This window comes from Roseovarius sp. THAF9 (assembly GCF_009363715.1).
Lineage (GTDB): Bacteria > Pseudomonadota > Alphaproteobacteria > Rhodobacterales > Rhodobacteraceae > Roseovarius.
Map to the genome: position 1 here is coordinate 952,464 of NZ_CP045404.1, position 57,323 is coordinate 1,009,786.

The 57,323-nt window shown below is 62.1% G+C and carries 51 protein-coding genes, 1 tRNA gene and 1 pseudogene (2 of these 53 cut by a window edge); 30 read left to right on the forward strand and 23 right to left on the reverse strand.

The genetic code is table 11. The features are described 5' to 3' along the window. Together FIU86_RS22780 and FIU86_RS04715 are read right to left on the reverse strand one after the other, a co-directional pair. Positions 1-815: the 5' portion of an FHA domain-containing protein gene (locus FIU86_RS22780; protein ID WP_254703943.1), read on the reverse strand. Its footprint begins 460 nt before the window's first position; the window shows 815 of its 1,275 coding nt (coding positions 1-815); the start codon lies at positions 813-815; its stop codon lies off the left edge, out of view. A 23-nt stretch (positions 816-838) separates the two neighbouring features. Continuing rightward, positions 839-2,191, reverse strand: a complete 1,353-nt coding sequence (locus FIU86_RS04715; protein WP_172977433.1) for a serine/threonine-protein kinase — start codon at positions 2,189-2,191, stop codon at positions 839-841. 568 nt (positions 2,192-2,759) lie between these two features. Between FIU86_RS04715 and FIU86_RS23090 the strand changes: the two are divergent. Then, positions 2,760-3,101 (forward strand): annotated as a pseudogene (locus FIU86_RS23090) (response regulator); the annotation flags it as partial. Between the two features lie 452 nt (positions 3,102-3,553). On the opposite strand, the gene FIU86_RS23095 reads toward FIU86_RS23090, so the two are convergent. Further along, entirely contained in the window at positions 3,554-4,102 is a 549-nt protein-coding gene (locus FIU86_RS23095) for a transposase (RefSeq protein WP_368373153.1), read from the reverse strand. A gap of 379 nt (positions 4,103-4,481) precedes the next feature. Here FIU86_RS23095 and FIU86_RS04730 point away from each other — a divergent pair, with 379 nt between their 5' ends. Continuing rightward, positions 4,482-5,771, forward strand: coding sequence for an integrase arm-type DNA-binding domain-containing protein (locus tag FIU86_RS04730; protein WP_152474013.1), 1,290 nt, complete (start codon positions 4,482-4,484; stop codon positions 5,769-5,771). A gap of 13 nt (positions 5,772-5,784) precedes the next feature. On the opposite strand, the gene FIU86_RS04735 is transcribed toward FIU86_RS04730, so the two are convergent. Further along, the gene (locus FIU86_RS04735) at positions 5,785-6,273 is read right to left on the reverse strand and encodes a hypothetical protein (RefSeq protein WP_152474014.1); all 489 of its coding nucleotides are present in this window, start codon (positions 6,271-6,273) and stop codon (positions 5,785-5,787) included. Between the two features lie 322 nt (positions 6,274-6,595). Here FIU86_RS04735 and FIU86_RS04740 point away from each other — a divergent pair, with 322 nt between their 5' ends. From FIU86_RS04740 to FIU86_RS04785, 10 genes are all read left to right on the forward strand, one after another. Further along, entirely contained in the window at positions 6,596-7,066 is a 471-nt protein-coding gene (locus FIU86_RS04740; RefSeq protein ID WP_152474015.1) for a hypothetical protein, read from the forward strand. Continuing rightward, positions 7,063-7,566: a hypothetical protein gene (locus FIU86_RS04745; protein ID WP_152474016.1), complete on the forward strand. Its 504-nt coding sequence runs from the start codon at positions 7,063-7,065 to the stop codon at positions 7,564-7,566. The genes FIU86_RS04740 and FIU86_RS04745 overlap by 4 nt, the downstream gene beginning before the upstream one ends. After that, positions 7,563-7,892, forward strand: a complete 330-nt coding sequence (locus FIU86_RS04750) for a hypothetical protein (protein ID WP_152474017.1) — start codon at positions 7,563-7,565, stop codon at positions 7,890-7,892. The genes FIU86_RS04745 and FIU86_RS04750 overlap by 4 nt, the downstream gene beginning before the upstream one ends. Continuing rightward, a complete protein-coding gene (locus FIU86_RS04755) occupies positions 7,893-8,153 on the forward strand; it encodes a hypothetical protein (RefSeq protein WP_152474018.1) in 261 nt (86 codons plus the stop codon). A gap of 96 nt (positions 8,154-8,249) precedes the next feature. Then, complete coding sequence (locus FIU86_RS04760; protein WP_152474019.1) at positions 8,250-8,534, forward strand: hypothetical protein; 285 nt, start codon at positions 8,250-8,252, stop codon at positions 8,532-8,534. A gap of 480 nt (positions 8,535-9,014) precedes the next feature. Further along, a complete protein-coding gene (locus FIU86_RS04765) occupies positions 9,015-12,557 on the forward strand; it encodes a hypothetical protein (protein ID WP_152474020.1) in 3,543 nt (1,180 codons plus the stop codon). 468 nt (positions 12,558-13,025) lie between these two features. Then, positions 13,026-14,426 (forward strand): hypothetical protein, encoded by a 1,401-nt coding sequence (locus FIU86_RS04770; RefSeq protein ID WP_152474021.1) that lies wholly within the window; start codon positions 13,026-13,028, stop codon positions 14,424-14,426. A gap of 229 nt (positions 14,427-14,655) precedes the next feature. Then, on the forward strand, positions 14,656-15,351 hold the full coding sequence (locus FIU86_RS04775) for a recombinase family protein (protein WP_152474022.1): 696 nt from the start codon (positions 14,656-14,658) through the stop codon (positions 15,349-15,351). Between the two features lie 565 nt (positions 15,352-15,916). Further along, the gene (locus tag FIU86_RS04780; protein WP_152474023.1) at positions 15,917-19,090 is read left to right on the forward strand and encodes a phage tail tape measure C-terminal domain-containing protein; all 3,174 of its coding nucleotides are present in this window, start codon (positions 15,917-15,919) and stop codon (positions 19,088-19,090) included. An 11-nt stretch (positions 19,091-19,101) separates the two neighbouring features. Beyond that, positions 19,102-19,350: a hypothetical protein gene (locus FIU86_RS04785; RefSeq protein WP_152474024.1), complete on the forward strand. Its 249-nt coding sequence runs from the start codon at positions 19,102-19,104 to the stop codon at positions 19,348-19,350. 34 nt (positions 19,351-19,384) lie between these two features. Here the strand turns inward: FIU86_RS04785 and FIU86_RS04790 are convergent, their stop codons facing one another. From FIU86_RS04790 to FIU86_RS04820, 7 genes are all read right to left on the reverse strand, one after another. Next, entirely contained in the window at positions 19,385-20,173 is a 789-nt protein-coding gene (locus FIU86_RS04790; protein WP_152474025.1) for a hypothetical protein, read from the reverse strand. Between the two features lie 236 nt (positions 20,174-20,409). Then, positions 20,410-20,484: transfer RNA gene (locus FIU86_RS04795), tRNA-Glu, on the reverse strand. Positions 20,485-20,586: 102 nt separating this feature from the next. Continuing rightward, complete coding sequence (gene recJ / locus FIU86_RS04800; protein ID WP_152474026.1) at positions 20,587-22,329, reverse strand: single-stranded-DNA-specific exonuclease RecJ; 1,743 nt, start codon at positions 22,327-22,329, stop codon at positions 20,587-20,589. Next, the gene (locus FIU86_RS04805) at positions 22,326-22,889 is read right to left on the reverse strand and encodes an isochorismatase family protein (RefSeq protein ID WP_152474027.1); all 564 of its coding nucleotides are present in this window, start codon (positions 22,887-22,889) and stop codon (positions 22,326-22,328) included. The genes recJ and FIU86_RS04805 overlap by 4 nt, the downstream gene beginning before the upstream one ends. Positions 22,890-22,894: 5 nt before the next feature. Continuing rightward, positions 22,895-23,851: a class II fructose-bisphosphatase gene (gene glpX / locus FIU86_RS04810; protein WP_152474028.1), complete on the reverse strand. Its 957-nt coding sequence runs from the start codon at positions 23,849-23,851 to the stop codon at positions 22,895-22,897. A gap of 76 nt (positions 23,852-23,927) precedes the next feature. Next, positions 23,928-25,214, reverse strand: a complete 1,287-nt coding sequence (locus FIU86_RS04815) for a homoserine dehydrogenase (protein WP_152474029.1) — start codon at positions 25,212-25,214, stop codon at positions 23,928-23,930. Positions 25,215-25,371: 157 nt separating this feature from the next. Beyond that, complete coding sequence (locus tag FIU86_RS04820; protein WP_152474030.1) at positions 25,372-25,686, reverse strand: hypothetical protein; 315 nt, start codon at positions 25,684-25,686, stop codon at positions 25,372-25,374. A gap of 81 nt (positions 25,687-25,767) precedes the next feature. Between FIU86_RS04820 and FIU86_RS04825 the strand changes: the two genes are divergently transcribed. Beyond that, positions 25,768-26,358 (forward strand): TetR/AcrR family transcriptional regulator, encoded by a 591-nt coding sequence (locus FIU86_RS04825; RefSeq protein WP_152474031.1) that lies wholly within the window; start codon positions 25,768-25,770, stop codon positions 26,356-26,358. Positions 26,359-26,443: 85 nt separating this feature from the next. Beyond that, the gene (locus FIU86_RS04830) at positions 26,444-26,920 is read left to right on the forward strand and encodes a hypothetical protein (RefSeq protein WP_254703944.1); all 477 of its coding nucleotides are present in this window, start codon (positions 26,444-26,446) and stop codon (positions 26,918-26,920) included. 8 nt (positions 26,921-26,928) lie between these two features. Here FIU86_RS04830 and FIU86_RS04835 read toward each other — a convergent pair whose 3' ends face one another. The 3 genes from FIU86_RS04835 to FIU86_RS04845 are packed head-to-tail and all read right to left on the reverse strand — an operon-like array spanning position 26,929 to position 29,944. Continuing rightward, on the reverse strand, positions 26,929-27,510 hold the full coding sequence (locus FIU86_RS04835; protein ID WP_152474033.1) for a TadE/TadG family type IV pilus assembly protein: 582 nt from the start codon (positions 27,508-27,510) through the stop codon (positions 26,929-26,931). Continuing rightward, positions 27,510-28,046, reverse strand: a complete 537-nt coding sequence (locus tag FIU86_RS04840) for a TadE/TadG family type IV pilus assembly protein (RefSeq protein ID WP_152474034.1) — start codon at positions 28,044-28,046, stop codon at positions 27,510-27,512. The genes FIU86_RS04835 and FIU86_RS04840 overlap by 1 nt, the downstream gene beginning before the upstream one ends. Continuing rightward, the gene (locus FIU86_RS04845) at positions 28,043-29,944 is read right to left on the reverse strand and encodes a Tad domain-containing protein (protein ID WP_172977434.1); all 1,902 of its coding nucleotides are present in this window, start codon (positions 29,942-29,944) and stop codon (positions 28,043-28,045) included. The genes FIU86_RS04840 and FIU86_RS04845 overlap by 4 nt, the downstream gene beginning before the upstream one ends. 386 nt (positions 29,945-30,330) lie before the next feature. Between FIU86_RS04845 and FIU86_RS04850 the strand changes: the two genes are divergently transcribed. The 10 genes from FIU86_RS04850 to FIU86_RS04895 all read left to right on the forward strand — a co-directional run bounded on the left by FIU86_RS04850 (position 30,331) and on the right by FIU86_RS04895 (position 42,359). Beyond that, positions 30,331-31,764 carry a Glu/Leu/Phe/Val dehydrogenase gene (locus tag FIU86_RS04850; protein ID WP_152474036.1) on the forward strand — a complete coding sequence of 478 codons (1,434 nt, stop codon included), beginning with the start codon at positions 30,331-30,333 and terminating at the stop codon, positions 31,762-31,764. Between the two features lie 10 nt (positions 31,765-31,774). Next, entirely contained in the window at positions 31,775-32,386 is a 612-nt protein-coding gene (locus tag FIU86_RS04855) for a DUF6151 family protein (protein WP_152474037.1), read from the forward strand. Positions 32,387-32,479: 93 nt separating this feature from the next. Beyond that, a complete protein-coding gene (locus tag FIU86_RS04860; RefSeq protein WP_152474038.1) occupies positions 32,480-33,733 on the forward strand; it encodes a sarcosine oxidase subunit beta family protein in 1,254 nt (417 codons plus the stop codon). Between the two features lie 62 nt (positions 33,734-33,795). Further along, positions 33,796-34,059, forward strand: coding sequence for a sarcosine oxidase subunit delta (locus FIU86_RS04865; RefSeq protein WP_152474039.1), 264 nt, complete (start codon positions 33,796-33,798; stop codon positions 34,057-34,059). Further along, positions 34,056-36,977, forward strand: coding sequence for a sarcosine oxidase subunit alpha family protein (locus FIU86_RS04870; protein WP_152474040.1), 2,922 nt, complete (start codon positions 34,056-34,058; stop codon positions 36,975-36,977). Before FIU86_RS04865 ends, FIU86_RS04870 begins: the two co-directional genes overlap by 4 nt. Beyond that, a complete protein-coding gene (locus FIU86_RS04875) occupies positions 36,970-37,521 on the forward strand; it encodes a sarcosine oxidase subunit gamma (RefSeq protein ID WP_152474041.1) in 552 nt (183 codons plus the stop codon). Before FIU86_RS04870 ends, FIU86_RS04875 begins: the two co-directional genes overlap by 8 nt. 41 nt (positions 37,522-37,562) lie before the next feature. After that, a complete protein-coding gene (locus FIU86_RS04880; protein WP_152474042.1) occupies positions 37,563-37,892 on the forward strand; it encodes a hypothetical protein in 330 nt (109 codons plus the stop codon). Between the two features lie 50 nt (positions 37,893-37,942). Continuing rightward, positions 37,943-39,895 carry a DNA primase gene (dnaG, locus tag FIU86_RS04885; RefSeq protein WP_152474043.1) on the forward strand — a complete coding sequence of 651 codons (1,953 nt, stop codon included), beginning with the start codon at positions 37,943-37,945 and terminating at the stop codon, positions 39,893-39,895. Positions 39,896-40,008: 113 nt separating this feature from the next. After that, positions 40,009-42,000 (forward strand): RNA polymerase sigma factor RpoD, encoded by a 1,992-nt coding sequence (rpoD, locus tag FIU86_RS04890; RefSeq protein ID WP_152474044.1) that lies wholly within the window; start codon positions 40,009-40,011, stop codon positions 41,998-42,000. Positions 42,001-42,122: 122 nt separating this feature from the next. Beyond that, entirely contained in the window at positions 42,123-42,359 is a 237-nt protein-coding gene (locus FIU86_RS04895) for a hypothetical protein (RefSeq protein ID WP_152474045.1), read from the forward strand. 145 nt (positions 42,360-42,504) lie between these two features. On the opposite strand, the gene FIU86_RS04900 is transcribed toward FIU86_RS04895, so the two are convergent. Continuing rightward, positions 42,505-42,708 carry a dodecin family protein gene (locus FIU86_RS04900; protein ID WP_152474046.1) on the reverse strand — a complete coding sequence of 68 codons (204 nt, stop codon included), beginning with the start codon at positions 42,706-42,708 and terminating at the stop codon, positions 42,505-42,507. A 105-nt stretch (positions 42,709-42,813) separates the two neighbouring features. On the opposite strand from FIU86_RS04900, the gene FIU86_RS04905 reads away from it, so the two are divergent. Further along, positions 42,814-43,230, forward strand: coding sequence for a secondary thiamine-phosphate synthase enzyme YjbQ (locus FIU86_RS04905; RefSeq protein WP_152474047.1), 417 nt, complete (start codon positions 42,814-42,816; stop codon positions 43,228-43,230). A gap of 14 nt (positions 43,231-43,244) precedes the next feature. Here FIU86_RS04905 and FIU86_RS04910 read toward each other — a convergent pair whose 3' ends face one another. Further along, on the reverse strand, positions 43,245-43,922 hold the full coding sequence (locus FIU86_RS04910; protein WP_152474048.1) for an SDR family oxidoreductase: 678 nt from the start codon (positions 43,920-43,922) through the stop codon (positions 43,245-43,247). A 228-nt stretch (positions 43,923-44,150) separates the two neighbouring features. Between FIU86_RS04910 and nrdR the strand changes: the two genes are divergently transcribed. The 3 genes from nrdR to FIU86_RS04925 are packed head-to-tail and all read left to right on the forward strand — an operon-like array spanning position 44,151 to position 46,804. Further along, entirely contained in the window at positions 44,151-44,627 is a 477-nt protein-coding gene (gene nrdR / locus FIU86_RS04915) for a transcriptional regulator NrdR (RefSeq protein ID WP_103764377.1), read from the forward strand. Continuing rightward, positions 44,624-45,736 carry a bifunctional diaminohydroxyphosphoribosylaminopyrimidine deaminase/5-amino-6-(5-phosphoribosylamino)uracil reductase RibD gene (gene ribD / locus FIU86_RS04920; RefSeq protein ID WP_152474049.1) on the forward strand — a complete coding sequence of 371 codons (1,113 nt, stop codon included), beginning with the start codon at positions 44,624-44,626 and terminating at the stop codon, positions 45,734-45,736. The genes nrdR and ribD overlap by 4 nt, the downstream gene beginning before the upstream one ends. Before the next feature lie 33 nt (positions 45,737-45,769). Beyond that, a complete protein-coding gene (locus tag FIU86_RS04925; RefSeq protein ID WP_152474050.1) occupies positions 45,770-46,804 on the forward strand; it encodes a hypothetical protein in 1,035 nt (344 codons plus the stop codon). An 11-nt stretch (positions 46,805-46,815) separates the two neighbouring features. Here the strand turns inward: FIU86_RS04925 and FIU86_RS04930 are convergent, their stop codons facing one another. Genes FIU86_RS04930 through FIU86_RS22690 form a run of 3 tightly spaced genes read right to left on the reverse strand, consistent with a single transcriptional unit; the run spans position 46,816 to position 48,664 of the window. Further along, positions 46,816-47,778 carry a sensor histidine kinase KdpD gene (locus tag FIU86_RS04930; protein WP_172977435.1) on the reverse strand — a complete coding sequence of 321 codons (963 nt, stop codon included), beginning with the start codon at positions 47,776-47,778 and terminating at the stop codon, positions 46,816-46,818. Then, entirely contained in the window at positions 47,763-48,455 is a 693-nt protein-coding gene (locus FIU86_RS04935; protein ID WP_152474052.1) for a response regulator transcription factor, read from the reverse strand. The genes FIU86_RS04930 and FIU86_RS04935 overlap by 16 nt, the downstream gene beginning before the upstream one ends. After that, on the reverse strand, positions 48,452-48,664 hold the full coding sequence (locus FIU86_RS22690; protein WP_152474053.1) for a hypothetical protein: 213 nt from the start codon (positions 48,662-48,664) through the stop codon (positions 48,452-48,454). The genes FIU86_RS04935 and FIU86_RS22690 overlap by 4 nt, the downstream gene beginning before the upstream one ends. 180 nt (positions 48,665-48,844) lie before the next feature. On the opposite strand from FIU86_RS22690, the gene deoC reads away from it, so the two are divergent. After that, on the forward strand, positions 48,845-49,834 hold the full coding sequence (gene deoC / locus FIU86_RS04945; protein ID WP_152474054.1) for a deoxyribose-phosphate aldolase: 990 nt from the start codon (positions 48,845-48,847) through the stop codon (positions 49,832-49,834). 36 nt (positions 49,835-49,870) lie between these two features. Next, complete coding sequence (locus FIU86_RS04950; RefSeq protein ID WP_152474055.1) at positions 49,871-52,216, forward strand: aldehyde dehydrogenase family protein; 2,346 nt, start codon at positions 49,871-49,873, stop codon at positions 52,214-52,216. Between the two features lie 31 nt (positions 52,217-52,247). Here the strand turns inward: FIU86_RS04950 and FIU86_RS04955 are convergent, their stop codons facing one another. From FIU86_RS04955 to FIU86_RS04970, 4 genes are all read right to left on the reverse strand, one after another. Beyond that, positions 52,248-52,922 (reverse strand): cupin domain-containing protein, encoded by a 675-nt coding sequence (locus tag FIU86_RS04955; protein ID WP_152474056.1) that lies wholly within the window; start codon positions 52,920-52,922, stop codon positions 52,248-52,250. A gap of 52 nt (positions 52,923-52,974) precedes the next feature. Further along, complete coding sequence (locus tag FIU86_RS04960) at positions 52,975-55,014, reverse strand: capsular polysaccharide biosynthesis protein (RefSeq protein WP_152474057.1); 2,040 nt, start codon at positions 55,012-55,014, stop codon at positions 52,975-52,977. Next, positions 55,014-56,120, reverse strand: coding sequence for a polysaccharide biosynthesis/export family protein (locus FIU86_RS04965; protein ID WP_152476937.1), 1,107 nt, complete (start codon positions 56,118-56,120; stop codon positions 55,014-55,016). Before FIU86_RS04965 ends, FIU86_RS04960 begins: the two co-directional genes overlap by 1 nt. 136 nt (positions 56,121-56,256) lie before the next feature. Beyond that, positions 56,257-57,323, reverse strand: partial view of a capsule biosynthesis protein gene (locus FIU86_RS04970; RefSeq protein WP_152474058.1) — the 3' portion only. The gene runs 226 nt beyond the window's last position; 1,067 of the gene's 1,293 nt are visible here — the last part of the coding sequence; its start codon lies off the right edge, out of view — the gene reads right to left on this strand; it ends in the stop codon at positions 56,257-56,259.

Here is a 57,323-nt window from a genome sequence, read left to right on the forward strand (position 1 = left end):
CTTGTCTTGACGCGGCCGTGACGGCTGGCGCCGCGTCCGACGGCCGGTTGCGGAACCTCGACAGCCGCGCGCGGCTGGGCGGCGTGTTGCGGGATCGGACCGGCGTCTTCCGTCGGCTCGGGCGGAGCCGAATGGTGCAAGGGGCGCCCGCGCATCGCCACACTCGGGCACGGCGCCGCAGGGCGCATCTCCGCGAGTTCGGGTTCTTCGGTGAATTGCGCTGTGCTGGTCGTGGCTTCGGCAGAATATGATTCCTGCCTCCCCAGGTCGTCATGTGCGCCAATCATGTCGGTCGTGTCCAGGTCCTCTTCCAAAAGCTGGTCGATGTGGTCCGACGTGGCCTGCATGGGGGACGCAGGCTCCATCTCTTCCTCTTGTACATCCGGAGTCAGCTCCGCGTCTGGGATATGGGCGGGCGCGGCCGCTTGACCGGAATGCGCGTCTGCGTCCGTTGCCGCGACCCCGGGCTGATCGAACGTGTCTTCTTCGACGTCCTCATAGTCATCGAAGGCCTCGTCATATTCGTCGAGAAAGAAATTCGACTCATCAGAACTGGCGAAAAACTTTGCGACCTCTTCGCTCATGCCCGGATCCGCGTCGGTCTCGTCCTGCGATTGCGCCGAAGTTTGGATCGCCGCACCAGACTTCAATCCCTTATCCGCGACGTCATTGCGGCACACCGCGACAGCGTCGGGTTCCTCGGATGGTAAATCTGGCTTGTGCGCCTCGCGTGCGGACCCGGTCGCCATCGGCATTGCCGAAATCGATGTCTCCGCCTGGCGTTTCTCGCCAATGATATCGCGAATGAATTTCATGTTTCTTCCTTTCGTATGTCTACTCAAGCCAACCTGCCGTTGCGTCTTTTCGTGAAGCGCCTCAAGACCCGCATAAGGCCATTTCCTGTCTCTTCAGGAACGCTCATCTGTGGTAACGCCGTAGCCACTTTCGGTTCGGAGCGAGGCTTCCTGCGGAGTTTCGGGCTGTCGTTTTCTGCCAGCCAAAGCTGCAAATCCTCGATCGGTTGACCAAAAATATCGACCAGCGGAGAGGGTTCTTCGCTGACCTCTTCCACCGGCTCCGCGCTTTGCTTCGCAAATTTCGGTTTGACCTTTGTATTGGTGTCTTGCACCAACCAAGAGATCGTCGAAGCAAGCTCCCCCTCATCTTGCAGGGCAGCCTGGCAGGGTGGGGAGGCCATGGTGACAGGCCGTGCAGGCGCCGCGATTGGTTTCACACCCGCAGTCAGGTCGATGGAAAGCTCCGCGTCACTTGTCGGGGCGCGTTCAAGACTGTCCAGCCATTCCTTCGCAGACTGAAAACGATCTTTCTGTGCCACGGACAGAGCCTTGTCGATGGCCGACAGGAAGGTCGCGTCGAACGCCCAGTTGCCTGCGGCGAGGGGGCGGTAGGGATCTGGCATGTCCGATGTCAGCGCGGCGACCCGTTTCTGACAGTCGGGCGGCGCGCTGCCGGTGATCAGGTGATAAAACGTGGCGCCGACAGAATAAATGTCGCTTGACGGTCTCTGGTCGCCATCCGTGTAATAGAACTCGTGCGGTGAATAACCGTCCTTGACGGCCATCATATGTGACAGGGCCCGGGTTTTTCGTGCTTTCTCTTCGCTTGCAGCGCCGAAATCAATCATGGTCAACTTGTTGCTCTTGTCGACCAACAGGTTGTCCGGTGATATGTCGCGATGCAGCATACCCGTGCCATGCAGGTATTTCAGCGCGCTGAGCGTTTCTCGAAGAAGGCTCTCGATCAGTTCGTCTGCCATTCGTTCGGGCTCGATCTCGAGCATCGTCAGAAGGTCCATGCCGTCCACGAAATCCATCGCGATGTAGGCCGTATTGTTTTCCTGGAAGACCTGATGAATCTTTACGATATTGGGATGGTCGAACTTGGCCATGCGCAGCGCCTCACGCAAGAAGCTGCGAATGACCTTTTGAAACTGCTGCTGGAACTCGGCCTTGTGCGGCCGAACCTCGCCGTTCACGCGACGGCAGATCGTGCTGGGAAAACACTCCTTCACCACGACCACGCGATCAAGGCTGTCGCGCGCCAGGTACGTCATTCCGAAACCGCCGCCGATCAGGTGCCGCTCTATCTTGTACTGGCCATGAAGCAAGGTTTGACCCGGCGAAAGATCGTCGGCGTCTAAGTGGCTCACTATGGTCGCGTTGCTTTGCACGTCGGAACTTTCCAGGGGTTCTCGGAGACTTCGAAAAAATTCAAACACTCGTACAGACGCGCTCAGGTTGAGCGGCCATTGTGATGAAAACGTGGCGGCAATAGTCCGAAGACTTGGCAATGTGAGAAAAAACGTCTCAAATCCGGGTTGGCCGGTCTTTGAATGCATCAGTCAGTAGCAGAGTGAATCGCGATTGTCGCTGCGAGGTTCGTGATCGCCGAACTCTTTCAATGCCATGCCCACTTGGTTCCCTTCTGCGCGAGCGAAGCGAAGATTTGAAAGAAGCGCCGGTCGCGGCCGAGGATCGGAGCGAACAGGATTTGTAGATCTGCTGCAGCTTTAATTCAAACCTCAGAAGGATTTGTGCCTGCGAAAACCGCAAAAGATGTCGATGACAGATCATGCTTCATCATGCAAAGCGGCGCACCAATACCTTGCGAAAGACACAAAGCTCCCGAAAGTTGACTAAATTTTGTCTACATTCTCGCGTTGATTGTACCGGAGTGTGTGGGCACACCAAACTGCGAATCGGGCCTCGAGAAACCTCGACCCTACGGGAGTGACGAAAATGCATATAATCGCCGTGGACGATGAACCGGCAATCCTGGAATTGCTTCAACTGATCGTCCAGACATTCGGTGACCATACGGTGGAGACCGCGTCTTGCGTTACCGATGCGCTGGAGCTTATTGCGCGACCCGACTGTCCGGAAATCGATTGTTTTTTGATCGACATTCAGATGCCCGATACCGACGGGATTGCGCTCTGCGAGATACTGCGCGATCATCCTCGTCACGCGCAAGCACCTATCGTGATGCTGACCGCGATGGCCGACAAATCCTACATAGACAAGGCGTTTGCGGCAGGCGCGACCGATTACATCACAAAGCCTTTCGACATTGATGATTTGCGTGGACGGATCCAGCTGATAGACGGGATGACCAGGCGAAATCAAACGGAGGTCAGCGTCGAAGAGACCGAAACCGACGCTGATGACTCACTGTCCACAACGCTTGCGCTGCATGAACCGATCTTCGTCAAGGACGTGGAAGGGTGCATCACATACGTGGCCCTGGAAAACTACGTGTCGTTGATGTCGCGAAAAAAGCTCTTCGGATCGTCCATCGTCGGCTTCACCATTCGAGAGATCGCGAAGCTTCACCGTGATCTGTCGCGATACGAGTATGAATGTCTCGTTACCGACGTGGCCGAGGCAATCTCGATAGCCCTGGAACACCATGAAGCCCTGCTATCCTACGCGGGCAACGGCACATATATTTGTGTCGTGCAAGACGGCGCACAACTCAAGCCGGACGCACTTGCCGATCAAGTAAACCTCACGCTTCGCAAAATGGACCTGTACTACAGTGATGGCGCACCAATGAGCGCCGCTGTTTCCGCCGGGGATCTGGTGCGTCTGGTCTGGAAGTCCGGTCGAAGTGCCGTCGAGGCGCTGGCTGTTGCGCACGAGAGCGCGGAGCGCGAAAGCGGCCGCCACGCCAGGAGCCTTGAAGACTTCTGGTACGACAAGCGAAGCGTGTAACCCTTTCGCTCCATTGGACTAGGTTGGCGCTGTGCCTTCAGGAGGGAGTTCAATTCATTTTGATTTGGATTGAGGGTGGACGGCAGCCAAAGGAGATAGTGAGTGCCCCGAACGGAGCGCTCCGGCTCAAAACAGGACAAACGCTTAGCGACCTCGCGAAGTGCCTCTTTCCGCAGCTGCGCGACCTCGCGCTTGAGATCAAACTGGGCGGACGGCTTCTCAGGATTGCGTAGATCCTGCGGGATCCAACGGCTCAGCGTCGAGAAGCCTACGCCAAAATCGGTGGCTACCTGTTTACGCGGCAAGCCGCTGGTCAATGCGACACGCACTACCTCTGTGCGGAATTCGGGGGTTGGGTTCGATGCCATGATGTCTCTTCTTTGTGGCAAATACCAAGTCAAAGGAGCGGAACAATTCCGTAACAGGTCCAGTCCACATCAAATTGGTAATATAAGAATGCGCGACTGAGACAGTCGGGCATTTTACCGACAGATTGTCTGACCGATTCCGCCTCTGCAAATCCATGAGCTCGTAAGTCACGGGATTCACGCGATATTATCGCGCAAGCCGGTGGATAGTCAGTATTGTAGATGTGGGTGGCAGCCCGTAGGGGAAAAACTGCACTCTACATGTGGTATGGATAAAATGTAGCGCATTGAAAATAAACAAAAATCAAATCCTTGATTCCATGATCCTCTATATGTAGGTGGATAATAAAGTGGATAATGGATTTGAGGGAATCGAAGATTGCCAACCGAAAAGCTTAAGCAGGCGGACATAAACGACGCCGTGAAGAACTTCACCAAGAAGCGCAGCCTTTCCGATGGCGGTGGCTTGATCCTTCTGGTCAATTCTCCAACCTCCGCAAGCTGGGTCTACCGGTACAAGCGGCAGAATGTAGAGAAAAGAATGGGCTTGGGCCGCTACCCGGACGTATCCCTGAAAGAGGCCCGGAAAATGGCGCATGTGGCTCGTGGGGAGAAGGCTAAAGGTGAAGACCCCATGGCGGTTCGTGCCGCCGTCAGGCGGCGAGGCGTGACGTTTGAGGAGGCGGCGCGAGAGTATTGGCAAAACCGCTGCCAGTCCCTAGCCAAGCCCTCGAACTGGATCGCCGGGATGGAGAAACACGTTTTCCCGACCATAGGCCGGAAGCCTGTCGTTGACCTGACGCCCGATGACCTGATCGCACTTCTAAGGCCGATCTGGGGGCGCGAGATGACTCGCAAGCTAGCTCAGTGGATCAATCAGGTGATCGTCTACATTTCGGTCGACGACCCTCGTGTCGATGTGACGCTCATGGATCGCGCCAAGAATAGGTTAGGCCCTCAGAAGATCGAACATGAGCACCACCCGGCAGTACCTTGGCGTAAAGTGCCAGCCCTTTACGACGCACTTCCTAACACGCTCGTGGGACTTTCAATGCGGCTCCTGATCATGTCTGCGGTGCGGGTGAACTGCATTACTCAGGCGACTTGGTCTGAATTCGACCTGAGAAATCGCGTTTGGACGATCCCGGCTGAGAGGGTGAAGGGGTGGGGCACTGGATATCGAGTTCCGCTTAGTGACCAGATGATGGACGCAGTGCGGATGGCCAAAAGGTTCAGTTCAGAAACGGATTTCGTGTTCGAGTCAAAGGATTCAGCTTCCCGCCATCTGAGCAACAATTCCCATAGGCTGTGGCTTCACGAGAAGGGTTGGAAGGATGAGAACGGAAGGCTTGCAACGGCGCATGGCTTCCGCTCGTCGTTCCGTGACTGGGCAGCGCACGCAGGCGTTGAATTCATGCTGGCGGAACACTGCGTCCAACATATTAAGGCTAAAGGTAATCAGACGGAGCGTGCGTATTTCCGTTCGGACCTCTTGGAGCAACGACGCGAGGTCATGGAGAAGTGGTCAGATTTCGTTTCCCGGATGGACCCCGAAGACCGTCGTGAGGTCAGGGGGGATGCATGGGAGGCGGCTGTCGTGCGTGAGCACGAACGCGCGGAGCGCGAGGGTGATATGACTCATGACCTGTGGGAGAAGCTTCGAGAGTAGGGGGGGGCTGCAGTTATTCAGTTTCTTGAAGTATGCGCCAAACGTCCAGAGGGATTTCGAACCTCCTGTAGCCGCCATCCATCCTGAAAGCGAGGCGGGTTTTGATGAGTCCTTTCTCGCGCAGGCTGATGATCTCTTTTCTGTCTTCTTGAAGCCTGAAGTGTCTGTCGTTTGTAGACTGGACAGCCCTTAAGATTTTCATTTCTTCCTCGGGTAGTGTTCGCAGTTCCTTCCTGATTTTCGCTATCCTGAATGGGCCAGCTACGAATGGCCACGCCCTTTTTAGTAGGCGCACTACTGCGATTGAGCCTGAAACCAAAGAGGCGACTCCGGTGAAGATCGCGAGGACCTTCAAGGCGGGCAAGACGAACTCGGGAAGTCCTGCGAAGTGCTCGGGCGCGTAGTGTTCTGCAGTCACAACGATGGTACAGGCGAGAAAGATCGTGAAGGCCACCCTGCCAGTAGCTCCGGCCATCTTCATTATCTGGTCGACCCAATTCACGCTTCATCCTCCGTTCCAATGTGAAGCCACGGCTGCGCTCCAAGGTTCTGGGCGAGACTGGCAAAGCAGGCCCTGTAAGTCCAGTTTGTCAGGCAGCACTTCATAACAGCGTCCCGCCATCACGTCGGGGCGCTTTCTTTTCTCTGACGTGACCCGTTTTTAGCGATTCGTTGACATTTGACCCCAGATATGAGAGAAAAAGTCAACCCAGAAAATTTCTGGATTACGAAATCTCCCCAAAAAGGAATGAGAAGTGCTTTACACTACCATTGACTCCTATGCGGAGGCGACCGGCGCAACCGCCCACACCGCATCCCGGCGGATGAAGGACCTCGCCTTTCGCGTCCCGTCGGGATCGAAGGGGCGGCGCAGCTACCCCCTTGCCGCGGCGGTCCAGACTTTCCGCCCCCGCGAAATCGACGCGGGCGCTGTGCCCGCTATCGCCCAGTCCGCGCATCGTCTCTCCGACACGCTTTATGTTGAAAGTGAGATGCTGCCCGCGGCCCGCGCTTTCGCGGAGTGGTTGCCGGACCCCCGGATGCGCAGCCGCCTCCTCCATATCCGCAATGCGTTCAGTATCGCCGTGGGTAACAGCCCGCTGTGTACGCCTTCGGTAGTCCGCGCCTTGGAGCCTCTCAAGAGCCTCTGGGCGCTCAACGCAGATGTGACGCGGTTCATTCTCGCGGGCGCTACCCCGCCTGACGTTGACAAGCTTGCGCCTGCGTTTGCGGTTTCATGCAACGAAGCCCTTCTCGAAAACTATTACGACAGCTTGATGGAGATCGCGGCATGACCGACCACACCAACTTTTTGAACATCGTCGAAGGCTCTGAAGCCGTGCGCGACCGCTGGGCCGCGCTCGTGGAACGCGCTGTCACTGAAGCATCTGAGAAGCATGGTGTGACGCTTGAAGAGACCGATATTTTGAACCTTAGGAGCGCCAGAACCGCCGCGTTGGGTGCCCCGCTGGATGAAGACATTTTCCAGAGCGAACTTCTGAGCTTGCCGGGGCTGTCCGATGCCAACCGCCGGAAGGCCATCTCCGAAGGGGACGAAGACGCCCGCGCCGCCGCCGTGGCGGATGTGAACCGCGGTAAGGATACCGTGCATCCCGACCGTTACGTTGACAACGCCGCCCGCCGTATCGCGCGTGCCCGCTCCTTGGGCGTGGCGACCGCACCTGCTGAGATGGCGGACTCCAGTCTCAGCAAGGAAGCTAAGCTCGAAATTATTCAGGACCTGCCGCCCCTTCAGCGTCTTCAGCAGGCACGCAAGTGGGGGCTGGCTCAGTGACGAAGGTCGAACGCATCATCGCCACGGTCCAGCACTGGCCGCGCGTCGTCGCTGGCGACTATGGACTCGTTTTCCGGCGTCGCACCGACCTGTCCGAGAGACCGGACGGCCCCCCTCTCTATCAGGGTGAAGGTTACATTTTCGCCCCCACGGGCGAGAGCCTGACCATCGAAGAGTACGAGGCCATCTGCGAAGCGCTTTCAGCGCCTGTGGAGGCCCCGGAACCTGCCCCGGCACTGGCAGCGCCCCTCACTACTGAGGATCGACGTAAGAACGACCTCCGGGCGCGTAGCGACGCCGCATCCCGCAAGGCAGGTGGTCGCTGAATGCCCGCAGTTTTCAACGACAGCAGCACCGTGATGTCCGAGGCCGGATGGGGCGGATCGACGTACGACGGCGACGACTTCCGTCACATCAAGGACAAGGAAGAACGCGCGGCTGCGAAGCGCAAGGCGGCGGCGCGTAGCGCCAAGATCAGGCGTTGGCAGGCCGTCCGTTCCGAGACCTTCACCGATGAAGACTACGCCGAAGAAGAAGCCCGCATCCGCGCGGAGATCGAGGAATGGGCACGGAACCGTGCCGCTTAGCAGGTTCTGACAAGGAGAGGTATTATGAATAGTCATGCTCTGGGCACACCCCGAACCTACGGAAAGTACGGTCAGCGCAGGCGCGGGGAGTCCGCGATGGTCACCGAACTGGCCATTGTTCTGCGCAGCGCCGTCGAACGGATTCCTCGCTTCCGCAGCTTGGGTTTCTATGTGCCCTTCAAGTGGGCCGTGGTTCATCTCGACGACGACCCCGACCTTGCTCGCAAGGTCCTGTCAGCAGCGAACTTCGTCCCGGACACAGAAGGCCGTTGGGTTTGGCGTCGCGGTCTCTATCCGCTGTCGAAGGTGACTGACATGAATGTCCTTGGCGATACGCTTGTGAGCGTCGTCGATTTTCATCGGCCCATTTCCGCAGCTTGAGACCCGCTTTTCGGCTTCAAGCTTAAGGCGAGAAACCGTCTGCGTGACAGATTTCAGCTTCAAGCCGGTAAGCTACTGTTTTATAATGATAAAATAGGATTATTCCCTTGACTCACGTGGCAATTTTTTTGTACTGACCGGACCTGTAGAAATCGGCGAAGGGACAAGAATTTGGACGAGATCATTCGGGGGGCGTACCGCCTTATCGAGGTGGTGGAGCAAGAAGAAGGGGCGGCGCTCGAAGGAGCGGGGCCGTTGCTGACGGAACTTGCTTTGCTCGTGGATCAGCGGCGAGGTGACCGCGGCGGAGACGTTGTGCCGCTTAGGTGAGACGTTTGCGCCCGCGTTAGCGGGCCTGACGACACATACGGGGGTGCGGGTCTGTTCTGTCTTCCTGCATCCCGACGCCGAAGAGATCGGCATGATAGACAGTTCTGAAGGAGGTGCGACATGCTAAGTAACTGAGAGAGAGATACAATAATGGTAGATGCTACGGCCAAGAAGGCCCCTGAATTCGTCCCGGCGTGGGGCGACCTCGACGAACAGTTTAACGACCCCGACAATTACGAACTTGAAGAGGTTTTCGACTCTTTGGTCGCACGGCAGGCCGATGAATACGAAGACCTGAAGGAGCCTTGCGAAGAGGCGCAGGAGCTTCTGGACCAGTGGAATCTTGATGATGACCACGACTATATGCCCAACTGGCGGGCGGCAGTTGCCCGGTGTCAGCCGGGGCTGGAGTCAGTTCCTGACAATCGACTGAATGACGCAGAAATTCGCGGTCGCGAGACCGATGGACTCGCCGATTTCCTCGCCCGGAATGCCACTTTCCTTTTGGGCGAACTGTGGGGACAGCGCGACCGCCGGAATACGCAGGACGGCGACTGGCAGGCGCAGACCCGCACTTGGGGGCAGTGGAACGAAGGACAGGAGGGCGACAAGAACCTGCCCGCGTGGGGCTTCTCACGGCACCCTGTGGGCAAGCACAAGGCAGGCTCCGCAATCGTCCTTGGTTCTTCCGTCGAAGGTGCCCGCAAGGCCGCTGCGATGGACACCATGTATGCCATTGGCCTCGACATCGACTCCGGTGCCAAGCTCGACGACGTGATCCAGATCATCGAAGAGAAGAACCTTCTGTGCTTCGTATACAGCTCCTATCGCCACGGCCTGTCCGAAATCGAACTGAAGCGCGATGAAGTTTTGCGCAAGCTTCAGATCAAGGGTGACCCGACGCTTGAACAGGTCCAGACGTTCCTGCGCGAGCACGCGAAGGACAGGTATGAAGAGTCGTTCGTGGACGCCGTGACGATCCGCGAACAGAAGCAGACCGCCAGCGGTATCAAGATCATTCTCGACACACCGCCGCTGGACAAGTTCCGTCTCATTTTCCCGTTGATGGACCCGGTCAAGTTCATGGCCCTGACTGACAAGCTGGGCACGCATCAGGCAGCACTGGACCTCTGGGAAGACAAGGTGACGGGGCTTGCCCGCAACGTCCTTGGTGTCCACTTCGATGTTTCCTGCACTGACCCCAGCCGTCTCTTCTATACCGCGCGGCACCCCAAGGGGGCAGACAACTGGCGTGCCGTGATCGTACAGGGGGACCCGCTGTCATTCGACGATATCACGCCGATGAAGAAGGCGGCGTACACGTCCAACCGGGACGGAAACCCGTTTTCTCAGGCTGGTGGAGAAACCGCAGGGTCTCGCCGGGAATACAAGACTCCGTCAGGCGCTTCTCTGAACGATTGGCACAGCGACGGTGGCAAGAACCGCTTCATGATTGCGGACGTGCTCGAAACCCTCTGCCCCGACAAGGTACGCGTTGCCGGGGGTGAAGCTCAGGGGCACGTTCACACTGAGTGCCCGTTTGAAGGGGAACATAGTTCCGAGGGCGGCACGGCCACCATGGCGATCAACTGCCTCGACGCCGAACCTTCCCCGAGTGGTGAATCGTACTGGACGATCTTCTGTCACCACGACGCCTGTCAGGGACGCCACAAGTTGGAATTTCTGGAAGAGATGCTTCGGCAGGGGTGGTTCGAGGAAGACGCCCTCTATGACCTCGACTCCGGCTTCCTGTTGGAAGCTGAGGACAGCGAAGACGACCCGCTTACGCCTCTCCCTGCTGAACCGGGCGACACCGACAAGACGCCGGAGGAACGCGCGGAAGCCTTCAATACGGAAAGCTCCGAAGAGGATATCCGCAAGTTCGTCAAGAGGTTGTTCCGCGAAGGTGTGGACCTCACGGTTCAGGCCAACGTCACCGCCGTCATCGCGAAGAATACCAATCTCGGAAGGCGCGAGGTCAAGAAGTTCTGGAAGGAACTGGAAGACGCACAGCAGAAGCGTGACCGGGACAAGGATGACTCCCATCTGGAAGGCGTCGCCGTAATCAACGAGTGGGGATTCGATCTCCTTCATGAGTACGGCGACAAGCGTATCCACGAAGCCAACCGTGAGCACCCCAAGGTCTTCCACTATGCCCGCGACCTCTGCGTGATCCGCGAGGATTCCAACGGTCAGTACGGTATCCATATTCTGAACAAGGGTGGGTTCGAGAACCATCTGAACACTGTCGCGCGGTTCGCCCGCGTTGGTGGAGAAGACCGCAAGGCTACGGGGGTGGCGGCACCGGATGACGTGGTCCGTTACCTGTTCAATGATGACTACGGCAAGTACCCGTCCCTGCGCGGTATCATCACCACGCCCAGCTTCACGGCTACGGGCGCACTGCTGACGCAGTCGGGTTACGACTGGGAAACGAAGCTGTTTTTCCAGCCCGACCCTTCCCTGAACATCCCGGACGTGAGCGACGTTCCGACCGAAGTAGAGGTATTCGAGGCCAAGCGGCTTCTGGTGCAGGAAATCCTTGCCGACTTCATGCCGGACGGGATGACCCGTGCAGAGGCCATCAAGGCGGCTCTGTGCTGCGAAGAGGTGGACGGCGAGTTGCGCCCCATCCCCGGCGCAGCCGTCGAACCGACGCCCAGCTTGGCCCATGCCATTGTCATGGCAGTCTTCCCGTTCGTCCGGGACATGATTTCTGGCAACGCGCCCGGTATCGCAATCGACAAGCAGAAGCCGGGGGCGGGTGCGGGCAAGCTGGAAGCCGCCATGAGCACGATCTATAGCGGGCGTGCAACCCCCGCCATGGCACTGCCTACCAACCCCGACGAAATGTCCAAGGTTCTGCTTCCTGCCCTGCGCAGCGGACGCCCGAACGTGTTCTTCGACAACATCAATGCGGCGGTGGACTCGGGCGAACTGGCGTCGGCGATGACGGCCCCGACCTATGAGGCCCGTATCCTTGGGAAGTCTGAAACGGTGGAGGTTGAAGTTCGCTGCCAGTGGGTCATCGCCGGGAACAAGTTGCGTCTTTCCGATGAGCTTATCCGTCGGTTCGTCCTGATCTACCTCGATCCCAAGACGGCCAACCCCGAGAACCGCACCGGCTTCCGTCATGGTGAAATTGAAGAGTGGGTGCGCGGGAGCCGGGGCCGTCTGGTCTGGGCATGCCTCACGCTGGTACAGAACTGGATTGCTGGCGGGCGTCAGCCCGGTAGGTACGACAAGGCCAGCTATTCCCAGTGGGCGCGGACCATGGGCGGCATTCTGGACGCCGCCGGTATCAAGGGCTTCCTTGGGAACGAGAAGGAAATGAAGGCCCGTTCGTCGGTCAGTGACGATCCTGTGCAGCAGCTTGTCCAGCGGTTGGCGGAGTTCGAGGACGGGCGGTTGTTTGTGACCGGAACCGTCGCCAAGCGGCACCCTGAAGGTACCCAGTCGGTCAAGGCCATTCTGGAAGGCTTCCATGAGGACGAAGAAGGTGACGCACAGGCGCTGCGCTTGCCGGGATGGGGATACGACCCCTTTGGTATCTACTCCAACGCTCAGAAGCTGGGCAGCGGGTTCAAGCGCGACGTTGCCGAGGAGCCGCATAAGGTAGGTGACTGGGAAGTGTCGTTTGAAGCGGTCGAAAACTCTTCCGGTCTGAACCTTTGGAAGCTGGTGAAGACGTGATGGTGCGGGGCGGCGTTAGCCGCCCTTTTTCTTTCTCGCGTGTCATTTTGCGGGACTTTGCGGGACTTACAAAAAGTCCCGCACGCCTAAAGCATTGAAATCGTTACGTTTGCGGGACTTGCGGGACTGCGGGACCTTCCCGGTCCTCCGCCCCCGGAAACATTTTATATTTAGCGAGGTGCCCCTGAGGTGGGTTCGCTATAAACCGTACAACCAAAATAATTTAATTTCTGTAAATCTATGAGTATTAGGTCCCGCAGTCCCGCAAGTCCCGCAAATCAAAATAATATTCAAGCAAAACAGATATTTAGGTAAAATCGAGGTTTGCGGGACTTTCGGAAAAGTCCCGCAAAGTCCCGCAAGGTTATTTCCAGACCTGCGACAGAACCACGTCGTCAGTCTTCAACCGCAACTCGCGCATAGGTATGTTCCAACGAGATCGAGCACAAAAAGGAAATCCACACCAGAATGTCCCCTCCCGAACTGAAGCAAGGGCACAAGTATATCTGTCGCCCGATCAAGCACCCTAGCGAACCTAGGTGTACCTTGGTCGTCGAAAATGGCGAGATTAAAGCTCGGTTTGTTAGTTTCGACGGCAAGATATCTTTTGATGATCGTCCAGTGTTTCTTCAAACTGAAGAGCTTTGGATCGCTTCGCTTCACCGAAACTACGCCTCGGATGGCCGTAGGTGGATGGGGGAAAGCACGGTGCATACCACGGACCTCTACTCGAACCTAATGCTGGTTGGACAGGATGCGTGGCGAACCGGTGACGGTGTCAAATCAGCTTGTTTTCGAATGCCGGGTGTGGAGAGCCTTTTCAAAACGAGTGATCGTTACAAGAAGATCATGGACGGCAAGGCTTTCGAAATTGATACCTTCGATATCCACGTTACCCAAACTCCTTGGTTCAATGTCCGGCTCACCTTCGCGGTAACTAGGGACGGATACTATGAGAACGTCTCCGAGGCCGTTCCAGAAATCGAGTTGATATTCAAAGAAGGAGTCGCTCTGTCGGAAATGCTCCGAGCCGTCACGTGTACAGAGAGGTTTTTCTCCTGCTTGAGTGGTCGTCTGCTTTTTGCAGATAGCCTTTCCGTCTCAAGACACTCACAGGAAGAATATCTCGATCTCGTGCAAAGAGGTGAACTCGTCTCTTATCACAGTGTCTACCGATACCATGGAAAAGACCAACCTAAGCCCGAAACGCTTGAACTCTACGCGGCCCCTGTCAATCTAGTTTCGCCGGAGGCACAGCAGTCATTCGACCGTGCGCTATCGTCATGGATACGGAACTACGACAAACTCGAATATCCAGCTTATACGATGATCGAGGCGTTGAAGTCTCGAAGAACAATCTCTCCGAACAGGCTGCTGAACGCGTGGAAGTGGTTCGAAGCGCTGCCCGAAACCTCTTCCAAACGAGTGGTTAAAAGAGAACACTCGAAGACCATAGCAAGCCTAGTTTCGACGGAACTGAAAAATCTGGGGTACGACGTCGATGTCGAACAACGGGCGAAAAGCGCCATTTCAAAGGTGTCTCTGGAGTCGAACCGGGATCGTTTTCTCAGACTTACGACACTGATGCAGAGAGAGTTTAGGCCCTCGTTTGTTGGTCAGAACATGGTCGATTGGCTCTGTAAGGCGTATGAATTCAGAGGAGGCGCTGCTCATGGCGGAAGAGGTATCTCTGAAGCAGACTTCGATCCACTGGAGCTATCGATTGATGCGCTTGAAGCTATGAATACATTGCTGCTTCTCAGCGTGCTCGATCTTGATGCAGAACCCAAAGAGAGAGTTGGACAACACCGGATGGTCGAGACTTTCCATTTTGGGGCCGCTAAACACGACCCAAGCAGCTTCGTCTGATACGTTTGACGCATCTTAGACGCCGTCGAACCCGCGTCGTACAACCTTCGCAAAACTGTACTAATCAGTTTACTTTTGGGTAATAGGTGCTGACCCATTTTCCAGCGACACATAAGCCGCCAAAGCGGCTAAAAACCCATTGTTTCCATGATTTACGGGGGACACGCCATCCTAAAGGTGTTATATCTCTCAGGTATCATAACGGAATCACCTGTAAGAGACTGAAATCATGATTAAAAACGGCGCTATCGCATATCTCAGAACATCCAGCGCAGCCAATGTCGGTGACGATAAGGGGAGTGGAGCACGCCAGCGGGACGCCATTGCCCGGTGCGCCAAAGAGAACGGCTTCCAGATCGTCGCAGAATACTATGACGAAGCGGTGTCCGGCGCAGAACTCATCGAAAACCGCCCCGGCTTCAAGGCCCTGCTGGAACACATTGCAGGCAACGGCGTCCGCACAATCATTATCGAAGACCCGTCGCGCTTTGCTCGAACCATGCACGCCAGCATCTTCGGCGAAGTGCTTCTAAAGGGCCTTAATGTACAGGTTATCTGCGCCAACGGCGAACCGCTCTTCGAAGAAGAAGACGACATGCGTCGTGCCATGTCGCAGATTGGCATGGTCTTTGCCGAACTCGAAAAGCGCAAGTTGGTAAAGCGTTTGAAGGATGGTCGCGACAGGCGCTCAGAGGCCGTAGGACGCCGGGTGGAGGGCGGGTCTCGGCAGTACAGTGAAGACACGCTCACGCGTGCCAAGGCCCTCTACAGAGCCGACAGGAAGGGGAACCGCCGATCCCTACGCCAGATCGCCACAGACCTCGCAAACGAAGGTTTCACCGCATCATCCGGCAAGCCATATCAGGCCAACAGCGTGCGACAGATGCTGGTGAAGGCCGGTGTCTATAAGCCGGATGCGGCGTGACGGCAGAGGCGCGGACAGGACTAAACAGGACATGGAAGGCCTGTGAGGTGGTGCAGGGCTGCGTCAGCAGCCCAAAAACCCTTGTTTCCTTGCATCAATCACTTGCGAATTAGGCTTATTTTTTGTTATAATTCCAACACTTAAAGGGACCCGCAAGGGGGTATGCCACCCCCTGAATCGGCGGCGCAGGTGCTGTCTCGATTCACCTATGCAACTTTTTCATGTCATGTTTTACAACTTTTTGCCCGAACCGGGGACCCAGCCCAAAAACGACCCCCGGCCTTCCCAGATCAGATACCCCGCTTCAAAATTATCCATCCCGACCGAGATGGAACTGCAGGCCTAGACCGCGACACACTCAACTTAAACGTGTGACCCGAAATCGCCGTTTCCTAGGTGCTGGGGCCGCATCGTGGTATCATGTGACCATCTCTCCAGCCGTGGTGGTTCCTCTTCTCCGCCACGCACTTGGCGAGGTCGCAGGCGCTCTTTTGGGCTGCCACCGGAAAGCCGCCCGCGACCTCGCCGCCCCTTTTCCAGCAGCCCAAAAAAGAAAGGCCCGAGAATGGCCGAAACTCATGAACTCCGTTTGAAGATCGACGCGTCCGCCGCAGAGGCGGGTTCGCGCAAGTTCACCGCCGCGGTCGCATCTGTCCGCAAGGCCGTCGAAGGCCTCGAACGTGATACGACCGGCGCTTTCACCCAGTTGAAGAACATCTCGCCTAAGGTCGATGTATCCGGTCTGAAGGCCGCAAGCGCAGAAGCGAACCGGTTGTCGAAGGCCACCACGGGCACCGCTAACGCCTCGGATCGTGCAGCAGAGAGAATCCGCAAGCTTGCCATCCAGAGCGCCAACAGTCTCCGCGTCTCGACGGATCAGGCGAGCAGACTCCGGGAGCGCCTTCTCAGCGTCGGGGATACCGCTGGACTCGCAAAGCTGGAAGCCGGTCTCGACCGTCTCCGCAATCGCCTGACCAACGCAACGTCCGGTCTCGACGTCAGGGAAGCTCGCGCGGGATATGCGGACCTCGCGAGTGAACTTAATCGAACCGCCCGCGCCTCGGAACGTCTTCGTGCTGAAGCAAGCGCAGCCGCCCGCGCCGAAGAGGAAGCAGCCGCCGCGGCTCGTAATCACGCCACCGCCCTCGATAACCTCCGCGCCCGCTATGACTCCACCTTCCGGGTCAGCAAGCAGTACGAAGCCGCCCTTCGTGACATCAACACGCTGGAACAGGCCGGGGCATTGTCGGCTGCGAAGGCGGCGGCGGCGAGACACGAGGCTAGTCAGTCATTGATGGCTGCGTCAGCAGCAACGGACAGCGTCACCCGTGCAAATATCGGCATGGGCCGTCAGTTGGGTCTTCAGATCAACCAGATGGGTCAGGTCGCCGGTATGGCTACCAGCATGGAACAGGCCCTGAAGGGCGTGTCTTATCAGGCCGCAGATATCGGTCTGGTGTTCGGGACCACGGGCATCGCAATCGGTGCCGTCGCAGGTGTTGTCCTGCCCCTGTTGATCGACCGTCTTTATGACGTCATCCCGCCCGCGAAGACCTTCAAGGACGCGCTGGAAGACCTTAACGAGTCAATCGACAAGGTACGTTCGACCGCGTCCCGTACCGACGACCTCGCCGCCCTCCGCTCGGAGTATGGGTTGCTGACGCAGGAGGTCATGCGCCTTATCGAGGTCCAGAGTCAGCTTGCACAGATCGACGCCGCCAGCGACCTCCGCGCCGCCCGTGACGCCCTCTTCTCGGACACCGCCGGAGTTTCTTGGATGGAGTCCCTCGCAGGCTACGCTGCGAACGCTGAAGGCCGGACGCGCCGTCTTCGTGATGAGCTTGATCTTACGAAGAAGGAAGCGGCATCACTGGAAGCGTTGTTTACGCAGTCTCGCGCAACCAACAACGCCGAAAAGCTTGCCGATCTCTATGCTCAGATGCGTCAGGAGATCGTCGCAGCCGCCGGGGGCGTCGAGAACCTGAATGACGCTCAGGCCGAAACTGTAAGGAAGCTGACCGAAGCTGAAGACGCCGCCCGCCGGACCACCGGAGCAATCGGCGCGGCGGTGTCCCAGACGAACGCATGGGCCGGTGCAATGAGCGGCGTTCGGGCTGAAATCAACGCTATCCTCTCAAGCTTGGCCAGCATCGGCGGCGGCGTCATCTCCAACGCCGCGAAGAGTGCGGAACTGACTGCCCTGTCCGCCGGGAAGAGCGTCAAGGAAGCCGCCGTTGCCCGTGTCCGTTTCGAAAAGGAGCGCGAGTTCGCAGCCAAGGAAATGAGCGCGAATTCAACCGGCGGTATCGCAGGATGGGCACAGGGCCAGCTTCTGGAAATGGAAAAGTATCAGTTTGAGCGCGGCCTTGCACTGGATTCTCAGCTTGATGCGGCTAGGGCATCGGCGCGAAAGGCGGCTTCTGCCTCCGCCGGTGGTGGTGGTGGAGGCTCTTCGCGGAAGGCCGCGCTCAGCGAAGAGCAGAAGGCCGTCGAAAAGTTGACCAAGTCCCTCGACCGAAGACTCCAGAGCCTGCAGCAGGAGAACGTTGCGCTCGAGCTGGTCGCGTCAGGTCAGTTCGCCACTGAAGAAGGCGCTCGCGCCATGGCGGAGGCCATGACCTCGGGAACCGGCGTCGTCGATCAGCAGACCGCCGCCATGGTCCGCCAGATCGACGCCGCAAGCGCCCTGAATGAACAGCTTAAGACCCTCGCAGAAGACCCGGTCAAGAAGTGGATGGACTCCGTTCCGAACTGGATCGAGGCCGGACAGCAGATCGAGATGGGCGCAATCAACTCCCTGAGGGATTCCATCTCAGAGATGATCAAGACGGGCAAGTTTGATATCGAAGCGTTGGGCGAGTCGATCCTCGGCGTGATCGCGGACATCGTCGCGGACAAGGCCGTCGCCGAACTGGCGAACCTCCTTGGGCGTGGCGAAGGCAACGGCCTTGGCGGTCTCCTCGGCGGTCTCTTCAACTCTCAGGGCGACGACCCTAGCGCTGGACAGGGCGCAGCCGTCGCCAACGGCGGTATGCAGGCGGGACAGCACATTTCAACCGCCATGATGCAGGCAGGCCAGACCGTGTCCCAGCAGCTTGCACAGGCGATGACTCAGGGCGGTCAGCAGGCAGGCCAGTTCACGCAGCAGGCGCACGCCGTAGGAGGCCAGCAGGCCGCGAACGCGACCCGCCTCGCAGGTGTCCAGCACGGGCAGCAGGTACGGATGGCAACCACCACCAGCGGCGGACAGCACGCGACCCGCGTCAGGACCGCGATTGAGGCAGGTGGCCAGCAGCATGCGTCGATGGTGCGTAGCGCGTCCGCTGGCGGTATCGGCGGCGGTGGTGGCTTTCTCGACAGTCTGGGCGGCGCTGGTGGTCTAATCAGCATGGCAGTAGGCGCGTTCTCCGAAGGTGGTTATTCCAACAGCCCGGTAGGTATGGCAAGCGCCCCGATTGGTGCTTTCAAGCACGCACCTCACTTCAGCGAGGGAACCCCCAACACTTCGGGGATTCCTGCGATTCTTCATGGCAATGAGGCAGTGGTAAACCTCACCAAGGGCAGAAAGATCCCGGTAGAACTCAACGGTGGCGCAGGCGCGAACGGTGCCCAGCCCATCATCCAGAACTTCAACTGGGACGTACGCACGCCCGACGCAGATTCTTTCCGTCGCAGTTCCTCTCAGTTTAACGCCGATATGGCCCGTGCTGGAAGCAAGGCCGTCCGGAAGAACGATTAAGGAGAAAGCAAATGGCAGGATACGTATCACCCCCGCCGCCCCATCCGCTGGGCCAGCGCCGCGCTGAGTTCGAAGAAATCAGGGAGAAGCGAGGTCTGACGCCGTCAGGCTATAGACAGGATGGAACGGACCCGGAGAAGTCGACGAAGGAAGAGTTGGAGCGGGAGATGTACGAACGCGCCAACTCCAAGGTAAGCAGCTTGGCGTCGGCACTGGGCGCTTCGACCGGACCCGGTGACGCGGAAGACACAGCCGAATAAAGCCCCGGCGGCAATCGCGCAGGGTGGGAGCTGATTACCTAGACAAATGTGCGGCGATAGGAGCGACGTCAGCGTCCGGGATCGTGGCCAAACCCATCTCGTTGAACATGTCTGTACCCATTGCCTGCAGTTTCATGGACTTCGGCTTCACATCGGTGGGACCGAAGGCAACTTCGCCACCAAAGTTAATGAGTGCCCTCTGGTAGAGGTCCAAGCACTCGTACAGGATTTGGTACTGCGCCTTATCGAAACGGCCTTGTCCCCTGTAGTCCGTCTCACGCAGGGCGTAGTTATCAGAGACTGCGGCCAACTTCATTATGCAGAGTTGTCGATACGTCATTGCATCTGCCGCCTTGACAATCTGGTGTGCGAGTTGTGCGCTGATCTCCGAATTAAAAGCAATGTTACCAATTAAATAGGCCATAAAAGGTATTTTTCGTTCTTCGGCTTCACGCTGACTGCGTAGAAGAACGTTCTCAGCTACTTCTTCGGCGTCGCTTCGCCCATGGTGACGATTTTCAAAGAACCCATCGGTCCGAAGCCTCTCCCCTCGTTTCGTACGTTGTTCAATGTGCGCGGCGGCTATTGCCAAAGCACCGCCAACCCGAACCTTTTCACGAGGTCCTAGAAGTCTACCGGTTGCTTCGTGACCGATCTTCCGGATTGCCGCAGCGGCAGCAGGGCCGCTTGCTCCGCCTACAGCCGCACCAGCCGGGCCACCCAAAAGAAAACCTATCGCCGCACCGACTGCGCCACCGGCAATGTCGCCTCCGGAGTTGATCATCGCATTAAGCTTGTCGTCGTCGTTCGGTACTTCCGTCATTGCGTCACCAGTTTAAGGAACTGGTTTCGAACATGGCATTCAGGGACGAGGTCTGCAACGGACTGTCGCGGTTACGATCACTCAGTCACACACCTGTTGCGCGGAGGAACGCTTCCCATTGATGCTCTGCGGGAATCGAAGCCCCACAGCGTTTCGCATGGCGGATAATGAGGGGGATAACGAGATTTCAGAAAAGCCGTTTTTGCGAGTATTTTCAGCGGCTTACGGGGTGAATGTGGCAGCCCGTAGGGGAATCGAACCCCTCTTTCCAGGTTGAAAACCTGGCGTCCTAACCGATAGACGAACGGGCCATGCCTTGGCGTGAGCGTGTAATTATGAAAAAGCCGCGACCGGCGCAAGGGGATTCTTGCATAATTTTGCGGGTATCGCGGAGGCTAGGCGGGGCGTGGCGCTCACGTGACGGGAGCGGCGTCTTCGACGCGGAGCTGCACGGTCTGGCGGCCTCCCCAGGTGTTGATGTCGAGGCGTCCGGCGAGGTGGAACCGTGCGCCGCCATGCTGTTCCAAAGCCTGGCCCATCGCGGTGTCGTAAGCGCCAAAGGCGATGGCGTCGAGACTTGGGCCCATGCCATCTCCGAAGCGGATCTTCAGGTGGCTTTCGCCGACACGCTTGGCGAAGGTGATGCCCATGTCTGAAAAGGCATAGCGCGGGCCGGGTGCGCCGGCGCCGAAGGGACCGGCCTGCTCGATCTGGCCAACGAGTTCCGGCGTGGCGGCGCCGGGCATCAGCAGGCCGTCAAGCGCCAGGTCAGCAGGGCCGGAGCTGCCTGCGCCCTGGCGGGCGAGGAGGTCGGAGAGGCGGGTCATCGAGGCCTCGAGCTTGTTCCTTGCCACGGTCAGGCCGGCGGCCATCTTGTGCCCGCCGCCCTTGAGCAAAAGCCCCTCGGCGGCCAGGCGCTGGATGGCGTGGCCGAGATCGACGCCGGAGACCGAGCGGCCCGAGCCCTTGCCTTCGTCTGCGTCAAAGCCGATGACGATGGCGGGGCGGTTTGTGGCTTCCTTGAGGCGCGAAGCGACGATGCCGACGACGCCCGGATGCCAGCCTTCGCCCGCGGCCCAGACAAGCGGAGCGTCGAGACCGCGCGCCTCGGCCTGATCGAGGGCGGCGGCGCGGACGGCGGATTCGACGTCGCGGCGTTCGGTGTTGAGTTCATCCAGTTTCTCGGCAAAAGACACAGCCTCGGCCGGGTCGTTGCAGGCCAGAAGACGCGCCCCCAGATCCGCGCGGCCCACACGGCCGCCGGCATTGACGCGCGGGCCGAGGACAAAGCCGAGGTGATAGGCGGTGGGCGCGGTATCGAGCCGCGACACGTCACCGAGCGCGACGAGACCGGGTCGTTCACGGCGAGCCATGACCGCAAGGCCGGTGCGCACGAAGGCGCGGTTAACGTCGCGCAGAGGGGCAACATCGGCGACGGTGGCGAGGGCCACGAGGTCGAGCATCGCCATGAGGTCGGGGCCTTTTTTGCCGGCTTCGCGCAGTTGTCGTCCAGCCTCGACCAGCATCAGGAACACGACGGCGGCGGCGCAGAGATGCGAGAGGTCGCCGCTTTCGTCCTGCCGGTTGGGGTTCACCACCGCGAGCGCCGGGGGCAGCGTTTCGCCGCCAAGGTGGTGGTCAAGCACGACGACGTCGGCGGCGGTGGCAGCTGCAAGGGCCTCGTGGCTGAGCGTGCCACAATCGACGCAGAGGATCAGATCGTGCGTGGCGGCCAGTTCGGCCATAGCGGGGGCGTTCGGGCCGTAGCCTTCGTCGATGCGGTCGGGGACGTAGAGTGTGGTGTTCAAGCCCATCTGGCGCAGCCAGTCGATCAGGAGGGCCGCCGACGCGCCGCCGTCGACATCGTAGTCGGCGAAGACGGCGATCTTCTCGTGCCGTTCGACCGCCTGAAGGAACCTAGCAGCGGCGGTTTCCATGTCCTTCAGGCTGCGCGGATCGGGCATGAGGTCGCGCAGCTTCGGGTCAAGATAGGCGGCGGCGTCGGAGGTGGCCACACCGAGGCGCGCCAGCGTCTGGCAGAGGGGACGCGGCAGGGTGGTGTCCTGAGCCATCGCCTCGGCCAGGCGGTCAGTATCGAAAGTGGGGCCGATCCAGCGGCGCCCGGTCAGGGAGCGCGCGACTCCGAGGTAGCTCATGAAAGGTCGCGAAGGATCGCGGCGACGGAGCGGGCCCGGCAGAACTCGCCATGCAGATGCGAGACGGCGGTGGCGTGGATCGGTTCGGGGTCCATCGGTGACAGATCGGGGTTCCAGCCGGTGTCGGCGGAGAACGAAAAGGCGGCGCAGGCATCGTGTGCGAGCGTTACGTCATAGCCGATATTGTCGGCCCAGCGAACGTTGGTGGAAACGCAGTGGGGCGTGGTCAGGCCGCATATCACCAGTTCGGTTGCGCCAAGATAGGTCAGGTGCGAGTGAAGCGCGGGGTCGACGAAGGCGGAATTGGTGGATTTTTCGAATATCGGCTCGCCGGTCAGCGGCATCATCTGCGGCTTGAACTCGCAACCGCCCGAGTCGGGATGGATCGGGCTGCCTACGACCTTGCTGAGGTGCAGAACGTGGCAAATGGGGGCGTCGCGTTCGCGCCATGCCGACAGGAGCTGAGACGCGCGATCCTCGGCGTCGGGGTTGTTGCGGGCGCCCCAGAAATCGGCGTCAAAGCCGGTTTGGAAGTCGATAAGGACGAGGGCAGGTAACATTGGTCTCACATCGGGTGGCGGCAGGTCATGATGCGGCGTTCTCCGGTAGAGGAACGCAGCAGGAGCGTTTGGGTTTCGATACTGTCGCCACGCGGCTTAAGCCCGGCGACCAGCGAGCCTTGCGTCACGCCGGTGGCGGCGAAGATCACGTCGGACGATACCATCTCGTCCCTTGTGTAGACACGGTCGAAATCGGTGATGCCGGCCTTTTCGGCGCGGCCCCGCTCGTCATCGTTGCGGAAAAGCAGCCGACCCCAGATCTGGCCGCCCAAGCATTTCAGGGCGCCGGCCGCCAGCACACCTTCGGGCGCGCCGCCAGAGCCCATGTACATGTCGATGCCGGTTGCCTCGGGATCGGCGCAGTGCATGACGCCGGCCACGTCGCCGTCGCCGATGAGGTATATCGAGGCGCCGGTGGCGCGCAGTTCCGCGATCGTCGCCTCGTGGCGGGGGCGTTCGAGGACGCAGACGGTGATATCCGAGGGGTCGACACCCTTCGCCTTGGCAAGGGCCCGGACCCGTTCGGCGGGAGACATGTCGAGCGATACCACGCCCTCGGGGTAGCCGGGGCCGATGGCGAGCTTGTCCATGTAGACGTCCGGCGCGTGCAGCATCGTGCCACGCGGCGCCATTGAAATCACTGTGAGCGCGTTCGGCATGGCCTTGGCGGTAATGGTGGTGCCTTCGAGCGGGTCGAGCGCGATATCGACCTCGGGGCCGTTCCCCGAGCCGACCTCTTCGCCGATATACAGCATCGGTGCCTCGTCGCGTTCGCCTTCCCCGATAACCACGGTGCCGGCAATGTCCATTGCGCCCAGCTCCTGGCGCATGGCGTTCACGGCGGCCTGGTCGGCGGCCTTCTCGTCGCCGCGGCCGATCAGCGGGCGGCAGGCAAGCGCGGCTTGTTCGGACACACGGGCCAAGGCGAGCGATAGGAGGGCGTCGTTGAAAGGGGCGGTCATGAAAAAGTCCTTCGGGTCATGAGGCCGGTCCAGCATTAACGGCTGGCCCGGCATGGCACAAGGTCGGGCGCGTGCCTCAGACGCTTTCGATGCGCAGGGCGACGGGAGCGGAAGCGACGACATCGACCTGCGACAACGCCTCGAGCGCTGATGCCAGTGCAGATGGTGCGGTCTTGTGGGTGACGATCAGCACCGGGGCGGTCGCCTCTTCGTGACGGTACTGGCGCATCCGGTCGATCGACACGCCGGCGTTGCCGAGGATGGTGGCGACCTTGGCCAGCGCCCCGGGCTTGTCGTGCAGCGCCATACGCAGGTAGTAGGGCACCGCCGCGGCTTCGGACGCGATGGCCGGTTTGCCGAGGTCGGTTGCAGGAATGCCGAAGGTGGGCAGCTGCACGCCGCGCGCGATGTCCATCACGTCGCCCATCACCGCGCTGGCGGTCGGCCCTTCGCCGGCGCCCGGGCCGCGCAGGACGATCTGTTCCACGGCGTCGCCTTCGAGGACGACCATGTTGGTGCCGCCTTCAAGCTGGCCCAGCGGAGAATTTTTCGGCACCAGACAAGGTGACATGCGCTGTTCCAGCCCGCGCCCGGTCATCCGGGCGACGCCTAACAGCTTGATGCGGTAGCCCATGTCGGCGGCCTGCTTGATGTCGGCGATGGTGATTTTCTGGATGCCTTCAAGGCTGATGGCGTCGAAATCGACCTGGGTACCGAAGGCGATGGAGGCGAGGATGGCCAGTTTGTGGCCTGCGTCGATGCCGCCGACGTCGAGGTTCGGATCGGCCTCGAGATAGCCCAGCTGGTTGGCCTCTTCGAACACGTCCTCATAAGGCAGACCGGAGGATTGCATCCGGGTCAGGATGTAGTTGCAGGTGCCGTTCATCACGCCCATGACGCGGGTGATCTCGTTGCCGGCTAGCCCCTCGGTCAGAGCCTTGATGACGGGGATGCCGCCCGCCACGGCGGCCTCGAAGCGCAGGGTGCGGCCTGCGGCTTCGGCCTGTTCGGCGAGGGCATGGCCGTGGATGGCCAGCATCGCCTTGTTGGCGGTGACCACGTCCTTGCCGGCGGCAAGCGCGGCCTCGGTCGCGGCCTTGGCGGGACCGTCGGAACCGCCCATGAGTTCGATGAAGACGTCGACATCGTCGCGGGTGGCCAGCGCCACCGGATCGTCTTCCCACTCATAGCCCGATAGCGAGACGCCGCGATCCTTGTCGCGGGTGCGGGCGGACACGGCAGAAATCGCGATCGGGCGACCGGCGCGGGCCGCCAGCAGGCTGGCCTTCTGGCGGACGATCTTGACGACGCCGGCGCCGACGGTGCCGAGCCCGGCGATCCCGAGGCGAAGGGGGGTGGTCATGGGTGTATCCTTGAGATTTTGTCGAGGCGGGTTGGCTGGGGTTTAGCCGGTTGCGACAGGCCTTGCAACGCGGGTTTCGTGCTGCGCGAGACCGTTTTCTTGAAAAGAAAACGGATCGAAATCTTTGAAAGATTTCGGGCGCGCGGAGTGGCGGATGTTATTGCGGCACGTCGATGGTGATCTTGCGGTCGAGCCGCGCCCGCGAGGTACCGTCGATCACGGAGCCGCGCAGGCGAGCGGCGCGGGCGCGCAGGGCGGCGACGCGGGCCTCGAGCATGCGGGTGGTCTGCTCACTGGCGCGCGGCGCGGCGACGCGGGCGCGCAGGTCCTCGACAGGCAGCAGGTCGGGATAGGGTGCGCGGCGCGTTTCGAGCGACGTGCCGTTGTCCAGTTCGGGGAACTGGGTGCATCCCGACAGCGCGAGGGTCAGCGTGAGGGCCGTGAGGCCTATGAAACGGCGCGTCGTCGTCATGGTGCGTCTGTCATGCCACTGATCGCGGTCCACAGGCAAGCGGGGGTTTTATCTGAACGGTCGTTCAGTTACCTATATTGCATGGCACGCACGCAAGGTTCGCATTCCAAGACCACAGGCCCGCGGGTGCGCGAGTCCGCGCTGCGGCTTTTCGCGCGGCACGGGTTTGCTGCCGTGTCCATGCGGCAGATCGCGAACGAGGTTGGGGTGCATGCGGGGGCACTCTACAATTATACGCCCGACAAGCAATCGCTGCTCTTTGACCTGATGCGCGAGCATATGGACGCGTTGTTGGCCGCATGGCAGGTCGAGGACCCCGGAGGCGCCAACGCCTGCGCCCGTCTGGAGGCGTTCACGCGGTTCCACATCCGGTTCAACACGCGGCGGGCCGATGCGGTTTTCGTATCTTACATGGAATTGCGGAACCTGACGGCCGAGAACTTTGAAGCTGTCACCGAATTGCGCCGGGTCTACGAAACCCGGCTGGAGGAAATCCTGCGCGCCGGGCAGTACGCGGGAGACTTTACCCTGGCCGAGCCGCGGATCACGGCGATGGCGGTCATCGCGCTGCTGACCGGGGTCAATACCTGGTATCGCGACGCGGGGCGGCTGAGCCTGGACGAGGTCGAGACGCTGTATTGGGACATGGTGCGCCGGATGGTCGAGGGATAGCGCCGGGCGGTGTGTTTCTTTTCGCACTCGCGCCGGATCTGCAATCCAGCTATCAGTCCGCAAACCGATCATGGAGACGGCGGCGATGAACGACGACGAGGTATTGGCGGTCATGCAGGCATCGACGGGCCGGCGCGTGCTGGGCGTCGGCTGCCTGGGTCTTTTGGGCGCGGTGCTGATCTGGATCGGGCTGACGCGAAGCTTCGACTCGCTGGCGTGGAAACTGTTTTTGGTTGTGCTGGGCGCGGCGGCGGTCTGGATGGGAGACGCGATGCGTCGCGCCACGGCGCAGAAGATCGAGCTGACGCGGGCGGCTGTGCGCAGCAGCGACGGCGAGGTGATCGTGGCGATCTCGGATATCGAGACGATGGACCGCGGCATTTTCGCCTTCAAGCCGTCGAACGGGTTTCTGATCAAGGCGAAAACGAAAGCCCCGTCGCGGTGGCGGCCGGGGCTTTGGTGGCGGATGGGCCGCCGGATCGGGCTGGGCGGGGTCACGCCCGGACATCAATCGAAAATGATGGCCGAGATGATCGCCGCCCTGATGGCAGACCGCGCCTGAGTTGCGGATTATTTCTGAAGCCCGCAGACCCCTTCGTAACAGATCTGGGGCGCGAAGCGGATTGCGCTGAACACCCGGGTTTCGATGGTCACGTCGTTGAGGCCGACGTTGAAGAGCGGATCGTAGGACGAGGTGGATTCAACCAGGATGATCTCTTCGCCGTCCGCGACGTCGGGCAGGGTAGTATGCGAGTCCTTGACCTGCGCGGTGGTCAGCTGGGCCATGGGGCCTGTGCCGCGCACCTCGGACCAGACGATGCCGTATTCGTCCTCGTCGGCGTCGTAGGACACGATCGATACGCGGATCTGGTTGACGCCGTCGTCGTTGGTGATCTCGTCAAACAGGATCTTGGCGTTGTCGAGATAAATCGAAGTCAGGCCAGCCGCCCGCGTTTCGCGTGAGATCATGTCCGCGATTGTGAAAGTGCCTTTTTCGCGGACGCTCTTGTAGCGGTGGATCTCGAAGAAGTCGAAGGTGGCGGCCATACCCCAGAAGAGCAGCGGCAGCGACAGGACGGATTCGACCATAAGCGAGCCACGGGTTTCTTCCAGAAAGCTGCGCAGGGAAACTTTGAGACGGGCCATAAGCATCAGTTCGGTTCCTGTACGAAAGCGGTCATGGAGATAATCGAAGCCTCGCCGCTGCCATCCTTTTCAAGCGCCGAGCCCAGGAATTCTTCGGGGAAGAAGGGCTCGTACTTGTAGCAGGCACGCATCAGCATCAGCTGGTTGGCGACACCGGGCGTGAAGGTGCGTACGGGCTTGGCCGGTTCGGCTTTGTCGGTACAGTCGGCCGTCGTGTCCAGTGTTTGCAGGGCAAAGATGTTGGCCGGACGCATTTCCAACCGCAGCTTCTCCTTGCAGTTCAGAACCATGACGGCGTTGTCGCAGACAAGGTCCTTGATTTCGTCGTGCTGGGGTGCCGTGCCGGTCCCGAGGCGGACCTCGCGCACCGCGATGTCCAGGCCGCGTTCCAGCAGTGTGTGGCGCATCGTCACGAAACCCAGCTCGATCGACATCATGATGAACGAAAGGTAGATCGGGAAGATGATGACGAACTCGACCGATGCCGAGCCACTCTCGTCCGCTCTCAGCCGACGTAGGGCCGTTTTGAACTTGCGTATCATTGTGTCAGCCTCAGGGATTGCACGTTGCCCGCGATCGAGCCGAACGCGTCGGAGATGTCGAGGCCATCAACCGCATAGTAGTAGGCGGTGCTATCCTCGACGGAGTCATAACCTGTCGCGCATTTCTTGAGCGAGCTTTCCGCAGTGCCGTCCTCGGTCACCTCGTAGCCGATCGTGTAGATCACCACGCCCTGGTCCTTGGCGGCGGTACAGATCTTGTTCATGCGCTCGTTCTTTTTGGTGCCGTCGATATTCGAGGCGGAGTTTTCGTACTCATGATAAGCGTCGTAGATACCGGTGATGTCGCCATATTCGTCTGGAGACATCAGGCCCCAGGCCTCTTCCCAGCTGTAACGTTCGCGGGCGACGAAACCGTCCTGTTCATCGAGGTTCACGAAGTCCGTGCCGCTGATGATGCCGCCATCGGTGATGTTGATGTAATTCCAGTCATCCATCATCGCATCCCAGATGCTTTCCTCGAGCGTGCTGCAATTGTGGTTTTCCCAGGCTGAGGGCGGAGGGCCCTCTTTGGTGCCATTGGTGCCGTGGCCTGCATTGATAAGGTCTTCGCAAGCGGCACCGGCGGTTTGGAGACCTGCCGCAAGCGCAGTCTGGAGCGTGGTCAGCAGACCGGCCGCATGCACACTGTCGGGGTCGCGCATCACGTAGCTTTCGTAGGTGACGCTTTTGTATTTGCAACGGGCCCAGCTTTGGCTGCAGCGCCATTCGTTGCCGGAGCCGTACCAACGGTAGTTGGCATTGTAGATCCAGTAGGCGTAGTCGAACACCTCGTCCTGATACTCGACATAGAAGAGATCGGAGTTTTCGCCGCGGTATTCGCTGTCTTCGGGCAGGAAGTAGGTGGTGGAGTTTTCACCATCGCCCATCATCACGATAATCTTCATCGTTTCGCTGTCCGAGTAGTCCACGGGCACGGTGGTGCCGGTCACGTCGCGGAAGGACGGGTCGAGCAGGGCTGCGCCCCATTTTACGCCAAGGTCACCTGTGGTGTTGCCGTGGGCGATCATGTTTTCGATCTTGGTATGCAAGTCCGTCTCGGACGACGAGAAGGTCATGATGCGATAGCCATCCTCGGTGTAGCACGAGCGCCAGGGCCAGTTCAGGTTATCGAAATCGCCGAAGCGCGACGTGTAGATCGCCTGCGTCATCGGGATGAGTGACAGGTCATCGCTGGCGGCCGCATCGGTGGCGAGCGCCGTGCTGTCATAGTCGTCATCGTCGAAATTCAGGCAGTAGGAATAGTCATGGCGTTCATCGACCAGCAGGGCATCGTAGATGTCCTCGCTTGGGGTCACGGAGGTGGAGAACGGCACGATCGAGATCACGGCGTTGCCGGGATCGACGGAGTCGAGGATCGTCGTCACGAATTGCTTCGCGGCCGTTTCGAGGTTGTCGATCTTGTCCTCGCCATTGGTACCGTTCTCGTTCATCGAGTTCGATACGTCGAGCACGAGGGCGATTTCCAGCTTCGGAACGCGCATCTGCGCCGTCGATTCCGCGCTGGTCGACAGGCGGTCCACGCCCGACAGTTTCATCAGGTAGGTATCCATGTCGAATTCGGCGCTGGCGGTCACGTAGGCCGAGTTAAGACCGATATCGATGTCGTCCTCGCCGATGGCGTTTAGGTATTGCGACATGCCCGCCTTGGCGAAGTAATCCTCGACCACTTCTTTTGCTTTTTCGTCGGACGAGGCGCCGGCTCCGGCCAGAACGGCGGAGTCGAGCGTTGCCTGCAGGTGGGCGCGGTGCATCTCGTGCCGCATCGAGTCGACGCCCAAGCCAGCCATGACCAGCATGAACATGAAGATGAAGAGCGTCAGGATGATCATCGAGCCATCCTCGTCGCGGCGGAAATCCGAAACGCGGCGGCGCGCCATGGCGTATGTTGGCAGACAAGTGCTCTGTAGCGACCGTATTTTAAATTTCGACACGTTCATTTCTTTGACACCTCTTTGGACGGTTCCCGCCCCAGGAACGGATTAAATCCCTGCCTTTATCAAAAAGGTCTGTGGTCAAAATAAGGCGAAACCGGGATGAAATTGGCCCTATTGGCGCTGAACACGGGATAAATCCTTCTGATTTTCCGGACTGTTACGGAAAAAGTAACAACGCTTCGATTCGGTGCCGTCTGGCGCGCTGCGGACGCGTTTCAAACGTGTCGGGCATCTATGGTGGACAATTGGGACACTTCGCTTAACCATTGCGACATGCATGCGGGCTATGGGGAGTCGTGCCACATGCGCCAGAAGAGGGAGACCCGACCATGAATGCACCAATCAAGGAGCCGACATTTCGCGAAAGCGTGGACCTGATGTTCAACCGCGCGGTATCGCTGATGGATCTGCCGCCTGGCCTGGAAGAGAAGATCCGCGTCTGCAACGCCACCTACACGGTGCGGTTCGGCGTGCGCCTGCGCGGGCAGATCCACACCTTCACCGGCTATCGCAGTGTGCATTCCGAGCATATGGAACCCGTGAAGGGCGGCATTCGCTATTCCATGGCGGTGAACCAGGACGAGGTCGAGGCGCTGGCGGCGCTGATGACTTACAAGTGTGCATTGGTCGAGGCGCCGTTCGGCGGATCGAAGGGCGGATTGTGCGTGGACCCACGCGAATGGGACGAGCATGAGCTGGAGTTGATCACGCGGCGGTTCGCCTACGAGCTGGCCAAGCGCGACCTGATCCATCCAGCGCAGAACGTGCCCGCGCCCGACATGGGCACGGGCGAGCGCGAGATGGCGTGGATTGCCGACCAGTACCGCCGGATGAATACCACCGACATCAACAGTCGCGCCTGTGTGACCGGCAAGCCGGTCCATGCCGGCGGTATCCAGGGCCGGACCGAGGCCACGGGCCGCGGCGTGCAATACGCGTTGCAGGAGTTCTTCCGTCATCCCGAGGACGTGAAAGCAGCCGGCATGAGCGGGTCGCTGGACGGCAAGCGCGTGATCGTGCAGGGCTTGGGCAACGTGGGCTATCACGCGGCCAAGTTCCTGTCCGAGGAAGATGGCTGCAAGGTGATCGCGGTGATCGAGCGAGATGGCGGCCTTTACGACGAAAACGGGCTGGACGTCGATGACCTTCGCAGCTGGATCGGAAAGCATAGCGGCGTCGACGGCTACCCGAAGGGCAAGTACATCAGGGACGGGTCGAAATACCTCGAAGAGGACTGCGACATCCTGATCCCGGCCGCGCTGGAAGGGGTGATCAACCTCGGGAATGCCGACAACATCAAGGCGCCCCTGATCATCGAAGCCGCGAATGGTCCGGTTACGGCGGGTGCGGACGAGATTTTGCGCGGCAAGGGTACGGTGATCATTCCGGACATGTATGCCAACGCCGGCGGTGTGACGGTATCCTATTTCGAGTGGGTCAAGAACTTGAGCCACATCCGCTTTGGCCGGATGGGCCGTCGGCAGGAGGAAGCGCGGCACGAATTGATCGTGCAGGAGCTGAGCCGGCTGGACGATCACCTTGAAGGTGCGTGGTCGATGAGGCCGGATTTCAAGCAGAAGTACCTGCGCGGTGCGGGCGAACTGGAACTGGTGCGCTCGGGCCTCGACGACACGATGCGCGCGGCCTATCAGACCATGCGCGAGACGTGGCACGCCCGCGAGGACGTGACCGACCTGCGAACGGCGGCCTATCTTGTGTCGATCGACAAGGTCGCGACCAGCTATCGCGCCGCGGGCCTTTAGGCGCGGACACTTGGCCGCGACGGCGAAGAAGACCTGCCGCTGCGGCGTGGTCGAAGTGACACTCGCGGTGCCCGCCAGCGGGGCGGGCACCCGTGTCACGTGCTACTGCAAGGACTGTCAGACCGCGGCGGGCCTGTTCGGTCACGCAGACGAACTCCTGTCGCCCGGCGGCGGCAGCGAGATTTGGCAGACAACGCCGGATCGGGTCACGATCGACGCCGGGGCGGAGCATCTTGAAATCCTGCGCCTGTCGCCCAAAGGCTTGTTCCGCTGGCACGCACGATGCTGCGACACGCCGATCTTCAACACCATGTCGCGGGTGGCCTTGCCGTTTGTCGGCGTGGTTCTTCGGCAGGCAGAGTTGGATGGCGCTGCGTCCGGGCTGGGACGGTCGCGTTGCCAGGCGTTCACAAAACATGCAAGACCCGAGCCGGGCGCGCCCAAGTCCGACCGTGGATTTATTGGCGCAGGCCTGCGTGTTCTGAATCGTATGACTGGTGCGTGGACCAGCGGGCGGGCAAAGTCGAACCCGCTTCTAACTGAGGACGGTGCGCCGATCGCGCCTGTCTCGGTCATTCCGTTGGAGCAGCGCCAGCGGGCCACGCCTGACCACCTGCGCTGAACGGTCCCGTCTCGCCGGTCGCGGGCGGAGGGGCCAGTTGCCATTCCCCTTCGAACTTGCTTCACTCGCGCCCCTGGCGATGGAGATGACAATATGCGGTTTTCGGGGCTGCGCATCCTCAGGGAAGGTCTGACCGGCAATCGTGGCTGGCAGGCGCATTGGCGCGATGCAAGCCCTAAGGATGCCTATGAGGTGGTCATCATCGGGGGCGGCGGGCATGGGCTGTCGACCGCTTATTACCTGGCGCGCGAGCACGGGATCACCAATGTCGCGGTGCTGGAAAAAGGGTATCTGGGCGGCGGCAATGTGGGGCGCAACACCACTATCGTGCGGGCGAATTTCTTCCTACCCGGCAACTCGGAATTCTACAGTCATTCTCTGAAGCTGTGGGAAGGGCTGGAGCAGGAGCTGAACTACAACGTGATGCATTCGCAGCGCGGGCAGATCGTGCTGTTTCATTCCGACGGGCAGCGCGACGCGGCGATCCGCCGGGGCAACGCGATGCGCAATCAGGGCGATGATGCGGAACTGCTGAGCGTGGGGCAGTTGAAGAAGGTGCTGCCGTATCTCGACTACGAGCAGGCGCGGTTTCCCATCTACGGCGGGCTGTTGCAGCGGCGCGCGGGAACAGCGCGGCATGATGCGGTGGCTTGGGGCTATGCCCGCGGGGCGAGCGATCGGGGTGTGGACCTGATCCAGAACTGCGAGGTGACGGGGATCGACATCGAGGGCGGCGCGGTTACGGGCGTGCAAACCTCGCGCGGGGCGATCCGGACCACGAAGGTCGCGGTGATCGTCGCGGGCCGGTCGAGTCAGGTGGCCGCGATGGCCGGGCTGCGCCTGCCGATCGAGAGCCATGTGTTGCAGGCCTTCGTTACCGAGGGGTTAAAGCCCTGCATCGACCACGTGGTCAGTTTCGGAATGGGGCATTTCTATATCAGCCAGTCGGACAAGGGCGGGCTGGTTTTTGGCGGGGATCTGGACATGTATGCCAGCTATGCCGCGCGGGGGAATCTGCCGCTGGTGGAGCACGTGATGGAGGCGGGCATGACCCTGATGCCGATGATCGGGCAGGCCAAGGTGCTGCGCAACTGGGGCGGGATCATGGACATGAGCCCGGATGGCAGCCCGATCATCGACCGCGCGCCGGTCGAGGGTCTCTATCTGAATTGTGGCTGGTGCTATGGCGGGTTCAAGGCGGTGCCCGGCTCGGGGCACTGCATGGCGCATCTGGTGGCGACGGACCGCCCGCACAAGGCGGCGGAGCGGCTGCGGCTGGACCGGTTCCGCACCGGGCGTGGGCTGATGGATGAGGAGGGGACGGGTGCGCAGCATAACCTGCATTGAGGCGTTTCTGGCGGGCGTCGGTCCATGAGTATTTTTGGCAAGAAAAAGCCAGGGGTGGTGGCATGAGGCTGCCCTGTCCGATTTGTGGCGAGCGGGACCGCCGGGAGTTTTACTATGCCGGCCACGCGGTCGCGCTGGAACGCCCCGGTGAAGGCGCGGGCGCCGAGGCGTGGGACGATTATATGCACAACCGCGAAAATCCCTGTGGCGAAACGCGCGACCTGTGGTTTCACGAGAGCGGCTGCGGTGCGTGGCTCGTGGTGACGCGGGACACGGCCAGCCATGCGGTTCTGAGCGCGGTGCTGGCGGAAAAGGCGGCGCGATGAGGCTGGACGGTGATGGGCTGATCGACCGGTCGCGGCGACTGACCTTTACCTTCGATGGGCGGCAACACCTTGGCTTCGAGGGTGACACGTTGGCCTCGGCGCTGATGGGCGCGGGGGTCAAGGTGGTGGCGCGGTCGTTCAAGTATCACCGGCCACGGGGCATTTTCACTGCGGGCAGCGAGGAACCCAATGCGCTGGTCACCCTGGGGCAAGGCGCGGCGCAGGAGCCCAATGCGCGCGCCACGATGGTGGAGCTGCACGAGGGATTGCAGGCGTTCGGACAGAACGCATGGCCGTCGGTGGCGTTCGACCTGATGGCGGTGAATGACCTCGGTGCGCCGTTCCTTGGCGCGGGGTTTTACTACAAGACCTTCATGTGGCCGAAAGCGTTCTGGGAAAAGCTTTACGAGCCGGTCATTCGCCGGGCGGCGGGCTTGGGGGCTCTGTCGCGCGAGGTGGGTCCGGAGCGGTGGGAGCGCGCCTTTGCGCATTGCGACGTGTTGGTGATCGGCGCGGGGCCTGCGGGGTTGATGGCCGCGATGACGGCGGCAGAGGCCGGGGCGGACGTGATCCTGGCCGAGGAGGACACGCGGACCGGCGGTCGGCTGAATGCCGAGGTCGAGGAGGTGGATGGGCAGGCAGGTCATGCCTGGGTCGAGACGATGCGGGCGCGGTTGGCGGCGATGGGGAATGTACGGGTGATGACGCGCACTGCCGTGTTGGGGGCGTATGATCAGGGTACATATGGTGCGCTGGAGCGGCTGGCGCCTGAGGCGGGTCGCGCGTTGAAGGGATGTTTCTGGCGGATCGTCGCCAAGCGGTCGGTTCTGGCGGCGGGGGCGATCGAACGGCCCGTGGCATTTCCCAACAACGACCGGCCCGGTGTGATGATGGCGGGCGCCCTGAGAGCCTATGTGAACCGCTGGCGGGTATGTCCGGGACGCCGCGTGGCGGTGTTCGCCAACAGCGATGAGGCGCATCGGACAGCGCGGGATTTGACGGCGGCGGGCATTCACGTATCGGCGCTGATCGACGCGCGGGCGGATGCGGTCTGTGACCTCGACGTGCCGTTTTATGCGGGTGGGCAGGTCTGCGGTACCGTTGGGCGCAAGGCGCTGGAGGCCGTGCGCTTTCGGCTGGGCGACCGGATCGAGACGGTGCAGGCCGACGTGCTGGCCATCTCGGGTGGGTGGAACCCGAGCGTGCATCTAAGCTGCCACATGGGCGGGCGGCCCGTGTGGGACGAAGGGCTGGCGGCTTTCCTGCCGCGCGATGGCGCGGTGCCGGGGATGCGCTATGCGGGGGCGGCGACGGGGGTATTCTCGACCTGGGGATGTCTGGGAAGCGGTGCCGCGGCGGGCAGGGCGGTGGCGGAGGACCTTGGGCTTAATGCCACGCAAGTGGCTACGCCGAGCGCGGAAGATGGCGCGTACGAGATCACGCCGTTGTGGCATGTCCTGGGCAAGGGCCGGGCATGGCTGGATTTCCAGAACGATGTGACGGTGAAGGACGTGGCGCTCGCTGCGCAGGAAAATTTTACCTCGGTCGAGCATATGAAGCGCTACACCACTCAAGGCATGGCTCCCGATCAGGGCAAGAATTCCAACGTTGCGGCGCTGGCGGTGTTGGCTGATGCCACCGGGCGCGGGATTGCAGAGACCGGGACGACCACCTTTCGCCCGCCTTACGTGCCGGTGCCGATTGCCGCCATGGGCGCGGGGGCGCAGGGCAAAGGGTTCGCACCCGAGCGGTTCACCACCTCGCACGCGGCATCCATTGCGCGGGGCGCGCCGATGATCGAGGCGGGGCTGTGGTATCGGCCCAGCTATTTCCCGAAGGCGGGTGAAACGCACTGGCGGCAATCCTGCGACCGCGAGGTGCGGATGGTGCGCGACCGCGTCGGCATCTGCGATGTATCGACCCTGGGAAAAATCGACGTGCAGGGTCCGGATGCGGGAGCGTTCCTAGACTTTCTTTACACCGGCATGATGTCGACGTTGAAGACGGGGCGCCTTCGCTATGGCCTGATGCTGCGCGAGGACGGGCATGTCATGGATGACGGCACCTGCGCGCGGCTGGGCGAGACGCATTTCCTTGTCACCACCACCACAGCGGCAGCGGGGCAGGTGATGCGACACATGGAATTCGCGCACCAGGTGCTGCGGCCCGATCTGGATGTGCGCTTTGCCTCGGTGACCGAGCAATGGGCGCAGTTCGCGGTGGCAGGGCCGAAGTCGCGTGCTCTGCTGGAAGAGGTGATCGGGCAGGGACTCGGAAACGATGACTGGCCCTTCATGGCGTGCGGGGGCGTGCGAATTGATGGCATTGGGGCGCGGCTTTTTCGAATCTCGTTCTCGGGCGAGCTGGCCTACGAGATCGCGATGCCTGCGCGGTACGGTGCGGCGCTCTTTGACCTGCTGGTCGACAAGGCCGAAGCTATGGAGGGCGGGCCATACGGGATGGAAGCGCTGAATGTCATGCGGATCGAGAAAGGGTTCGTCACCCATGCTGAGATCCACGGGCGCACCACGGCGTTCGACATCGGGATGCAGGGCATGATGATCGACAGGAAGGATTTCATTGGCAAAGCGATGGCGGCGCGACCGGGGTTGATGGACGAGGCCCGGGCGCAGCTTGTGGGGCTGAAGCCGGTGGGCGCGGTGAAGGAACTGATCGCAGGGGCGCATCTGTTCGCGCCCGGTGCCGCGGCGGCGAGCGAGAACCACGAGGGCTACATCACCTCGGTGGCGTTTTCTCCGATGCTGGGACATGTGATCGGGCTCGGGTTTCTGGCTCGGGGCCGGGCGCGAATCGGTGAGCATGTGCGAATGGTGGAGCATCTGAAAGGCTCGTCGACGCTGTGCGAGGTGGTGGCGCCGGGCGGTTTCGATCCCGAGGGAGGTCGGATGCGTGGCTGAGTTGACGGCGCAGAGCCCGATGGACGGAATGCTGCCGACAAGGATCGGCGGTGTCGCGCTGCGCGCGGCCGACCTTGGCACGCTGACGCTGGTCATGCCCTATCGCGGCGCGGATGATGCGCTGTCGGGCGCGCTGGAGGCCGCGCATGGGCTGCGCTGGCCCGAGGCGGGGCAAATGACAGGAACGACGGAGCGCGGTGTGATGTGGTTCGGGCGCGCGCAGGCCCTGCTGATCGGTGTGGAGCCGGTTGAGGGACTGGCGGTGCATGCGGCGCTGGTGGACCAGAGCGATGCCTGGGCGGCGGTCGAGATCGAGGGCGACAGGGCCGCCGAGGCGCTGGCGCGGCTGACGCCGGTGGACCTGCGGCCAGGGGTGTTCGGGGTGGGGCACACGGCGCGAACGGAGGTGGCGCATATGGCGGTCTCGCTGACGCGCACGGGGGAGGCGACGTATCTTCTGATGGTCTTTCGGTCTTTCGTGCGGACGCTGGTGCATGAGCTTGGCGCGGCGCTGGAAGGGGTTGCCGTGCGGGCGATGCGTTGACAGAATTGGATCTGTATCGGGGCTTGCCGAAAGGACGGGCGATGTTTGGCAAGATGTTGTGGATGATCGGGGCGCTAGGTCTTGCGGTGCCGGTGTCGGTCGCGGCGGCGGTGGATAAGACGGTGATGTGCACCGAGACCGCGAAGGTCGTCGGAATTGCCGCCACCGAGCGAAAGGCCGGCAAGGACGCCGCGCGCATCAAGCGAGAGCTGACCAGCGGTGCCGGCAAGGTCGAGGCGCGGCTTACGCCCATGGTGCCGCCACTGGTGGATTGGGTGTTTACGATAGACGCACAGGAGATGGGCAAGCCGGGTGCGGCCCGCGTCGTGACAGAGCGCTATCGCGAAGGCTGTCTGGGGTTCCAGCCCTAAATCGTGCAAACCGCCTTGGCGCGGGCATTCGGTTGAACCATATTACAGGGATGAGCCTGCCACCCGGATTCCTTGACGAGCTGCGCACCCGCACCTCCCTCGTGCAGGTGGTGGGGCGCAAGGTCATGTGGGACAATCGCAAGTCCAATCAGGGCAAGGGCGACATGTGGGCGCCTTGCCCGTTCCACCACGAAAAGACTGCCAGCTTTCACGTCGATGATCGCAAGGGCTATTACTATTGCTTCGGTTGTCATGCGAAGGGCGACGCCATTTCTTTCGTGCGCGAGACCGAGAACGTGGAGTTCATGGAGGCGGTAAAGATCCTGGCGCAAGAGGCCGGAATGACCGTGCCCGAGCGTGACCCCCAAGCCCAGGCCAAGGCCGACCGGCGCACGCAGCTGGTCGAGGTGATGGAGATGGCGGTGCGCCATTTCCGCCTGATGCTGAAGGCCGGGGCGGGGGCCGCGGCGCGCGACTACCTGGCGGGGCGTGGCCTCGATGAGGCGGCGCAGGACCGGTATGACATCGGGTTTGCTGCCGACGCCTGGCAAAATCTGTGGGATCATTTGAAAGGCAAGGGCGTCGAGGACGACCTGATCCTGGGCTGTGGGCTGGCCAAGCCGAGCAACAAGGGCGGCAAGCCCTATGACACGTTTCGCAACCGCATCATGTTCCCAATCCGCGACCCGCGCGGCCGCTGCATTGCCTTCGGCGGGCGGGCGATAGACCCGGATGACAATGCGAAATACCTCAACAGCCCGGAAACCGAGCTTTTCGACAAGTCGCGCACGCTTTATCACCACGGCCCCGCACGCGAGGCGGCGGGCAAGGGACAGCCGCTGATCGTCGCTGAAGGATATATGGACGTGATCGCGCTGGCCGAGGCCGGGTTCGGCGCATCGGTGGCGCCCTTGGGCACGGCGGTGACGGAACACCAGCTGGCCATGCTGTGGCGCATCGCGGACGAGCCGATCATGGCGCTGGATGGCGACACGGCGGGGCTGCGCGCGGCCTACCGGGTGATCGACTTGGCGCTGCCGCTGCTGGAGGCGGGCAAGTCGCTGCGGTTCGTGCTGATGCCGGAGGGGCAGGACCCCGATGATCTGTTGCGCGCCGAGGGCGCGGGGGCTGTACAGGCACTGCTGGACAAGGCAATGCCGATGGTCGACCTGCTGTGGCAGCGCGAGACGGAAGGGCGCGATTTCGACAGCCCCGAGCGCAAGGCGGCGCTGGACAAGGCGCTGCGCGAAAAGATCATGACAATCCGCGACCCCAGCCTGCGCAGCCACTACGGACAGGCGGTCAAGGACCTGCGCTGGCAGTTGTTCCGGCCGAAGCCCAAGAGCGGCGGCGCATTCGCGGCGCGGGGTGGCAAGTGGCAGAAGATCGAGCCTGTGCGGGCGACGACGAAATCCTCGCTGCTGGTCGCCTCCGGCGATGCGGCGCACACCCATCTGCGCGAGGCGGTGGTTCTGGCCACGCTGATCCGCAATCCCGAGATCCTGCCGGAGTTCGAGGTCGACTTGGATCGGCTGCAATGTGAGCCGCCGCATCACGGGCTGGTCCGCGATGCGCTGCTGTTTCATCAGCCCGGCGGCACCGGAACGCTGGAATCCGAATTGTCGGAAAGACTCGGCCTCGACGTGGTTGAAAAACTGTTGTCGCTGCCCCATGTCGCCTTAGTTCCTGCCGTGCGGCGCCCGGGGGATGCGGAGCTTGCCCGCATGACCGTTGGCGAAACACTGGCGAAGCTGGAGGCGGACCGCGGATTGGCGGCTGAAGTCCGGGAGGCCGAGCAGGACATTGCTGGTGTTGCCGATGAAGCCGTCACATGGCGACTGAACGAGGCAGCACAGGCCCGCAACCGGGCGTGGACCAGCCAGCAGGAAGACAAGACGGAATATGAGCGGGGCCAAAACGGTGCCCCGGTCAACCGCGCAGAGAGAGAGCGATTCGATGCGTTGCTGGATCAGATCGGGTTCAACAAAGGGTCTGACGGGTAACGCTTTGAATGTTATCTTAAGCAATCTGGGGTTAAGGGTTTGCGAATCACCCCGTCGCCATGTTGATTCGTTTTAGCGAATCACCTTCACCCAGATGGGACCAGGAGAGCTGAATGGCCGCCAAAGACACCGACGACGATCAGAAGACCGAAGAACAGGACGCCGAAATCTCGCTCGATATGAGCCAGGCGGCTGTCAAGAAGATGATCGGCGAGGCGCGGGAACGCGGCTTCATTACCTATGACCAGTTGAACAAGGTCTTGCCGCCCGAACAGGTGTCGAGCGAACAGATCGAGGACGTGATGTCGATGCTGTCCGAGATGGGCATCAACATCATCGAGGAAGAAGAAGCCGAGGAAGAAGAGCAGAAGACCACCGCCGTTGCCGAGATCGGCAAGAAGGGCGAGGTCGCGCTTGGCTCGGGCAAAGACGAAAAGCTCGACCGTACCGACGACCCGGTGCGCATGTACCTGCGCGAAATGGGGTCTGTCGAACTGCTGAGTCGCGAAGGCGAGATCGCCATCGCCAAGCGGATCGAGGCCGGGCGCAACACGATGATCCTAGGGCTTTGCGAAAGCCCACTTACCTTCCAGGCGATTACGATCTGGCGCGACGAGCTTTTGGGTGAGGACATCCTGCTGCGCGACGTGATCGACCTTGAGACGACGTTCGGCGACCAGATGGGCGACGGCGAGACCGACGAGCCCGTGGTCGAGGCCGCCAACATCGCCAGCGCCCCGAACGAAAAGTCCGAGGACAAGAGCGAGCCCGAGCTTGACGCGGACGGCAACCCTATCGCCAGCGACGACGATGAGGACGACGAAGAACAGGCCAACATGAGCCTTGCGGCGATGGAAGCCACGCTGAAGCCGCGCGTGTTGGAAACGCTGGACAGGATCGCCTCGGATTACGAGAAACTGAGCGAGATGCAGGACAGCCGCATCTCGGCCACGCTGAACGAGGACGGGTCGTTCAGTGACAAGCAGGAAAAGACCTACCAGAAGCTGCGGTCCGAGATCGTGGAGCTGGTGAATTCGCTGCACCTTCACAACAACCGGATCGAGGCGCTGATCGACCAGCTTTATGGCATCAACCGCCGGATCATGCAGATTGACTCGGCCATGGTAAAGCTGGCCGACCAGGCGCGCATCAACCGCAAGGAATTCGTCGACGCGTATCGCGGTCGCGAGCTTGACCCCAACTGGCTGGAGGACATGGCAGCGAAGGACGGTCGCGGCTGGAAGATGTTCATGGAGCGCAGCCCCGAGAAGGTGGAAGAGTTGCGCGCCGATATGGCCCAGGTGGGCCAGTATGTGGGCCTCGACATCAGCGAGTTCCGCCGGATCGTGAATCAGGTGCAGAAGGGCGAGAAAGAAGCCCGCCAGGCCAAGAAGGAAATGGTCGAGGCCAACCTGCGGCTGGTGATCTCGATCGCCAAGAAATACACCAACCGGGGTCTGCAATTCCTGGACCTGATCCAGGAAGGCAATATCGGCCTGATGAAGGCCGTGGACAAGTTCGAGTATCGCCGCGGCTACAAGTTCTCGACCTATGCGACGTGGTGGATCCGCCAAGCCATTACCCGGTCGATCGCCGACCAGGCGCGTACGATCCGCATCCCGGTGCACATGATAGAGACGATCAACAAACTGGTGCGCACGGGCCGCCAGATGCTGCACGAGATCGGCCGCGAGCCGACGCCGGAAGAGTTGGCCGAGAAGTTGCAGATGCCGCTGGAAAAGGTTCGCAAGGTGATGAAAATCGCCAAGGAGCCGATCAGTCTCGAGACGCCGATCGGCGACGAAGAGGACTCGCAGCTGGGCGATTTCATCGAAGACAAGAACGTGATCCTGCCGCTGGATTCAGCCATCCAGGACAACCTGAAGGAAACCACCACGCGGGTCCTGTCCAGCCTGACGCCGCGCGAGGAGCGTGTGCTGCGGATGCGGTTCGGCATCGGGATGAATACCGACCATACGCTGGAGGAAGTGGGCCAGCAGTTCTCGGTCACGCGCGAACGAATTCGCCAGATCGAGGCCAAGGCGCTGCGCAAGCTGAAGCATCCCAGCCGGTCGCGCAAGCTGAGGTCGTTCTTGGATCAGTAGGTCGGGCTGTCGACGCCGGATTCCTGACAGGCGCAAATCCTTGACGGAAGTTGAACCTTGCGAGGATGTACGACGTCTCATGTCTGAGACTTGTATTTGCGACCTTTTAAGGAGATTGTCCGATGTCAGACCGCATGAACCAGAGCGCCGACGCCTTTATCTTCGTCGCCGTGTCGGGAGCGGAAAGCGGCGACGGTATGGAAGAAATGATCTGGATTGATCTAAATCCACCCGTTTCGAATCCGGTAGGTCACCGGGGGACCATACTGACAGCGGAAGAGGTCGAGCCCCTCGCTGAGGAAGTCGACCCGCAGCCATTGCTGATGGTTGTCGCAGACCAACAGGACTTCTGTTATTGAGCGGCCCGCGCTCGCGGATGGTCGAGGAACCGGTGGGCTGCGATTGAAAAGGCCCCCTTTGCAGTATTGACAAGGGGACCTTTGCTTCGGTTCGGTGGCAAATTCGGCAAGTCTAACAAATAGACACGCCGTTTCCGCATTGGCTTTAGTCGTCCAGCAGGAAGGTCACGGCGAGGTTCACTCGGAACTCCGACACATTCCCATTTGACACGCTGACGTTTGAATCCTTAATCCAAGCGCTTTCGATGTTGCGCAGCGTTTTAGATGCGCGCTGGATGCCCTGCTTGACGGCGTCATCGAAGCTCTCTTTCGAGGTCGCGGAAATTTCGGTTACTCGTCCGATAGACATTTTGGTTCCTCCTTTTCCGTCCAATAGGGCAACGCGTCAGGTCTGGGCTTTGTTCCTGGACGTGGCGCACTGGCGGTAATCGGCTGAGACGGGTAGAACGCAGACATGCAAACAGCGTTTACCATAGCGACGCGTGGGCAAGGCCTCTACGAGTTCACCGCCGACGTGACCGGGTGGGTGGCGTATCAGGGCGTGCAGAGAGGTCTTCTGACGCTCTTCATTCGTCATACATCCGCCAGCCTGCTGATTCAGGAGAACGCCGACCCCGAGGTGCAGACCGATTTGCGGAATTATTTTGCACGGCTGGTGCCGCCCACAAGCGATCCGACCATGGCATACCTGACGCACACCTATGAAGGGCCGGATGACATGCCTGCGCATATAAAGGCTGCCATGATGCCGGTGAGCCTGGCGATCCCCGTAAGCGACGGGCGGCTCGTACTGGGCACGTGGCAGGGAATTTACGTCTTCGAGCATCGCAATGCGCCGCACACTCGCAAAGTGGCGGCGCATCTGGCCTAAGTCTGGCCTGAGCCTTAGCCCGTGGGCATAACGACCATTTCCCGCACATCGGCGCGTTGGGGCTGGTCGAGGGCAAAGACCACGGCTTCGGCGATATCCTCTGGCTTCAGCTTGTCGGGTTTGGCTTCGTCGAAGAACGGCGTATCCACCATGCCGGGGCAGATCACGGTGCAACGGCCGCCCCATTCGCGCATTTCCTGGCTAAGGTTTCCAGCGAAGCCTTGGACAAACCACTTGGAGGCGCCATAAATCGAGCCGGGCAGATTGATCTTGCCCGCCACCGAGCCGGTAAGCACGGCGTGCCCCTTGGATTTTTGCAGATGCGGGAACGCGGCCTTAATGGTGTAGAGCAGACCGTTGATGTTGAGATCGAGCATCTTGCGCCATTCGTCGGGATCGCCGTTTTCAACGCCCGGCGTGTCGAGCCCGCGCCCGGCATTGGCGAAAACTGCGTCGAGGCCACCGAAATGATCGGCGGCGCTGTCGATGGAGTTTTTCAGTTCCTCCATGTCCGTGACGTCGCCGGCCAAGGCAAGAGCGTGGCCGTCCCCAAGCTCCGAAGCCAGCGCGTCGAGCTTATCCTTGCTGCGTGCAAAGAGCGCGACGTTCCAGCCGGATGCGACGGCCTTGCGGGCGGTTTCAGCGCCGATGCCGGTGGAGGCGCCGGTTATGAAGAGTGTCTTGCGGGGCATGATAATCCTTTTGAGTCGGGTTTATTTTGTTCTCTGGAATGGCAACGAACCAATCCGGAAAGCGTTCCCCGGGCGCTTCGTCGCAGCCACAAGGGCCCAAAACGACGCTCGATGTTGCGACTGAATTTGCCCTCTACCCAAAACTTTGCGGCTGCCCTATAGTAGCTGTGGATAATTGGGCAATAGACCCATGACCATCAGAGGCAGAGAAGAAAAGGGGATCGGCCGATGCGCTGCCCGTTTTGCGGAAATATCGACACTCAAGTGAAGGATTCACGCCCGGCAGAGGATCACGTTTCGATCCGGCGGAGGCGATTTTGCCCGGCCTGTGGTGGCCGGTTTACCACATATGAGCGCGTGCAGTTGCGCGACTTGGTGGTGGTGAAAACGAACGGTCGGCGCGAGGATTTCGACCGCGACAAGCTGGAACGGTCGATCCGAATCGCCTTGCAGAAACGCCCGGTCGAGCCGGAGCGGGTGGAGCAGATGATTTCCGGCATAGTGCGGCGGCTGGAAAGCCTCGGCGAGACGGATATTCCGTCAAAGACCGTGGGCGAGATCGTCATGGAAAGCCTGGCGCGGATCGACACCGTGGCCTATGTTCGCTTTGCCAGTGTTTACAAGAACTTCCAGGCGGCAGACGATTTCGACAAGTTCGTAAGTGAGTTGCGGCCCGGTGCGGTGGAAGAGCCCGGCGAGACGTGAGCTCGGACGGCATCCGCTTTCTCAGGCTGGCATTGGGCCTTGGGCGTCGCGGCCTGGGCCGGACCTGGCCCAACCCTGCCGTGGGCTGCGTGATCGTGAAGGATGGGCGCATCGTGGGGCGCGGCACGACGGGCCTTGGCGGGCGGCCGCATGCCGAGCGTATCGCGCTTGAACAGGCCGGCATGGCGGCAGAGGGGGCCACGGCCTATGTCAGCCTGGAGCCGTGCGCCCACCACGGACGGACGCCACCCTGTACCGACGCTATCATAGCGGCCCGGATCGCACGGGTGGTGGTGGCTATTGGCGACCCCGATCCGCGTGTCTCGGGCCGCGGTTTTGCAGCGCTGCGTGAGGCCGGGATCGTGGTCGAGATCGGACATTGCGCGGCGGAGGCCCAGTATGACCTTGGCGGGTTCCTGAGCCGGATGACGCGGGGACGCCCTGAAGTGACGCTTAAGCTTGCCACGTCGTTTGACGGGCGGATCGCCACCGCCAGCGGGCACAGCCAGTGGATCACCGGACCGCAGGCGCGGCGCTGGGTGCATGCTGCGCGGGCGCGTCACGACGCCGTCATGGTCGGTGCGGGCACGGCGCGGGCGGACGACCCGTCACTGACGGTGCGCGACATGGGGGTCGACCATCAGCCCGTGCGCGTGGTGGTGTCGCGCAGGCTGGATGTGCCGCTGATGTCGAACCTGGCGCGAACGGCATCGGAGGTGCCGGTCTGGATGTGCCACGGGCCCGACGCGGATGCCGCGTTGGTCGAGGCATGGCGGGGACTTGGCGCCGAAATGGTACCCTGCGGATTATCGGGACGGCAGCTGGATATGGGGTCTGTCCTGGACGAGTTGGGGCGGCGCGGGCTGACCCGGATTTTTTGCGAAGGCGGCGGGGCGCTGTCGGCATCGCTCTTGGCCGAAGGGCTGGTCGATCGGATGGCCGGGATCACGGCAGGGTTTGCGATGGGGGCCGAGGGCCTACCGGGGATTGGAGCGCTGGGGCTTGATCGGCTGGACGGGGCGAGCCGCTTCGATCTTGTCGAACAGACGGCGTTGGGTGAAGATGTTTTGCACGTCTGGGTTGCAAGGCAATCGGCCGAGTGCCTATAGAATGAAGGTGGTCCGGCGAAGGAGGAGCCGGGAATGATCAGGGGAACATGCGTAGCAATTGTGATGCTCTGGCTTTGGGTCGGGGCCGCTTTCGCGCAGGCTGCGTTTGACGCAGCGGTGGCGCTTTGGCTTTCGGGCGACGATTCCCAGAGCTTGCCGCAGCTGGCGCAGCTGGCCCGCGAAGGACACAGCGACGCGCGTATCCTGCTGGCCCGGATCGAGACGATGGATCGCGGACCGTCGCCCTATCGCATGCGGTTGGAGCCGGACGCGCGGCGGACGCTGTTTCGCGATATGTCGGGCAACACCCGGTTTGGGCGCAGCTGGCTGGCGGTAGAGTCAAACGAAGGCAACCGGCTTGCCGAGATGTTCCTGCGTTCGCGCAAGCCGTTCCTGCAATTGCAGACGCATTTCGCGTTGTGGCAGGCGGGCGAGCAGCAGGCCACGGATTATCCGACGCGGATCGCGGCGCTCTATGGGTCGCGCGCGATGCGCGAGAAACTGGTGGCCAGCGAGACGGTCCTGCCCGAGATGCGCCCCTACTTGGCCTTCCTCGCCGACACGCCCGAGCCGCAGGCCGATGGCATGGCGGCGTTGCGCCACATGCTGTCGCTGGGCCCGGAAGTGGTGAGCGCGGACGACCCGGAGACGCTGGGCATGGCGCAGTTCCTGGCGCTGGGCTTTGGTTTCGGGGACATGAGCGCGGGCAACAGGTGGCGCAAGCCGGTCGAGGATTGGGTGCTGCGGGACCTGTCGGCGCGCCCGATCGCCGATCTGTGCCGCGCGGAATGCCCGAACCAGGCCGGCGCCTGCGGGGTGGCGCTTCTGGCGCTGACAGGCGGGTTCTACGAGGTGTCGCGGCTCGACAGCCCTTATGAAAAGGTGATCCCGCAGGCGCAGTTCCTGAACAGCCCGCGGGCGCGGATCATGACTCTGCGCCGTGCCGCTCTGGCGCGCGACGAGCCGAACCAGAAATACCTGTCGGACCGTCCCGGGATGTCGCGCCTGTCAAGCTGTGCCGCGGTGCTGGTACTGCGCGAGCGGGCCGCCTACAAGCGGATCCGCTGAGCGCGCGGCCGTCAATCGAAAGTGATGTCGAAGAGTGCGCCTCGCTTGGACGGCAGCAGCGCGATGTCACCCCCGGCGGCGCCGAGCATGGTGCGCACGATGGCCAGCCCCATTCCGGTGCCACCCGTGGCGCGGCGGGTTGTGAAGAACGGCTCGAAAATGCGGGCGCGGTTGCCCTCGGCGATGCCGGGCCCGTCATCCTGCACGGTAAAGCCGTTCTCGGTGCCCGTGACCTTTAGCTGCCGGGCACCATGCGCGGCCGCGTTTTGGCCAAGATGGGTCAGGATTGCGTGCAGGGCGTCTGGGTCAATCGGTACGGCGCGGTCGCGGTGCAAGTCGAGCACCAAGCCCGCATCGACCTTGTTCAGCGCCACGGAGAGCCGCGTCGGGCCGTGCCCCAGCGGGTCGCGCGCATTGGCCAGCCGGCGCAGCGCATCGAGAAGCACCTGCATCTTCTGGGCCGAGGTGCGGATCGTCTCGGTCAGCTTGGCGCGATCTTCCGTGGGCATGTCGTCTTCGAGCAGTTCGGTGGCGCCGATCAGGCTGGTGAGCGGCGACTTGAGCTCGTGGGTGACGTGGTTTGTATAGGCGCGCAGGCCGGCCTCCCGGTCCTGAAGGGTGCTGCCCATGTCGAGCACCGCCTGGCCCAGAGCAGTCAGTTCCGGCGTGCCGAAATGCCGGGGCAGGGGGGCGTCGTCGCGCCCGTCCTTGACGGCCTTGGCATGGGCGGTCAGCGCGTAGACCGGTCGCAGGACCAGCCGCCACAGAAGAAAGGCCAGCAGAAGGGTCGTGACCACGGCCAGAGTGCCGATCAGCAGGGTAGTCTCGCCCCAGCCGAGGATAAAGCCCGCGACCTTGAAATAGCCGATGGCGATGACCGGAAGCACCAGCACCGCCGAGAGTGTGCCGCCGATCACAAGAGCCAGAGGCGGCCGCCATTTCCGGCGGATGCGCTGTTTTACGCGGTCTGGCATGCGCCCATCCGGATCCCGACCCCGTGCACTGTTTCGATGGCGTTGTCGCATCCCGCCTCGGCCAGCTTGGCGCGCAGGTTGCGCAGGTGACTGTCGAGAGTGCGGTCCGACACATGGATTGTCGGCCCATAGACCGCGTCGGTCAGTTGGGCCTTGGTGGCCACGTGAGCGGGGCGGGTCATGAGGTGTTCGAGCAGCGACATCTCGCGGGCCGTCAGAGCGACGGTCTGGGTGCCGAAACTGCACAGGTGCCGCTCGGGGTCGAGGCGAAGGGCGCCGTGGCTGAGCGGCTGGGTCACGCCGGTGACCGGGCCTTGTTCGGTGCGCTTGAGAATGGCGCGGATGCGGGCCACCAGTTCGCGCGGCGAGAAGGGTTTGGTCACGTAGTCGTCGCCGCCCAGCTCAAAACCGAGGACGCGGTCGATCTCTTCGTCGCGGGCGGTCAGGAAAAGCACGGGTGTGTCGTGGTCGGCGCGCAGGCGGCGGCACATCTCCAGCCCGTCCATCTCGGGCAGGCCGATATCCAGCACGATGAGGTCGGCCTTGCCGCTGCGGGCCTTGGCCAGCCCCTCGGCCCCGTCGCCGGCCTCGGCCACGTCGTGCCCTGCCTTTTTCAGGGCGATGCGCAGCACATCGCGGATCTGGGGGTCGTCGTCGACGATCAGGATATGGCTCATTCTTCGATCCGCAGGCGTACTGTTTCGGGCATGAAGCTAGGCGATCGGTCGGGTTTGGAAAAGCCCTGTCGTTCCGGCGAAGTCGCGTGGGTCGTGCCAGACATGGCGAGGCCTGACAGGATGACGAGGCCGAGTGCGAGAAGCAGGGCGCGGCGCTGCCGGAGCCGGGCACGGTGAACGCGGGGTTCGCATAGAAAGGCGTGTCGCATGGGGTCTCCTCTGGCTGGGAATGTGGTGTTTGTGGGGGCAGGCTAGGGCAAGGATGTGCACCGGTCGGCGGCGCGGTTGTGCAGGTTTTGTGCAGGTGCGCCTGCGCCCGGCTGCGGCTTGCCAAGGGGCGGCGTGCATGCGACGCTTCGCAGGTGATTTTCCATGCTTGAACGGTGGCCATGACGATCCGGACAGAGACCGCGCAGACGCATCTGCCGCAGACGCTGGAGCCGCGCAACGCGGGCGTGCCGCTGGATCTTGACCAAGTGGCGGCGGTCGCGGTGAACACTTCGGCGGTCGAGCGTCGGGCAGGCACGTTGCCGGGGCGTCGGACGGTCAAGAAGGACTACCAGGCGGCGTGGCTGTGCCGGGCGATCAGCTGTATCGACCTGACGACGCTTTCGGGGGACGACACGGCGGGTCGGGTCGCGCGGCTCTGCGCCAAGGCGCGCCAGCCGGTGCGCGCAGACCTGCTGTACGCCTTGGGAATGGAAGGGCTGAGCGTGGGTGCGGTCTGTGTTTATCACGATATGGTCGCGCCGGCCCGACGGGCGCTGGAGGGCAGCGGAATTCCGGTGGCCGCGGTCTCGACCGGTTTTCCGGCGGGGCTGTCGCCGTTTCACCTGCGGCTGGCGGAGATCGAGGCCAGCGTGGCGGAAGGTGCCGACGAGATCGACATCGTGATCTCGCGCCGGCATGTGCTGACCGGTGATTGGCAGGCGCTTTACGACGAGATGCAGGCCTTTCGCGCGGCCTGTCGCAACGCACATGTCAAGGCGATCCTGGCCACCGGGGAACTGGGCGGCCTGCGCAACGTGGCGCGGGCGTCGTTGGTCTGCATGATGGCGGGCGCGGATTTCATCAAGACATCGACCGGCAAGGAAAGCGTGAACGCAACATTGCCGGTGACGCTGGTGATGCTGCGGGCGATCCGGGCCTATCACGCCGCGACGGGGTATCGCGTTGGATACAAGCCCGCCGGTGGCATCTCGAAGGCGAAGGATGCGCTGGTTTACCTGTCGATGATCAAAGAGGAATTGGGCGATCGGTGGCTGCGGCCTGACCTTTTCCGCTTTGGCGCGTCGAGTCTGCTCGGGGATATCGAGCGGCAGTTGGAGCACCACGTCACAGGGCGGTATTCGGCAGGGTGGCGGCATGGCTTGGGGTAAGCGGATGGAATTGAATAGTTCGGGAACGATGAAGCTATGACCGTCAAGGAGATCTTCGAGAGCATGGAGTATGGCCCCGCGCCGGAAAGCGCCGCCGATGCCTATGCCTGGCTGGTGGACCAGGGCGACAGGTTTGGGCATTTCATTGACGGGGCGTTCACAGCGCCCGGCGCGGGGTTCGAGGCGAAGAACCCGGCCACGGGCGAGGTGCTGGCGCTGCTGAGCCAGGCCAGTGCGGAGGACGTGGATGCCGCCGTGGCGGCGGCGCGGAAGGCACAGCCGAATTGGGAGCGCCTGGGCGGGCCCGGGCGGGCGCGGTACCTTTATGCGCTGGCGCGACTGGTGCAGAAGAACGCGCGGCTTTTCGCGGTGCTGGAGACGCTGGACAACGGCAAGCCGATCCGGGAGAGCCGCGACATCGACGTGCCCTTGGTGCACCGGCATTTCTATCATCACGCCGGGCTGGCGCAGTTGCTGGAGGTCGAGCGGCCGGACCGGCGGGCGCATGGCGTCTGCGGGCAGGTGATCCCGTGGAACTTCCCGCTTTTGATGCTGGCATGGAAAGTGGCACCGGCGCTGGCGGCGGGCAACACGGTGGTCCTGAAACCTGCCGAATGGACGTCACTGACAGCCCTTCTTTTCGCGGATATCTGCCGGCAGGCCGGGCTGCCGAAGGGGGTGGTCAATATCGTTACCGGCGACGGGGAGGTTGGCGAGCGCGTCGTCAAGCATAAGGGCGTGGACAAGGTGGCCTTTACCGGCTCGACCGACGTGGGGCGACGCATCCGGCAGCAGACGGCGGGGCAGGGTAAGGCGCTGACATTGGAGCTGGGCGGCAAGAGCGCCTACATCGTGTTCGAGGATGCGGATATCGACAGCGCCATAGAGGGGCTGGTCGACGCGATCTGGTTGAATGGCGGCCAGGTCTGTTGCGCGGGCTCGCGCCTGCTGGTGCAGGAGGGGATCTCTGACGATTTTCAGGCGCGGCTGCGCGAGAGGATGGGCAAGCTGCGCATCGGCAACCCGCTGGACAAGTGCATCGACATCGGCGCGATGGCCGATCCGGTGCAGGTGGAGCGGGTGCGGCGACTGGTCGAGGGCAGAGCAGCGGGCGAGAGGTTTGCCGCGGCGGTCGAGATGCCGGAGACGGGCGCGTTCTATCCGCCGACGCTGATCTCCGGTCTGGCGCCGTCGGATGCGCTGATGCAGCAAGAGATTTTCGGCCCGGTGCTTGTCTCGACCACGTTCCGGACACCCGCGGAAGCCGTCGCTTTGGCCAACAACACGCGCTACGGGCTGGCCGCGTCGGTCTGGTCGGAAAGCCTCAACCTGGCGCTGGACGTGGCGCCGAAGCTGGCGGCGGGCGTGGTCTGGGTGAACGGGAGCAACATGTTCGACGCGGCGGCACCCTTTGGTGGTGTGCGCGAAAGCGGGTTCGGGCGCGAAGGCGGCTGGGCGGGGCTGGATGCCTACCTGAAGCCGGCGGGGGCGCAAAAGGCACTGCGCCCGATCGCGGCGTTCACGGCAGGCACAAACGGTGTGGTCGAAGGAATGGACCGGACACCGAAGCTGTATATAGGGGGCAAGCAGGCGCGGCCCGACGGGGGGTATTCGCGCGTGGTCTACGGCAAGTCGGGCAAGTCGCTGGGGCAGGTGCCGGTGGCCAACCGCAAGGATATCCGCAACGCGGTGGAGGCCGCGCGCGGGGCGGCGGCCTGGGGCAGGACCAGCGGCCATGCGCGGGCGCAGATCCTGTATTACATGGCCGAGAACCTGTCGGCGCGAGCAGGCGATTTCGCCGGGGTGCTGAACGCCATGAGCGGCGGGCGCAGTGGTGCCGGTGAGGTGGAGGCCAGTGTCGACCGGCTGTTCACATGGGCGGCCTGGGCGGACAAGTTCGCGGGCGAAGCCGCCGCGGTGCCGATACGGGGGATGGCGCTGGCGCTACGGGAGCCGGTGGGCGTGATCGGTGCGCTCTGCCCGGATGAGGCGCCCTTGCTGGGGTTGGTGTCGGTGCTGGGGGCGGCGATGGCGATGGGCAATCGCGCCGTGCTGGTGGCATCAGAGCCGTTCCCGCTGGCGGCAATGGAACTGGTGCAGGTGCTGGAAACCTCGGACGTTCCGGCGGGCGTGGCAAACCTGGTGGTGGGGCCGATCGCGGAGCTTGCGCCGCACATGGCCGGACATGCGGATGTCGAGGCGGTCTGGAGCTTCGCCTCGACCGACCTGTCGGAGGTGATCGAGCGGGAGAGTGCCGGAAACCTCAAGCGGACATGGGTGAACAATGGGTGCGGGCGGGACTGGACCGCGCCGGGCGATTGCCGTGCCTTTCTGGAGGCGGCAACCGAGGTCAAGACGGTCTGGGTGCCTTACGGGGAGTGAGCGCGAGGTCCCGGATCAGGTCCGGGACGGGTTACGTCTTGGGGCCGGTCGGGGTTTCGCGCAGGTGGTCGCGCTTGATCCAGACACGGGCACCGTCGGCTCCGACTTCGGCGGTTGAAGACGCGCCTTTCGGCAGGCGCAGCCAGCTGAGGCGCTTGAAAGTCTCGTCGCCTTCGGTGAAGCCGCCGTCGAGCACCAGCAGTTCCAGGCCGTCGGGTGCGTCGAGCGAGACGCGCGCCTGCGGCGCCCAGCGTTCCAGCGCGACATCCTCGCGGCCATCGGAAAAGAGCGGCATGTTCTCGACCGCGTCACGTTCGGGCAGAAATCGCATCTTGTTCGTGTCGATGCGCACATGGGTTCGGTCGCTGAGATCGAACTGCCACAGCTTCACGAGGATGGTGCAGCCGGGTTCGGACCCCGGCGTGTGGGACGATTCCGGCGGATTGCGAATATAGCTGCCTTCCGGGAAATCGCCGTGCTCGTCCGAGAAGACGCCGTCGAGCACGAGGAATTCCTCGCCGCCCGTATGGACGTGGGACGAGAACGCGCTGTTCGGGGCGTAGCGCACGATCGAGGTGGCGCGGGCCACCTCGTCACCGATGCGGTCGAGGATACGGCGATCGACGCCGGGCATGGGCGAGGCGATCCAGTCTTCATCGGCGGCGTGCACCACGGCGCGTTGGGTGAAGTCGCTGTTGCGGTCCATGTGATCCTCCTTGCCGTTCGTTGCATCCAAGATAAGGCAGCGGGCCGGATTGTCACCGCCAGAGGCTGGCGCGCGAGGCAAAAAGGCCCTGTAGCTTCGCCAGAAGGCGGTTGGCGGGACCGGGGGCGGGGATGTCGCCGGTGGCGAGGCGGTCCAGCACGACCTCGACCGGGCAGGGCTGCCCGGTGAGTGGATCGAAATAGCGCGGATAGTCGATGAGTGCGGCATGAACCAGGCCATGCAGCGTGGGCCGCGCGGCGCGGCGGGCGGGGACGTCGCCGGTATCGGTGGTCAGGCCCCAACCGGCATAGAACGGCGCGCCGGTGGTGGTGACGGGAACGCCGCGGAGGAGCGCCTCGAACCCCATGAGCGAGGTCATGGTGAAGACGCGCTGCACCTGCGACAGCAGCGCGGCGGGGTCGGTGTGGGGCAGGGCGATGGCATCGAGCCTGTCCAGATCGGCCTGGGGGATTGCGCCGTCACGCAGGCCCGCCTCGACATCCGGGTGGGGTTTGTAGAGCAGGACGGCATCGGGGTTTGCGGTGCGGGCCGCTTCCAAAAGGGCCAGGTTGGTCGAGATCCGGCCCGCCCCGGTGAGGATCGACGCGTCATCCTCGACTTGGCCGGGGACCAGCACGCGGGGTCCGTCGGGCAGGTCGGGCTCCGAGAGGCCGAGGTTGTATTTGCTGAGGCCCAGGGACACGAGGCGGCGGATCAGGCGTTCGGCGCGCAGATCCTGGTCGGCGCGCAGGTTTTCGCGCCGGATGATCCAGCGCTCCAGCCTGCTTTCGCGGGTCGGATCATAGTAGATGCCGAGATCGTCGCACACGAGTGACAGGGGCGGCACCAAGTCCGCGCCCAGACCGCGCGAGCGCAGGAAGCCATCCTCGACCCGGATGGCGGTCACGTCGGCGGGCGTCTTGCCGGCCCAGCACATATGGGCACGCCCGGTGGTGTCGGCAACGCGCGCGGCGTGGGCGGGATCGTCCTTGAAGATCACGCGCTTTTCGGCGCCGAAGACCTGTTGTAGGGAACGGCGTTTCCACAGGCGCATCCCAGAGGCGACCCAGCCCTGATGATCGGCGCGCCATGCCTTCGTGCGGGCCTCGAGGATGGATATCGCGTCTTCCAACTCGCAGAGCCGGTCGCGATGCGGATCATACCATGTGGGATAAAGGATCATCGCCGCGGCAAAGAGCTGGGCCCTTGAGAGGGCGCGGCCGCGCCGGGAGAGGGCATGGGGGTGGCGATCCTCGGTCAGGCCCCAGCCGGCATAGAAGGGCTGGCCGAAGACATGTGGTTTGTGACCGGCGAAGATCGACTCGAACCCGAGTTGGGAGGTGACGGCGTAGACCGCGACGGCGCCTTCCATAAGCTTCCACGGGCTGACGGGATCGGAAAAGAGCGTGACGCGGTCGGAGGTGTCATCGGGGCCGAAATAGCCCTGGCGATGGCCCTGCACGGTTTCGGGGTGGGTTTTGATCAGCACCGGGCAGCCGGGGTTTTCCTCCTGCGCGTAATAGAGCATCTCGCGGAAGGTGTTGGCGTCGGCCCCGCCATGTGTGACGGAGGCGTCGCCGCGGGTTTGGTCCAGCACCAAAACGTAGCCCGGCGCGGGGCAGGGCGCGGCAGGATCGAAGGCGGTGTATTTTGTCAGGTGTGCCTCGCTCATGCGGGCGATGCAGCCACGGGCCCGGTCCATGAGGGCGGTGTCGTCGAGCGGATGAGTGGCCAGGAGCGTTTCCAGGTCCGAGGGGGCGCTGCTGTCGAAATGCACGCCGGTATGGTCGATCAGCAGGCCCAGCGGCGGTTCGCCCGCGCGACCGGGATGCAGCGAGCGCAGGAAGGCGTCCTCGACCCGCACGATCCCGGCGCCGGTCTTTTGCGCCACCGCGTCGCCCCGCGCGGCATAAGGCGAGCGGCCCCAGACCGCGATCAGATCGTCCGCGCCGGGTTTGCCCAATTGCAGGGGAAGGCCGGCAAGGTCGAGGATGCGGCGAATGCGATTCTGGCGCAGGAAGCCCGCGTTAAAATAGAAAACCCGCCGGGACGTTTCAGAGCCGGCGGGTTCCAGGGGTGTGTTCTGCGTCATCAGTTCCCGCTGAGCGTATCGCCTGCGGTCGAGATGGAGCCGACCGCACTGAGCGTGCCGGTCAATGCGCCGATGACCTTGCTCCACTGGGTAAAGGGTGCCTCGGTCACATAGAGCGTGTCGTCGTCGCGGATGGCGAAATCACGGGCCATGAACATACCGTTGGGCCGTGTCAGATCCAACACGTAGACCATCCGCTGCGCGCCCACGAGGTCGTTGCGGCCAAGCACCTGGTTGGCGATTTCCGCGGGCTCGTTGCGCAGTACGAAGACGCCGGTCGGGTCGGCCGCGTTGGCCTGAAGTCCACCGACCTGGGCAATGGCCTCGATCGCCGAGATGGTGGGCGACGGGAAGGGCACGCGGGCCTGGCCGCCGGTGGCGCCGAGCGCGGTGAAGGCGCGGGTGTCTTCCTCGACCAGCACGCGGTCACCGCCGCGCAGAGCGATGTCGAACCCGGGATCACGAAACAGGTCCTGGAACCAGACCTTGGAGCGCATGGCGCCCCGGATGACAGTGACCTGCGCGATTTCAGGCTCGATCGTCACACCGCCCGCGGCGGCCAGCATGGTCGACAGCGTGCGGGTGGGACGTTCGATCGGGTAGACGCCCTGGCCACCGACCGCGCCGACCAGCGACACGGTTGCGCCATCGCCGGCAAGGCGGCGCACCTCGACCTGCGGGTCCGGGGTTTGTTCATCGAGCTTGGAAGTGATGATGCGACGGATCGCTTCGGGTGTGTTGCCGGCGGCGCGGATGCGCCCCGCGTAGGGCACGAAGATGAAGCCGGCCCCGTCGACCTGCACCTCTTCCAGAAGGGTCTGGTTGGCGCCCTCGCCGGCCAACAGGCCGTCATCGACGTTTTCCCAGATCGTCAGGCCGAGGGTGTCGCCGGGGCGGATCGTGTCGGAGCCGACGAGGCCCGCGTTCTTGAACGCTTCGGTGAAGCCGAGCGCGGCTTGTACGGCGGTCGCGCGGGTGACGCGGTCATTGACGGACACCACGAAGGCATCGCCGGATCGTTGCACGGAGCCGGAGTAAATTTGGCGTTTGCTGGGGCCTGAGCGGGGGAGGAAGCTGCACGACGCGACAATGCTTACGACAAGCATCAATGCGACGGACTTCGCCCATCGGTTGGATTGGATTTTCACTGCCCAGTCTCCTCGACCTGTTTTATCTGCCTCGATTTTTTGCGCCACGATAGCGCGAAGCGGCAAGAAAATCCAGTTTCTTAGGAGCGGGCGTTCAAGTGACCGCCTGCAACTGTTGCCTTGGGGCCGCGGTGCCGGAGACCAGGGCGTCGTATGGATCGTCTGGGCTGAGCATCATGTCGACCGTTTGGCGCAGCAACTGGCGGCGGCCACTGGAAGAATAGAAGCCACCCGCCACCTGGCTGGTTTCAAGCAGATAGCGGCGGTAGTCGCCGTATGCCTTGCGGTCGGGCCGTTCTGCCCCGGCGAAGAAATCGCGCAAGGGCTTTGTCGAGACGAATTCGGGCTTGGCATAGACCGCCTCGCCGAAGGTCTTGAGCGGAATTCCGCGCCACAGCACCTGTTGTGCTGCGGTGGAGTTTACCGTGACGGCGCTTCGGGCCTCGTCCAGAAGGCGTGCCAGCTTGCCGCCACGGACGTAATGCACGCGGTCGAAGACATTGTGCTTGCGGGCAAGGCGACGCAGTTCCGCGCGGATGGGGGTGCGGCCATCCTCGAGCGGGTGGGCCTTGACCACGAGGTGATGATGTTTCGGCGCGCCGTTGGCGAAATTCTCGGTCACGGTTTCGAGAAAGTCCGTCATCGTGTCGAACGGCGAGTGCTTTTGGAACGAGGCGTCGTGTTCCAGTTGCAGCAGCGCCAGGTGATAGGGAAAGCCGCCGTGCCGAATGCGCCAGGTGGCGATACGCCGGTCAATGGCCTGAAACGGCATGAGGAACAACCGCTTGAGATAAAGGGCGAATTCCTGCCGGACGGTCAGGGCGCGGTGGGGGCGGAAATTGCGGTACTTGCGGTTAAACAGCAGAACGCAACCGTGATAGGCCGCGCCGTAGAAGATATGCTGACGCATGTCGCCCCAGGAGGCGGGCGGCAGGGCGGTGTCCATGTCGGAGTTTTCCAGCGCCTTGCGCATGTCATCGACGCCCATCTCCATCAGGCGCGAATGGCCGTTGGAGCCGCCGCGTTCGTACGTCACCCAGTAAGGGCGCAGGTAGCCTTCCTCGAAGACGTGGATCGTCAGGCCCATGTCGCGGGCCTGTTCGATGGCCTGGGCGTGGATGGCGCGCGTGTCGCCGTAAAGCACGAGATCGGTCACGCGCT

Excerpts from the sequence above, each read along its gene's own strand:
- FIU86_RS23095 (WP_368373153.1), bottom strand. The coding sequence starts at position 4,102 with ATGGCATCGAACCCAACCCCCGAATTCCGCACAGAGGTAGTGCGTGTC.
- FIU86_RS04740 (WP_152474015.1), top strand. The coding sequence starts at position 6,596 with ATGAAGGACCTCGCCTTTCGCGTCCCGTCGGGATCGAAGGGGCGGCGC.
- FIU86_RS04745 (WP_152474016.1), top strand. The coding sequence starts at position 7,063 with ATGACCGACCACACCAACTTTTTGAACATCGTCGAAGGCTCTGAAGCC.
- FIU86_RS04755 (WP_152474018.1), top strand. The coding sequence starts at position 7,893 with ATGCCCGCAGTTTTCAACGACAGCAGCACCGTGATGTCCGAGGCCGGA.
- FIU86_RS04760 (WP_152474019.1), top strand. The coding sequence starts at position 8,250 with ATGGTCACCGAACTGGCCATTGTTCTGCGCAGCGCCGTCGAACGGATT.
- FIU86_RS04765 (WP_152474020.1), top strand. The coding sequence starts at position 9,015 with ATGGTAGATGCTACGGCCAAGAAGGCCCCTGAATTCGTCCCGGCGTGG.
- FIU86_RS04770 (WP_152474021.1), top strand. The coding sequence starts at position 13,026 with ATGTCCCCTCCCGAACTGAAGCAAGGGCACAAGTATATCTGTCGCCCG.
- FIU86_RS04775 (WP_152474022.1), top strand. The coding sequence starts at position 14,656 with ATGATTAAAAACGGCGCTATCGCATATCTCAGAACATCCAGCGCAGCC.
- FIU86_RS04780 (WP_152474023.1), top strand. The coding sequence starts at position 15,917 with ATGGCCGAAACTCATGAACTCCGTTTGAAGATCGACGCGTCCGCCGCA.
- FIU86_RS04785 (WP_152474024.1), top strand. The coding sequence starts at position 19,102 with ATGGCAGGATACGTATCACCCCCGCCGCCCCATCCGCTGGGCCAGCGC.
- FIU86_RS04790 (WP_152474025.1), bottom strand. The coding sequence starts at position 20,173 with ATGACGGAAGTACCGAACGACGACGACAAGCTTAATGCGATGATCAAC.
- recJ (WP_152474026.1), bottom strand. The coding sequence starts at position 22,329 with ATGAGCTACCTCGGAGTCGCGCGCTCCCTGACCGGGCGCCGCTGGATC.
- FIU86_RS04805 (WP_152474027.1), bottom strand. The coding sequence starts at position 22,889 with ATGTTACCTGCCCTCGTCCTTATCGACTTCCAAACCGGCTTTGACGCC.
- glpX (WP_152474028.1), bottom strand. The coding sequence starts at position 23,851 with ATGACCGCCCCTTTCAACGACGCCCTCCTATCGCTCGCCTTGGCCCGT.
- FIU86_RS04815 (WP_152474029.1), bottom strand. The coding sequence starts at position 25,214 with ATGACCACCCCCCTTCGCCTCGGGATCGCCGGGCTCGGCACCGTCGGC.
- FIU86_RS04820 (WP_152474030.1), bottom strand. The coding sequence starts at position 25,686 with ATGACGACGACGCGCCGTTTCATAGGCCTCACGGCCCTCACGCTGACC.
- FIU86_RS04825 (WP_152474031.1), top strand. The coding sequence starts at position 25,768 with ATGGCACGCACGCAAGGTTCGCATTCCAAGACCACAGGCCCGCGGGTG.
- FIU86_RS04830 (WP_254703944.1), top strand. The coding sequence starts at position 26,444 with ATGAACGACGACGAGGTATTGGCGGTCATGCAGGCATCGACGGGCCGG.
- FIU86_RS04835 (WP_152474033.1), bottom strand. The coding sequence starts at position 27,510 with ATGCTTATGGCCCGTCTCAAAGTTTCCCTGCGCAGCTTTCTGGAAGAA.
- FIU86_RS04840 (WP_152474034.1), bottom strand. The coding sequence starts at position 28,046 with ATGATACGCAAGTTCAAAACGGCCCTACGTCGGCTGAGAGCGGACGAG.
- FIU86_RS04845 (WP_172977434.1), bottom strand. The coding sequence starts at position 29,944 with ATGGCGCGCCGCCGCGTTTCGGATTTCCGCCGCGACGAGGATGGCTCG.
- FIU86_RS04850 (WP_152474036.1), top strand. The coding sequence starts at position 30,331 with ATGAATGCACCAATCAAGGAGCCGACATTTCGCGAAAGCGTGGACCTG.
- FIU86_RS04860 (WP_152474038.1), top strand. The coding sequence starts at position 32,480 with ATGCGGTTTTCGGGGCTGCGCATCCTCAGGGAAGGTCTGACCGGCAAT.
- FIU86_RS04865 (WP_152474039.1), top strand. The coding sequence starts at position 33,796 with ATGAGGCTGCCCTGTCCGATTTGTGGCGAGCGGGACCGCCGGGAGTTT.
- FIU86_RS04870 (WP_152474040.1), top strand. The coding sequence starts at position 34,056 with ATGAGGCTGGACGGTGATGGGCTGATCGACCGGTCGCGGCGACTGACC.
- FIU86_RS04880 (WP_152474042.1), top strand. The coding sequence starts at position 37,563 with ATGTTTGGCAAGATGTTGTGGATGATCGGGGCGCTAGGTCTTGCGGTG.
- dnaG (WP_152474043.1), top strand. The coding sequence starts at position 37,943 with ATGAGCCTGCCACCCGGATTCCTTGACGAGCTGCGCACCCGCACCTCC.
- rpoD (WP_152474044.1), top strand. The coding sequence starts at position 40,009 with ATGGCCGCCAAAGACACCGACGACGATCAGAAGACCGAAGAACAGGAC.
- FIU86_RS04895 (WP_152474045.1), top strand. The coding sequence starts at position 42,123 with ATGTCAGACCGCATGAACCAGAGCGCCGACGCCTTTATCTTCGTCGCC.
- FIU86_RS04900 (WP_152474046.1), bottom strand. The coding sequence starts at position 42,708 with ATGTCTATCGGACGAGTAACCGAAATTTCCGCGACCTCGAAAGAGAGC.
- FIU86_RS04905 (WP_152474047.1), top strand. The coding sequence starts at position 42,814 with ATGCAAACAGCGTTTACCATAGCGACGCGTGGGCAAGGCCTCTACGAG.
- FIU86_RS04910 (WP_152474048.1), bottom strand. The coding sequence starts at position 43,922 with ATGCCCCGCAAGACACTCTTCATAACCGGCGCCTCCACCGGCATCGGC.
- nrdR (WP_103764377.1), top strand. The coding sequence starts at position 44,151 with ATGCGCTGCCCGTTTTGCGGAAATATCGACACTCAAGTGAAGGATTCA.
- FIU86_RS04925 (WP_152474050.1), top strand. The coding sequence starts at position 45,770 with ATGATCAGGGGAACATGCGTAGCAATTGTGATGCTCTGGCTTTGGGTC.
- FIU86_RS04930 (WP_172977435.1), bottom strand. The coding sequence starts at position 47,778 with ATGCCAGACCGCGTAAAACAGCGCATCCGCCGGAAATGGCGGCCGCCT.
- FIU86_RS04935 (WP_152474052.1), bottom strand. The coding sequence starts at position 48,455 with ATGAGCCATATCCTGATCGTCGACGACGACCCCCAGATCCGCGATGTG.
- FIU86_RS22690 (WP_152474053.1), bottom strand. The coding sequence starts at position 48,664 with ATGCGACACGCCTTTCTATGCGAACCCCGCGTTCACCGTGCCCGGCTC.
- deoC (WP_152474054.1), top strand. The coding sequence starts at position 48,845 with ATGACGATCCGGACAGAGACCGCGCAGACGCATCTGCCGCAGACGCTG.
- FIU86_RS04950 (WP_152474055.1), top strand. The coding sequence starts at position 49,871 with ATGACCGTCAAGGAGATCTTCGAGAGCATGGAGTATGGCCCCGCGCCG.
- FIU86_RS04955 (WP_152474056.1), bottom strand. The coding sequence starts at position 52,922 with ATGGACCGCAACAGCGACTTCACCCAACGCGCCGTGGTGCACGCCGCC.
- FIU86_RS04960 (WP_152474057.1), bottom strand. The coding sequence starts at position 55,014 with ATGACGCAGAACACACCCCTGGAACCCGCCGGCTCTGAAACGTCCCGG.
- FIU86_RS04965 (WP_152476937.1), bottom strand. The coding sequence starts at position 56,120 with ATGCTTGTCGTAAGCATTGTCGCGTCGTGCAGCTTCCTCCCCCGCTCA.